The sequence below is a fragment of the Chitinophaga sp. RAB17 genome (assembly GCF_052114225.1).
Taxonomy (GTDB): Bacteria; Bacteroidota; Bacteroidia; order Chitinophagales; family Chitinophagaceae; genus Chitinophaga.
The window spans coordinates 173,015-230,685 of the sequence record NZ_JBFREI010000010.1; the positions used below are offsets into that span (position 1 = coordinate 173,015).

Annotated in this window: 44 protein-coding genes and 1 other RNA gene (2 of these 45 running past the window's edge); 21 read left to right on the plus strand and 24 right to left on the minus strand. The window is 44.2% G+C overall.

The window, feature by feature from the left end:
- The 3 genes from smpB to fbaA form a co-directional block, all read right to left on the minus strand.
- On the minus strand, positions 1-426 hold the 5' portion of the coding sequence (gene smpB / locus AB4Z08_RS27450; protein ID WP_331966655.1) for an SsrA-binding protein SmpB. Its footprint begins 12 nt before the window's first position; only the first 426 of its 438 coding nucleotides appear in the window; the start codon lies at positions 424-426; its stop codon lies off the left edge, out of view.
- A 96-nt stretch (positions 427-522) separates the two neighbouring features.
- Positions 523-1,371, minus strand: a complete 849-nt coding sequence (gene accD / locus AB4Z08_RS27455) for an acetyl-CoA carboxylase, carboxyltransferase subunit beta (protein WP_441576990.1) — start codon at positions 1,369-1,371, stop codon at positions 523-525.
- Positions 1,372-1,576: 205 nt separating this feature from the next.
- Positions 1,577-2,644, minus strand: a complete 1,068-nt coding sequence (gene fbaA / locus AB4Z08_RS27460) for a class II fructose-bisphosphate aldolase (protein ID WP_441576991.1) — start codon at positions 2,642-2,644, stop codon at positions 1,577-1,579.
- A gap of 136 nt (positions 2,645-2,780) precedes the next feature.
- On the opposite strand from fbaA, the gene AB4Z08_RS27465 reads away from it, so the two are divergent.
- Positions 2,781-3,593 (plus strand): alpha/beta fold hydrolase, encoded by an 813-nt coding sequence (locus tag AB4Z08_RS27465; protein ID WP_441576992.1) that lies wholly within the window; start codon positions 2,781-2,783, stop codon positions 3,591-3,593.
- On the opposite strand, the gene AB4Z08_RS27470 is transcribed toward AB4Z08_RS27465, so the two are convergent.
- The 3 genes from AB4Z08_RS27470 to AB4Z08_RS27480 form a co-directional block, all read right to left on the minus strand.
- Positions 3,590-4,027 (minus strand): ubiquinol-cytochrome c reductase iron-sulfur subunit, encoded by a 438-nt coding sequence (locus tag AB4Z08_RS27470; protein WP_441576993.1) that lies wholly within the window; start codon positions 4,025-4,027, stop codon positions 3,590-3,592. The genes AB4Z08_RS27465 and AB4Z08_RS27470 overlap by 4 nt on opposite strands.
- Before the next feature lie 60 nt (positions 4,028-4,087).
- On the minus strand, positions 4,088-4,861 hold the full coding sequence (locus tag AB4Z08_RS27475) for a helical backbone metal receptor (protein WP_441576994.1): 774 nt from the start codon (positions 4,859-4,861) through the stop codon (positions 4,088-4,090).
- A gap of 82 nt (positions 4,862-4,943) precedes the next feature.
- Entirely contained in the window at positions 4,944-6,302 is a 1,359-nt protein-coding gene (locus AB4Z08_RS27480; protein ID WP_441576995.1) for a pyridoxal-phosphate dependent enzyme, read from the minus strand.
- Positions 6,303-6,583: 281 nt separating this feature from the next.
- On the opposite strand from AB4Z08_RS27480, the gene bioD reads away from it, so the two are divergent.
- The 10 genes from bioD to AB4Z08_RS27530 all read left to right on the plus strand — a co-directional run bounded on the left by bioD (position 6,584) and on the right by AB4Z08_RS27530 (position 17,606).
- Complete coding sequence (gene bioD, locus AB4Z08_RS27485) at positions 6,584-7,228, plus strand: dethiobiotin synthase (RefSeq protein ID WP_441576996.1); 645 nt, start codon at positions 6,584-6,586, stop codon at positions 7,226-7,228.
- Positions 7,225-7,800, plus strand: a complete 576-nt coding sequence (locus AB4Z08_RS27490; RefSeq protein WP_441576997.1) for a 5-formyltetrahydrofolate cyclo-ligase — start codon at positions 7,225-7,227, stop codon at positions 7,798-7,800. Before bioD ends, AB4Z08_RS27490 begins: the two co-directional genes overlap by 4 nt.
- A 6-nt stretch (positions 7,801-7,806) precedes the next feature.
- Complete coding sequence (lpxK, locus tag AB4Z08_RS27495) at positions 7,807-8,877, plus strand: tetraacyldisaccharide 4'-kinase (RefSeq protein WP_441576998.1); 1,071 nt, start codon at positions 7,807-7,809, stop codon at positions 8,875-8,877.
- Positions 8,878-8,892: 15 nt separating this feature from the next.
- Positions 8,893-12,069 (plus strand): ribonuclease R, encoded by a 3,177-nt coding sequence (gene rnr / locus AB4Z08_RS27500; protein WP_441576999.1) that lies wholly within the window; start codon positions 8,893-8,895, stop codon positions 12,067-12,069.
- Between the two features lie 24 nt (positions 12,070-12,093).
- Positions 12,094-13,065 carry a polyprenyl synthetase family protein gene (locus AB4Z08_RS27505; protein WP_441577081.1) on the plus strand — a complete coding sequence of 324 codons (972 nt, stop codon included), beginning with the start codon at positions 12,094-12,096 and terminating at the stop codon, positions 13,063-13,065.
- A 185-nt stretch (positions 13,066-13,250) separates the two neighbouring features.
- Complete coding sequence (locus AB4Z08_RS27510) at positions 13,251-14,882, plus strand: amino acid permease (RefSeq protein WP_441577000.1); 1,632 nt, start codon at positions 13,251-13,253, stop codon at positions 14,880-14,882.
- A 162-nt stretch (positions 14,883-15,044) separates the two neighbouring features.
- Positions 15,045-15,509, plus strand: coding sequence for a DoxX family protein (locus tag AB4Z08_RS27515; protein WP_441577001.1), 465 nt, complete (start codon positions 15,045-15,047; stop codon positions 15,507-15,509).
- A 101-nt stretch (positions 15,510-15,610) separates the two neighbouring features.
- Positions 15,611-16,660, plus strand: a complete 1,050-nt coding sequence (locus AB4Z08_RS27520; protein ID WP_441577002.1) for a Smr/MutS family protein — start codon at positions 15,611-15,613, stop codon at positions 16,658-16,660.
- A gap of 89 nt (positions 16,661-16,749) precedes the next feature.
- An RNA gene (gene rnpB, locus AB4Z08_RS27525) (RNase P RNA component class A) lies at positions 16,750-17,130 on the plus strand.
- A 65-nt stretch (positions 17,131-17,195) separates the two neighbouring features.
- A complete protein-coding gene (locus AB4Z08_RS27530) occupies positions 17,196-17,606 on the plus strand; it encodes a DUF4870 domain-containing protein (protein ID WP_441577003.1) in 411 nt (136 codons plus the stop codon).
- A 120-nt stretch (positions 17,607-17,726) separates the two neighbouring features.
- Here the strand turns inward: AB4Z08_RS27530 and AB4Z08_RS27535 are convergent, their stop codons facing one another.
- Positions 17,727-19,424, minus strand: coding sequence for a S8 family peptidase (locus AB4Z08_RS27535; protein ID WP_441577004.1), 1,698 nt, complete (start codon positions 19,422-19,424; stop codon positions 17,727-17,729).
- 360 nt (positions 19,425-19,784) lie between these two features.
- Here AB4Z08_RS27535 and AB4Z08_RS27540 point away from each other — a divergent pair, with 360 nt between their 5' ends.
- Complete coding sequence (locus AB4Z08_RS27540; RefSeq protein WP_441577005.1) at positions 19,785-20,318, plus strand: histidine phosphatase family protein; 534 nt, start codon at positions 19,785-19,787, stop codon at positions 20,316-20,318.
- 370 nt (positions 20,319-20,688) lie between these two features.
- Here the strand turns inward: AB4Z08_RS27540 and amaB are convergent, their stop codons facing one another.
- From amaB to panC, 9 genes are all read right to left on the minus strand, one after another.
- On the minus strand, positions 20,689-22,215 hold the full coding sequence (gene amaB / locus AB4Z08_RS27545; RefSeq protein WP_441577006.1) for an L-piperidine-6-carboxylate dehydrogenase: 1,527 nt from the start codon (positions 22,213-22,215) through the stop codon (positions 20,689-20,691).
- Positions 22,216-22,238: 23 nt separating this feature from the next.
- Positions 22,239-23,129 carry a DUF1338 domain-containing protein gene (locus tag AB4Z08_RS27550; protein WP_441577007.1) on the minus strand — a complete coding sequence of 297 codons (891 nt, stop codon included), beginning with the start codon at positions 23,127-23,129 and terminating at the stop codon, positions 22,239-22,241.
- An 89-nt stretch (positions 23,130-23,218) separates the two neighbouring features.
- Positions 23,219-24,289 (minus strand): saccharopine dehydrogenase family protein, encoded by a 1,071-nt coding sequence (locus AB4Z08_RS27555; protein ID WP_441577008.1) that lies wholly within the window; start codon positions 24,287-24,289, stop codon positions 23,219-23,221.
- Between the two features lie 492 nt (positions 24,290-24,781).
- Positions 24,782-25,597: a 3-methyl-2-oxobutanoate hydroxymethyltransferase gene (gene panB / locus AB4Z08_RS27560; RefSeq protein ID WP_441577009.1), complete on the minus strand. Its 816-nt coding sequence runs from the start codon at positions 25,595-25,597 to the stop codon at positions 24,782-24,784.
- A 196-nt stretch (positions 25,598-25,793) separates the two neighbouring features.
- The gene (locus AB4Z08_RS27565; RefSeq protein WP_441577010.1) at positions 25,794-26,681 is read right to left on the minus strand and encodes a Ppx/GppA phosphatase family protein; all 888 of its coding nucleotides are present in this window, start codon (positions 26,679-26,681) and stop codon (positions 25,794-25,796) included.
- 44 nt (positions 26,682-26,725) lie between these two features.
- Positions 26,726-28,873 carry a polyphosphate kinase 1 gene (gene ppk1 / locus AB4Z08_RS27570; RefSeq protein ID WP_441577011.1) on the minus strand — a complete coding sequence of 716 codons (2,148 nt, stop codon included), beginning with the start codon at positions 28,871-28,873 and terminating at the stop codon, positions 26,726-26,728.
- A gap of 218 nt (positions 28,874-29,091) precedes the next feature.
- On the minus strand, positions 29,092-30,120 hold the full coding sequence (locus AB4Z08_RS27575; RefSeq protein WP_441577012.1) for a lysylphosphatidylglycerol synthase transmembrane domain-containing protein: 1,029 nt from the start codon (positions 30,118-30,120) through the stop codon (positions 29,092-29,094).
- A gap of 45 nt (positions 30,121-30,165) precedes the next feature.
- Positions 30,166-30,510 carry an aspartate 1-decarboxylase gene (panD, locus tag AB4Z08_RS27580; protein WP_133811105.1) on the minus strand — a complete coding sequence of 115 codons (345 nt, stop codon included), beginning with the start codon at positions 30,508-30,510 and terminating at the stop codon, positions 30,166-30,168.
- A 121-nt stretch (positions 30,511-30,631) separates the two neighbouring features.
- Positions 30,632-31,495, minus strand: coding sequence for a pantoate--beta-alanine ligase (panC, locus tag AB4Z08_RS27585; RefSeq protein WP_441577013.1), 864 nt, complete (start codon positions 31,493-31,495; stop codon positions 30,632-30,634).
- 110 nt (positions 31,496-31,605) lie between these two features.
- Here panC and AB4Z08_RS27590 point away from each other — a divergent pair, with 110 nt between their 5' ends.
- The 4 genes from AB4Z08_RS27590 to AB4Z08_RS27605 all read left to right on the plus strand — a co-directional run bounded on the left by AB4Z08_RS27590 (position 31,606) and on the right by AB4Z08_RS27605 (position 37,093).
- Complete coding sequence (locus AB4Z08_RS27590) at positions 31,606-32,424, plus strand: glycogen/starch synthase (protein WP_133811107.1); 819 nt, start codon at positions 31,606-31,608, stop codon at positions 32,422-32,424.
- 54 nt (positions 32,425-32,478) lie between these two features.
- Positions 32,479-33,840 (plus strand): DUF4270 family protein, encoded by a 1,362-nt coding sequence (locus AB4Z08_RS27595; protein WP_441577014.1) that lies wholly within the window; start codon positions 32,479-32,481, stop codon positions 33,838-33,840.
- A 22-nt stretch (positions 33,841-33,862) separates the two neighbouring features.
- Positions 33,863-35,119 (plus strand): methionine adenosyltransferase, encoded by a 1,257-nt coding sequence (gene metK / locus AB4Z08_RS27600; protein ID WP_441577015.1) that lies wholly within the window; start codon positions 33,863-33,865, stop codon positions 35,117-35,119.
- A 561-nt stretch (positions 35,120-35,680) separates the two neighbouring features.
- Positions 35,681-37,093, plus strand: coding sequence for a right-handed parallel beta-helix repeat-containing protein (locus AB4Z08_RS27605; RefSeq protein WP_441577016.1), 1,413 nt, complete (start codon positions 35,681-35,683; stop codon positions 37,091-37,093).
- A gap of 99 nt (positions 37,094-37,192) precedes the next feature.
- Here the strand turns inward: AB4Z08_RS27605 and AB4Z08_RS27610 are convergent, their stop codons facing one another.
- The 8 genes from AB4Z08_RS27610 to AB4Z08_RS27645 all read right to left on the minus strand — a co-directional run bounded on the left by AB4Z08_RS27610 (position 37,193) and on the right by AB4Z08_RS27645 (position 52,596).
- The gene (locus AB4Z08_RS27610) at positions 37,193-38,134 is read right to left on the minus strand and encodes an alpha/beta fold hydrolase (protein ID WP_441577017.1); all 942 of its coding nucleotides are present in this window, start codon (positions 38,132-38,134) and stop codon (positions 37,193-37,195) included.
- A gap of 6 nt (positions 38,135-38,140) precedes the next feature.
- A complete protein-coding gene (locus tag AB4Z08_RS27615; protein WP_441577018.1) occupies positions 38,141-38,911 on the minus strand; it encodes a prolyl oligopeptidase family serine peptidase in 771 nt (256 codons plus the stop codon).
- A 54-nt stretch (positions 38,912-38,965) separates the two neighbouring features.
- Positions 38,966-39,682, minus strand: a complete 717-nt coding sequence (locus AB4Z08_RS27620; RefSeq protein WP_441577019.1) for a TolC family protein — start codon at positions 39,680-39,682, stop codon at positions 38,966-38,968.
- Positions 39,679-41,115 carry an O-antigen ligase family protein gene (locus AB4Z08_RS27625; RefSeq protein ID WP_441577020.1) on the minus strand — a complete coding sequence of 479 codons (1,437 nt, stop codon included), beginning with the start codon at positions 41,113-41,115 and terminating at the stop codon, positions 39,679-39,681. Before AB4Z08_RS27625 ends, AB4Z08_RS27620 begins: the two co-directional genes overlap by 4 nt.
- A 114-nt stretch (positions 41,116-41,229) precedes the next feature.
- Positions 41,230-42,309: an acyltransferase family protein gene (locus tag AB4Z08_RS27630; protein WP_441577021.1), complete on the minus strand. Its 1,080-nt coding sequence runs from the start codon at positions 42,307-42,309 to the stop codon at positions 41,230-41,232.
- Positions 42,310-42,319: 10 nt separating this feature from the next.
- Complete coding sequence (locus AB4Z08_RS27635; protein WP_441577022.1) at positions 42,320-44,506, minus strand: GumC family protein; 2,187 nt, start codon at positions 44,504-44,506, stop codon at positions 42,320-42,322.
- A 395-nt stretch (positions 44,507-44,901) separates the two neighbouring features.
- A complete protein-coding gene (locus tag AB4Z08_RS27640; protein WP_441577023.1) occupies positions 44,902-51,024 on the minus strand; it encodes a fibronectin type III domain-containing protein in 6,123 nt (2,040 codons plus the stop codon).
- A gap of 387 nt (positions 51,025-51,411) precedes the next feature.
- On the minus strand, positions 51,412-52,596 hold the full coding sequence (locus AB4Z08_RS27645; protein ID WP_441577024.1) for a glycosyltransferase family 2 protein: 1,185 nt from the start codon (positions 52,594-52,596) through the stop codon (positions 51,412-51,414).
- 425 nt (positions 52,597-53,021) lie between these two features.
- Between AB4Z08_RS27645 and AB4Z08_RS27650 the strand changes: the two genes are divergently transcribed.
- The 5 genes in view from AB4Z08_RS27650 to asnB are tightly spaced (at most 47 nt apart) and all read left to right on the plus strand, a layout consistent with a single transcriptional unit that may run on beyond the window.
- Positions 53,022-53,414 (plus strand): response regulator, encoded by a 393-nt coding sequence (locus AB4Z08_RS27650; RefSeq protein WP_441577025.1) that lies wholly within the window; start codon positions 53,022-53,024, stop codon positions 53,412-53,414.
- Positions 53,415-53,461: 47 nt separating this feature from the next.
- Entirely contained in the window at positions 53,462-54,607 is a 1,146-nt protein-coding gene (locus AB4Z08_RS27655) for a sugar transferase (protein WP_441577026.1), read from the plus strand.
- Positions 54,607-55,815, plus strand: a complete 1,209-nt coding sequence (locus AB4Z08_RS27660) for a glycosyltransferase (RefSeq protein ID WP_441577027.1) — start codon at positions 54,607-54,609, stop codon at positions 55,813-55,815. Before AB4Z08_RS27655 ends, AB4Z08_RS27660 begins: the two co-directional genes overlap by 1 nt.
- Positions 55,799-56,722 (plus strand): glycosyltransferase family 2 protein, encoded by a 924-nt coding sequence (locus AB4Z08_RS27665; protein WP_441577028.1) that lies wholly within the window; start codon positions 55,799-55,801, stop codon positions 56,720-56,722. The genes AB4Z08_RS27660 and AB4Z08_RS27665 overlap by 17 nt, the downstream gene beginning before the upstream one ends.
- Positions 56,710-57,671: the 5' portion of an asparagine synthase (glutamine-hydrolyzing) gene (asnB, locus tag AB4Z08_RS27670; RefSeq protein ID WP_441577029.1), read on the plus strand. The gene runs 940 nt beyond the window's last position; 962 of the gene's 1,902 nt are visible here — the first part of the coding sequence; the start codon lies at positions 56,710-56,712; its stop codon lies off the right edge, out of view. Before AB4Z08_RS27665 ends, asnB begins: the two co-directional genes overlap by 13 nt.

The window sequence follows — 57,671 nt, forward strand, 5'->3', positions numbered from 1 at the left end:
TCTTCTGAGCTCCCTGTCAGCTTCTCTGGCTTTAATGGAGTCGCGTTTATCATGCAGTTTCTTTCCTTTACCAACGCCTATTTCAATTTTGGCAAGACTTTTATCTGTGATAAACATACGCAGAGGCACGATGGTGTAGCCGCGTTCTTTGATTTTATTTTCAATTTTTCTTAATTCCTTCTTGGTCAGCAGCAATTTGCGTTCACGTATGGGGTCGTGATTGGAGGAGGTACCATGGGTGTACTCGGCAATATGCAAGCTTTTTACAAACAATTCTCCTTTGGAAAAATAGCAGAATGAATCATTGAAACTCACTTTATTGGCACGAATAGACTTAATTTCCGTTCCCAGCAATACCATCCCTGCAATATATTTATCTTCTATTGCGTACTCGAAATATGCCGATCTGTTCTTTAATTCTGCCATTTATGAAGCTGTAAGCCTTTAGCTTCTAGCTGTTAGCCGTCAGTATTCAGCGATGTTTATCTGAAATACAAAAGGGCTAACAGCTAAAGCTAACAGCTAGTTTTTAAATATGGTCAGCAAACTAGCCAACCTCGTCTTAAGTTCTTTTCTATCCATGATGAAATCCAGGAAACCGTGTTCCAGCAGGAACTCCGCGCTCTGGAAACCAGCAGGCAAGTCTTTTTTAATGGTTTCTTTAATGATCCTCGGACCTGCAAAACCAATCAGTGCACCGGGTTCTGCAATGTTCAGGTCGCCCAGCATTGCGTAGGAAGCGGTTACACCACCGGTAGTAGGATCGGTCATTAAAGAGATATAAGGCTGTCTGGCATTGGCCAGCTGTGTAAGCTTGGCAGCCGTTTTAGCCATTTGCATCAACGAAAACGCACTTTCCATCATACGGGCTCCCCCGGATTTGGAAATGATCATCAGTGGCATTTTATTAACGATGCAATAGTCAATAGAACGGGCAATTTTTTCACCCACTACTGATCCCATAGATCCCCCGATGAAGTTGAAATCCATACAGGCTACTACCAGGTCGTTGCCCAATACCTTGCCGGCACCAACCGTCATGGCATCTTTTAGCCCCGATTTCTTCTGCGCATCTTTCAATCTGTCGCTGTAAGGCTTCAGATCTTTAAAGCCCAGAAAGTCCGTCGGGTATATATTTGGGAACAGTTCCTCGAACTGATTGTTATCAAATATGATCTCAAAATACTCTGCTGAGTTAATACGGTTGTGATAATTACACTTATCACAAACATAGAAATGCTCTTTCAGATCCTTTACAGTGGTGGTTTTTTTACAGTTAGGACACTTGTGCCACAAACCATCCGGTGCTTCTTTCTTTTCACTGGTGGTGGTAGAGATGCCTTGTTTAATTCGCTTAAACCAGCTTGACATATTTTACTATTAGATTAGAAAATAGTGGTGCAAGATACGAATTATCGTATAAAGCCAAAAACATATGAGAAAAAGCTTAAAGCTTAAGGCATAAAGCAAAAAGCTATTGTAGCGGAGATGATAGTATATTATATTATAATTTACTATCGCTGTTGTCTCCGCTACAATAGCTTTTTGCTTTATGCCTTAAGCTTTATGCTAATCCCTATGCGTTTCTGTTGATACAGTTCAGATCTCTGAACGCTTCTTCCAGACGCTTAACAAAGGTTTCTTCACCTTTGCGCAGCCATACGCGTGGATCATAGTATTTTTTATTTGGCTTGTCAGCACCTTCGGGGTTACCCAGCTGGCCCTGCAGATAGTCTTTCTTTGCTTCGTAGAAATCGTGGATACCTTCCCAGAAGGCCCACTGCATATCTGTATCGATATTCATTTTGATAACGCCGTAACCCAGCGCCTCTGTGATCTGGTGCTTAGGAGAACCGCTACCACCGTGGAATACATAGTATACTGGCTTAGCAGCAGTTTTGTACTTTTCCTGGATAAATTCCTGGCTGTTGTGGAGGATCACCGGACGCAGTTCTACGTTACCTGGTGTATACACACCATGTACGTTACCAAAAGCAGCAGCAACAGTGAAACGTGGACCTACTTTAGATAAAGTTTCGTAAGCATAGGCTACTTCTTCAGGCTGCGTGTACAGTTTAGAGTTATCTATACCGGAATTATCCACGCCGTCTTCTTCACCACCAGTTACGCCCAGCTCAATTTCGATGGACATACCCAGCTTGTTCATTCTCTCAAAATATTTATGAGAAATTTCGATGTTTTCAGCAATTGGTTCTTCAGACAGATCCAGCATGTGAGAGCTGTACAGTGGCTGACCGTGGAGCTTGAAGTATTGTTCACCCGCATCCAGCAAACCATCAATCCATGGTAACCATTTTTTAGCAGCGTGGTCGGTATGTAATACTACCGGTACACCGTAATATTTAGCTACTTCATGTACGTGCTTGGCGCCGGAGATACCACCTGCAATGTTCGCCTGCAGCTTATCATTTGGCATGCCTTTACCGGCAAAAAATTGTGCACCACCGTTGGAAAACTGTATAATTACCGGTGAATTTACTTTAGCAGCTGTTTCCAGTACCGCATTCACGGAGTTAGTTCCCACAACATTCACGGCAGGCATAGCAAATCCGTTGTCTTTGGCATCGTTATACAGCGCATCCAGCTCTTCGCCGAATAATACGCCAGCTCTGTATTTTCCCATACTCTGATATGTGTTTTATTTTTTAGGAAAGCAAATATAAGGAGTTAAATAGAAGATTTATAGCGAAAAGTAAGTGCTTATGTATTAAATCTACCAACAGAAAAATGTATTTTACCCGATCTCAACCCGCATCAGTATGAAATCATGTCTAACCCTGTTAATATGGGTGCTTCTGCAAATACCCGCTGCTACCGTGTTTGGTGGGAATGCAAACGATTCGCTTACCTACTATACTTCTTTTGATGGTACCCGGATTCACTACACCGTAAAAGGTACGGGGCAACCGGTATTATTGGTACATGGTTTTATTGCAGATGGAGAGTCCTGGAAAAAAACAGCTTTATACGATTCGCTGGTATTACACGGCTTCAGGGTGATTACCCTGGACCTGCGGGGAAATGGGGCTTCAGATCATCTGCATGATAGCACCGCCTACCTGCAGGATGCGGAAGCTAAAGATATCATGGGGCTCATCACTTACCTGGGGCTGAACAGCTACCAGGTGGTAGGTTATTCCAGGGGAGCCATTATAACAGCCCGTCTGCTGGTGCTCGATGCCCGTGTACGTTGTGCGGTAATAGGAGGGATGGGAACCGCCTTTACCGATCCGGCCTGGCCACGCCGGCAGTTATTTTATGAAGCCCTTTCCGGAAAAGACGTGCCGGAGCTGGCTGCCATGGTGAAAAATGTTCAAAAGGCCGGTCTGGATCAACGCGCGCTGGCGCTGATGCAATTTGGCCAACCCGCCACTTCACCACAGGAGCTTGCCAGGGTGCAGCAACCGGTATTGGTTATAGGAGGAGATAAAGACGGAGATAATGATACCGGTGGATCATTGGCAGCGATGATGCCGGCAGGTATGCATGGCACTGTGGTAGGAGATCATAATACCGTGGTGCGTACTGCTCCTTTTGCCGCATGGGTACTAAATTTCCTGCAAACGCATTAACTAACGGTTAATGTATTGCCGTCCACTTTAATAGTATATGCCGTTAATGCAGCAGTAGCAGGCCCGGTGTTTACCGCGCCGGTTGTGCTATACCGGCTGCCGTGACCACAGGGGGCATTACATTCTATTAATTTAGTGCCGTTGTTGAAATTAGCTACGGTGCAGCCCTGATGAGTACAGGTACTGGAGAGTGCCGCAAAATTAGTAGCAGCATTACCGGCGCTGGTACGGATAATAATAACGCCATTGGATATTTTAAAATCGCCGACGTTAGGCAGGTCGGACGTCAGGTTGAGTGACAGCCTGGGATTGCCGCCAGCAGGAGGCGTTGGCGTATCGGAGCCGCCACCTCCTTTGCTGCAAGCTGCCAATCCTGCCGTACAGGCCAATACGAGTGTTAATCCAATGTTGGAAACAAAATCTCTTCTTTCCATAGAAATGCGTTTTAGTTGATCGATAAACTGTTTACGCAAATGGAAAGCGGAAGGTTGCCTTTAAAAGTTAAGGGAAGAAAAGTAAGCAGCAGATTCCAGTAAACGGCTGCCATACCAGGAAAACATTTCCCCGTCTACCAGCTCAATACGCGCATGCGGCACAATAGCCTGCAATTCGGCCATATGCTTTTCTTTAAATGGATAAGGTTCAGATGATAATAACAGCAACTCACAGCCGCTGCCAGCCAGCTGTTCAGGGGTAATGGCAGGATAACGAAGTTGTTCGCCAAATACATTATGCAAGCCACAGGCGCTCAGCATTTCATGGATAAAAGTATCGCCACCCGCCACCATCCAGGGATCACGCCAGATGAGATAAGCAGTGGGAATCGGAACGGGACGTACCGGCAACGCGGCAAAACCAGCTTTTATTTGTGTCACCAGTGTGGCGGCAGTCGATGAACAGTGAGTCACCGCGCCTATACCAGTGATCATGTCATAAGCATCCTGCAGTGTTTGTACATTGCTGACCCATACCGGGTAATCAGCCATCAGTGGCTCTACATCCGTTGCCAGGTTTTCTTCTTTGTTGGCAATGATCAGATCCGGTGATAACGCTGCAATTCTATCACGGTGTATATGTTTGGTGCCACCTACCTGTGTTTTTTTCCGGAACCACGCCGACGGACGTACGCAGAATTTTGTAATGCCCACCACTTCATGATCGAGCCCCAGCGAATATAATAATTCAGTTTGGGAGGGCACCAGTGAAATGATTCGCTGTGGCGGGTGTTCGAGTGTTATCTGTCTGTTTAGCTGATCGGTAAAAATCATGTAAAGGTGATTATGTAAGTATTTTTTTATAGAGATGTCACCCGCATGAGCCACATCTCTATAAAAAAATAACAATCGGCTGCTATCTGCCTAATGCCTGGATAATATCATACTTGGTGACAATGTGGTGGTTGCCACTATCATCTTTCGTCAGCACGGCACCATTTTCCCGGTTAATGTAAACGGAGAGCTTTTCTATCGGCGTATCCTGGCTTACCAGCGGGAAGGACGACTGCATCACCTGACTGATCAGTGCATCTTTCAGGTTGGCATCATCAATCAGTCGGTTGAATAAACCGTTTTCAGAAATGGCGCCGATAATTTCTCCGCCCTGTTCAACAGGGATATGTTCGATGTCATATTTTTTCATGCGGGCAATGGCTTCACTCACTTTCTCCTCGGCGTTAATGGTAACCAGTGGCTGGTTGCGGCGGCCATTCACTACGTCTTTTACTGTTTTAACATCCAGGAATCCGCGTTCCATCATCCACTGATCATTGTATATTTTTCCTACATAACGGCTGCCATGATCATGAAAGATGACCACCACGAGGTCTGTTGGCTTCAATGTTTCTTTCAGCTGTATAAGCCCCGCTATAGCAGATCCGGCAGAGTAGCCAACAAAAATGCCTTCTTCTTTGGTGATGCGGCGGGCCATCACGGCGGCATCTTTATCTGTTACTTTTTCGAATTTATCAATCACTTTCATGTCGTAGTTCTCCGGCACAAAATCTTCTCCAATACCTTCAGTGATATAAGGATATACTTCGCTCATATCCAGTTCGCCGGTCTCGAAATATTTTTTCAGCAGGGAACCATAGCTGTCAATGGCCCATACTTTTATGTCCGGATTTTTTTCTTTCAGGTATTTTCCGGTGCCTGTAACGGTGCCACCAGTGCCGGTGGCCACTACGAGGTGGGTAATTTTACCTTCTGTTTGTTCCCATATTTCCGGACCGGTTTGTTCGTAGTGAGCTTCCCGGTTAGCCAGGTTATCGTATTGATTTACGTAAAAGGAATTGGGCACTTCGGTGGCCAGTCTTTTCGATACAGAATAGTACGAGCGGGGATCTTCCGGTTCCACATTGGTAGGACATACAATTACTTCTGCACCTACCGCTTTCAGGATATCTACTTTTTCCTTGGATTGTTTATCGGTGGTGGTAAAAATGCATTTGTATCCGCGGATAATTGCTGCCAGCGCCAGGCCCATACCGGTATTGCCGGAAGTACCTTCAATGAGGGTGCCACCTGGTTTCAGCAATCCTTTCTGTTCTGCTACATCCACCATTTTTATGGCCATGCGGTCTTTAATAGAGTTGCCCGGGTTAAAAAATTCTACCTTGGCGAGGACGGTACATGGGAGAGAAGCGGTTACGCGGTGCAACTTTACCATCGGGGTGTTTCCTATCGTTTCGAGTATGTTATCACAATATTTCATAAAAAATGAGGTTGTATAGTTACGAAAATAAGGAATTGCATTGATACGCGTGGAACGGAGGGGATGGCCTTCGGCGATTGTCCTTTCTCCCTATTAAACTGATTAACTGATTTGCATGATTTTTTTAAGGTCTTTTTAGAAAAGTACTTACTTCATTTTAAAAGCTCTTTCAAAAGGATAATATTATTAGAACAATCAAAATCTTCAAAATCAGTTTAATCGGGAGAAAAGACAATCGCCGAAGGCGGTCCCCTCCACACTTTCTTATTATCTTTGCCCCGATGAGTGAACGAATTTTTATCACCGGCATAGGTACCGGTGTAGGCAAAACCCTCACATCTGCCTGTATTACCGAAGCGTTAACAGCAGATTACTGGAAACCTGTACAAACAGGTTTGATGGAGGGGACAGATACGGATACGGTGTTATCATTATTGTCTAATCCGGTGTCAGTTTGTCACCCGGAAGCCTGGCGTCTGCAGGCGCCTGCCTCCCCGCACCTGGCGGCGCGCCTGGAAAATACGACGATAGATATAGCGAAGATTCTCGCGCTGGCAGAAGAATACCAGCCGATTGGGCGTCCTTTGCTGATGGAAGGTGCAGGAGGTGTGATGGTACCTGTCAATGAGTCGGTTTTTACCCTGGACCTGATCGTGGCACTGAAGGCCCGTGTGGTGATAGTGGCGCAAAACTACCTGGGAAGCATTAACCACGCATTATTGACTGCGCGGATACTGCAACATACAGGCGTTCCCGTTATTGGGTGGGTTTTTAGCGGAGATCACCATAGTAATGAAGAGGATATTGTAAGATGGAGTGGCTATCCAAAAATTGGCCGCATCCCGCTGGCAGAACATGTAGATAAGGCATTTGTACAACAACAGGCACAGTTGTTGACATCCTCGCTGCATACTTTAATGGCATGACCACGAAAAAGGATATACGAAAACATTTCCTGGAGCAACGGCTCAACCTGGACGATGATACTTCCCTGGCATTGAATGAACGCCTGCTGGCAAACTGCCGGCAACTGGATTACAGTCGTAGCCGGATGGCACATATTTTTCTTCCCATCTCCGAAAAAAAAGAAGTGGATACCTGGCCCCTGGTAAAATGGCTGCGGGAACAGCAGCCGCAAATGGCATGGGTGCTTTCCCGGTCGGATATGAAAACGGGCGAAATGACTCACCATCTCTGGAAAACCAATACTATACTGGTAAAAAATAAGTTCGGCATTCCCGAACCGGATCAGGGCGAAGTGGTACAGCCGGCCGACATAGACCTGGTATTTGTACCTTTACTGGCGTTCGACCGGCAGGGGCAAAGGGTGGGTTATGGCAAAGGAATGTATGATCGTTTCCTGCAACAGTGTGGCCCTGGGGTGCGTACCATCGGCCTTTCGCTGTTTGAACCCATTCAAAAGATCGAAGACGCCGATGCCTGGGATATACCGCTTCAAACGGTGGTGACCCCGGATCATATTTATCAATTTAAATAAACAACAGTGCTCAGATACCTTAGTTTTATTTTATATCCCTTTTCCCTGCTGTATGGCCTTGTGATGTGGCTACGTAACCGTTTTTATGATAAAGGACTGCTGACAGCAGTAGAATTCGACCTGCCGGTTATTGCCGTGGGCAACCTTTCTGTAGGTGGCACCGGTAAAACACCGCATGTAGAATACCTGATCCGCTTGCTGAAAGATTATTTTAAAACGGCCACCCTCAGCCGGGGGTATAACCGCCGTACCAGCGGCTACCTGTTGGCCGATGAAAAAAGCACCGCCGCCGATATCGGGGACGAACCCATGCAGTTTCATGATAAATTTCCGGATGTAAAGGTATGTGTAGGGGAGGAAAGGATGTTGGCTATTCCCCAGCTGCTGGGGGATGAACCGGATACCCAGGTAGTACTGCTGGATGATGCGTTCCAGCACCGCTCCATCAAGCCGGGCATGAATATTATGATCACCGACTACAGCCGCCTGTTTACCCGGGATCATGTGGTGCCCTTCGGCCGTTTAAGGGAAGGACGTGCCGGTTATCACCGGGCAGACTGTATTATCGTATCGAAGTGTCCGCCGGCCATGAGCGCGGCCGAGAAGGTGGCCCTGGAAAAAGAAATTAAACCATTGCCACATCAGCGGCTCTTTTTCACTACCTTGCAATACGGCGCCCTGTCCGATATGATTACCCATCAACCGGTGGAAATCCCCAAATCAGCAACCGTATTGCTGGCGTGCGGCATAGCAAGGCCCGAACCATTGCTCGAAGAATTGAAACGACGTTACGAACAGGTATACCTCTTGTCTTTTCCCGATCATTACTATTATACTGAAAAGGATATTGAAAAAATCAAAAAAGAATGCAGCGAGTTACCCGGCACCGAAAAGATTGTCATTACCACAGAAAAGGATGCGGTAAGATTACATCTGCTCAAAGGAGCGCTGGCAGAACAAAACCTGCAGATTACTGTTATGCCAGTGGAGATTTCATTTCTCTTTGGCGAAGCAGCATTATTTAATAACTTTATTTTTGACTACGTAGGCCGGCATCTGCCAGTCCCAGGTCAATAATAACTTACGACTAACATGAGTAGAAAAAAGAAAAATAAAAAAGGCAGTAACAACAACTCCAACCCGAACACCAATAACAACAATAGTAGCCAGAAGAAAACCTTTAAAGGCATATTGGAAGTGACCAGGTCAGGAATGGCCTTTGTGATTGTAGACGGCCTGACAAAGGATATCATGGTGAAGCAGAAAAATCTGCATACTGCCCTTGATAAAGATGAAGTGCTGGTAGACGTGCTAAAAGCAGCGCGCAACGAAGGCCGGATGGAAGGCATTATAACGGACATCCTTAAACGAAATAAAACGGAATTTACAGGTACCCTGCAGGTAAGCAAAAGTTTTGCTTTCCTCATTCCAGAAAAGGGATTGTTTATGCCGGATATCTACATTCCAGCCAACTCCCTCGGAGGTGCTAAAAGCGGTGATAAAGCCGTGGTGAAAATAGTGGCCTGGGGAGAAAAATCACGTAAACCGGTAGGAGAGATTGTAGAAATTCTCGATGCCAGCGACACGAATGATCTGGCCATGAAAGAAATCCTCATCGAAGCAGGATTCCCGCTCAGCTTCCCCAAAGAAGTACTGGAAGAACTGAACACCATCCAGGAAAATATCTCCGAAGAAGAAGTCAGCAAACGTAAAGATATCCGCAAAATCCTGACCATGACCATCGATCCGGTGGATGCTAAGGATTTTGATGATGCTATTTCTATACGCCTGCTGAAAAACGGACAGTATGAAATCGGTGTTCACATCGCCGATGTGAGTCATTATGTATTACCCGGCACAGAACTGGACAAGGAAGCAGATAAACGCGCTACCTCTGTGTATCTTCCGGATCGTGTACTACCGATGCTGCCGGAGAAAATTTCCAATGAACTGTGCTCTCTGCGTCCGCATGAAGATAAACTGACTTTCTCTGCCATGTTCCAGATGAATGAGAAAGGAGAAATAAGACAACACTGGATTGGCCGCACGGTTATTCACTCCGATCACCGCTTCACCTATGAAGAGGTACAGGAGATCATTGAAAGCAAGGAAGGGCCCTTCAAAAATGAAGTGCTGTTGCTGAATAAAATAGCGCAAACCATGCGTGCACAACGTTTTGCTCATGGTGCTATTAACTTTTCTTCACAGGAAGTACGCTTTAAACTGGACGAAACCGGCAAGCCTATTGGCATTGTAGTGAAGGAAAGTAAAGAAGCGCACCAGCTGATCGAAGAATTTATGCTGCTGGCCAATAAAACCATTGCGGCTTATGTCGGTAAATTAAGAATCAATAAACAACCAATACCTTTCCCGTATCGGGTGCATGATACGCCGGATCCGGAGAAACTGAAAGTGTTTGCCCTCTTTGCCGGTAAATTCGGATATAAATTTGACCTCAGCACACCGGAAAGCATCGCTACTTCCTTCAATAACCTGTTGTTGAATGTGAAAGGTAAGCCCGAGCAACCAGTACTGGAAACATTGGGTATCCGTACCATGGCCAAAGCCATTTATACGGTGAATAATGTGGGCCACTACGGTCTTGGTTTCGAAGACTACTGCCATTTTACTTCTCCCATCCGCCGTTACCCCGATGTACTGGTACACCGTGTACTGGCAGAATGCCTGGCCAACAGTGTAAGGCCGGATAAGCAGATGGAACAGAAGTGTAAGCACAGCTCTGAAATGGAACGCAAAGCCATGGAAGCTGAAAGAGCCGGTAACAAATATAAGCAGGTAGAATATATGCAGCAGTTTATTGGTAACACCTTTGAAGGAGTTATCAGTGGTGTGGCACATTTTGGTTTCTGGGTAGAAACAATGGATACCAAGTGCGAAGGCCTGATCAGCATCCATAACCTGAATAAAAGAGAAGAATTCCAATATAACGAAGGAGAATATGCATTGGTAGGTCAGAGCACCGGCCGCAAATTTCGTATAGGCGAAAAAGTGAGTATCCGCGTAGTAGCCGCCAACCTGGCTAAACGTCAACTGGATTACGATCTGGAAGATGAACTGACAGGTACCGGTACCGCCAGGGCTGAATTCCAGCCTAAACGTCACGATGACCGTAAAGATCACCGTCGTGATGATCGCCGTGATGATCGTAAGAAGAAGAAAGAAAAACATCGTGGTGAGTTCGCATCTAATAAACCATGGCAGCAGGGCGCTAACGGCGTATCCAATGTACCACAGGTGTCCAGACGTGAACCGGAACCAATACCAGTGGTAGACCAGGTAGTAGCGGAAACGCACGTGGTACCGGTAACATCGGTTCCTCCTGCTCCTGTATCACCAGCAGCGGCACCACCAGCGAAAAAGAAATGGAGAGAAAAAGCACCGGCTACCGAAAAAGCAGCCGATGCTCCAAAAGAGATAACGACAGCACCGGTAGAAAAGAACCTGGCACCGGAAAAAGAAAAGGTAGCCGCTAAACCGGCACCGGAAGTGAAAGCTCCGGTGAAAGCAGTTGAAAAACCAGCACCTGCAAAAGTAGCAGCTGTGAAAGCGTTGGTTAGTGCAGTGCAGGCTAAAACAACCGAAAAGTCAGCACCAGCGAAAGCGGCAACCGTGAAGGCTCCGGCGGTTAAAACACCTCCAAAGGCAGCCGGCAAACCAACGCCAGCTAAGAAAGCTGCAGTGGTAGCTAAACCAGCTAAGAAGGTCGCCGCTAAGCCAGCACCAGGAAAGAAAGCAACCGTTGCTAAACCAGCCCCCAAAGCAGCCGTTAAACCAGCATCAACTAAGAAAGCTGCAGTGGTAGCCAAACCAACTAAGAAGGTGGCTGCTAAACCAGCACCAGCTAAGAAAGCTGCAGTGGTAGCTAAACCAGCTAAGAAGGTCGCTGCTAAACCAGCACCGGCTAAAAAGGCAGTAGCTAAACCAACTAAGAAGGTCGCCGCTAAACCAGCACCTGCTAAGAAGGCAGTGGCCAAACCAACTAAGAAGGTGGCTGCTAAACCGGCACCAGCTAAGAAGGCAGTAGCCAAACCAACTAAGAAGGTAGCTGCTAAACCAGCACCGGCAAAGAAGGCAGTAGCCAAACCAATTAAGAAGGCAGCTGCTAAACCAGCACCGGCTAAGAAGGTGGTAGCAAAACCAGCTAAGAAAGCAGCCGCTAAACCAGCACCGGCTAAGAAAGCAGTTGTTAAACCGGCTAAGAAAGCAGCTGCTAAACCGGCAGCTAAAAACAAGTCAAAGAAAAAGTAAATAATAAAATACGAGCCACCAGTGATGCATTCATTTCAGGAGTTAATAGCGCAGTTTAGTCAACATTTTGAGAAACAACATTTTCCGGAACAGCCCAGTAAGTTATATAATGCCGCCTCCCATATCCTGGATATCGGCGGTAAAAGAATACGACCGGTATTGTGCCTGATGGGAAACGAGTTATTTGATACCCTGCATCCGGATGTTATGGAAGTGGGCAGTGCAGTAGAGCTTTTTCATAATTTTACATTATTACATGATGATATCATGGATAAAGCCCCGCTCCGCCGCGGTAAGCCAACCGTACACACGGTATACGGCGAACCGGCTGCTATCCTTGCGGGGGATGTGATGCTCATCAATGTATATGAACGCCTGAATAAAATAGATGCACACTATAAACAAAAAATCATCGCTGTTTTTAATAAAGCGGCGATTGAAGTTTGTGAAGGGCAGCAACTGGATATGGACTTCGAAGGAATGGAAGCGGAAGAAGTAAAGTACGATGACTACGTCCATATGATTGGCCTGAAAACATCTGTGTTGCTGGCTGCCAGCTTGCAGCTGGGCGCTATCATCGGCGGCGCCGGTGACGGAAATCAACAGCATCTTTACTCGTTCGGTAAAAATATCGGTATTGCCTTCCAGATCCAGGACGATTACCTGGATGCGTTCGGAGATCCGGAGAAATTCGGTAAGCAACAGGGGGGAGATATCCTGGTGAATAAAAAGACTTTCCTGCTGCTTAAGGCGCTGGAATTGTGTAATCCAACAGAGCGTGCGGAATTAAAAATGCTCCTGGAAACTTCTCCGGCCGATAAAGTAGAGCGGGTACTGTCGTTATTCCGCAGTTGTAAGGTAGATGAGTGGGCAGAAAGGGAAAAAGAACGTTTCCAACAGCTTGCTTTTCAAAGCCTGGACAGCATCGCGGTGCTGTCTAACCGCAAAACGGCGTTGATGGAATTGGCTAACTACCTCTTAAACCGTCAGCAATAAGGTTTGTATTTAAAATCGCATTATATTCGCGCTTGTCTTATTCAGGATGAAGTGATATGATATGCTGATTGCACTGATTTTTTCTGAGAGATTTAATCAGCGCAATCAGCATTCTTATTTTTAGCAGGGTAAGATGGTATATTTAGTAAATTAAAAAACAACTGTAACACGTAATTCCTTCGCCAATGTCAAATTCGCTGTTTCGAAAAAAATCGCTTGCCACAATTATAAAAGATGCCAAAGATGGATTGGCAGACGGTCATGGAACAGGAGGATTACATAAAGTACTAAAGGTGAAAGACCTTACCGCGATGGGGATTGCCGCCGTTATTGGTGCCGGTATTTTTTCCACTATCGGGGAGGCCTCTTTTCATGGTGGTCCGGGCGTATCATTGCTATTTGTTATCACTGCAGTTACCTGCGGCTTCTCTGCCCTTTGCTACGCGGAATTTGCTTCCCGCGTGCCGGTATCGGGCAGTGCCTATACTTACTCTTACGTTACTTTCGGAGAACTCGCGGCCTGGGTAATCGGGTGGGCGCTTATCCTGGAATATGCTATCGGGAATATTGCCGTGGCCATTTCCTGGAGCGGGTATTTCAATAACCTGCTGGGAGGACTGGGTTTAAGTTTGCCTTCCTGGCTGGCCAGCAACTACGATAGCGCAACTCCTGCTATTATAGCGGCTGCGCCGCATATCGCCGGCATCCCAATCATTCTCAATCTTCCTGCGTTTATCATTGTGGTGTTGGTGACTTACCTGGCCTATGTAGGTATCCAGGAAAGTAAACGCAGCGCCAATTTTATGGTGGCGCTCAAAATACTGGTGATACTGTTTGTGATTGTAGTGGGCTTTTTCTACGTAAATAAGGCGAATTGGAACCCTTTTATGCCTAATGGCTTCTCTGGTGTGCTGAAGGGAGTATCTGCCGTATTTTTCGCTTATATTGGCTTTGACGCCATCAGTACTACCGCCGAAGAATGTGAAAATCCACAGAGAGATCTGCCCAAGGGTATGATCTACTCCCTGATCATCTGTACGGTACTGTATATCCTGATTTCATTTGTACTCACCGGTATGGTCCCTTTTTACAAATTAAAGGTAGATGATCCCCTGGCTTTTGTTTTTGACCAGGTACATTTACCATGGATCAGCTACCTTATTTCCATCAGTGCGGTGGTGGCTACTACCAGCGTATTGCTGGTGTTCCAGATTGGTCAGCCACGCATATGGATGAGCATGAGCCGGGACGGGCTGTTGCCAAAGCGTTTCAGCAAAATTCACCCTCGTTTCCAAACACCTTCCTATGCTACCATCATTACCGGTATTTTAGTAGGTGTGCCGGCTTTGTTCCTGAACCTGACCATTGTAACGGATCTTACCAGTATAGGTACCTTGTTTGCCTTTATCCTTGTTTGTGGCGGTGTGCTGATATTGCCAAGAGAAGAAAAGGCCACTGTAAAGCGTTTTCAGCTGCCCTATATCAACGGACAGATTATTGTTCCCGCCCTGGTAATAGGCCTGGTGGCCTTGTTTCATAAGGAAATCCTCATTAAGTTTTCTATGGAAGGCGGTTGGGAAGTATGGAAACACAACATTCCTTTCTACATATTTGTGGTGGTAACGGTGTTGATCACCTTTTTCTCTGCTACCCGTAAACTCTCGCTGATACCGGTATTGGGGATGTTGAGCTGTTTTTACCTGATGACGGAAATAGCCCTGAAGAACTGGATAGTTTTCTCTATCTGGCTCGCATTAGGGCTCACCATTTATTTCGCTTATAGCTATACCCACAGTAAACTCAGTAAAAAAGCATAAAGTTTAAAGTATAAAACAAAAAGCTACCGGAGCGGATGATTTCAGCGGTTATACGCTAATGATCCGCTCCGGTAGCTTTTTGCTTTGCGCCTTATGCTTTCTGCTTTACAGTATATATTTCGTAACTTCATAGTAGCTCTTTGATCTTAAAATTTATATTTTATGAACATGCTACAACAGGTTGAACACTGGGGTGACAGACATAGCCCCAATTGGCTGAGTGCCGTACGTATACTGCTGGGAATATTTCTGATGGCCGTAGGTGTCTTGTTTGTCATGAACAGAGACGCGCTGGTGGCCACAATTAGTCAGAAACCTGCCCTGGCAGCCATATCAGTAATGTTAGGGCATTATATCGTATTTGCCCATATTGTTGGTGGTTTATTCATTGCGATGGGCCTGCTCACCAGATTCTGCGCTATCGCGAATATTCCGGTATTACTGGGAGCCGTTTTCCTGGTGCATTCACCTTCCGGTTTATTTAATGTGTATCCGCCTATGGCATTAACAGTGCTGGTACTCTGTCTGTTGATTTTATTTGTTGTTGAGGGTAGTGGCCGTATCTCTGTAGACAGGTACATGCACAATCACCCGGAAAAAGTACGCAGCCGCAAGTATGCTGAGTAAGGGTTATTGTGGTGATATTCATATGCAATACCCCGTCTGATAAATCTCTTCCACACATATCCCTTCAAAATTCTATTTTTGTATTTCAGAAGAATGCAATTATGAAATACCAAATAGGCGACAGCATCCTGCTGTTGAGTTCAAAAGAAGAAGGAACGGTTGTAGACGTTGTGAATGATAATATGGTGATGATAGAGGTAAAGGGGACATCTTTCCCTGTATATCTCGACCAGATTGACTTCCCATATTTCCATCGTTTCACCCAGCAAAAGCTGGTGAAAGATAAGCCCAAACTGATCCCCGGGGATGAGATTAAAGTAGACAGAAGTAAGTACGAAGTATTTAAAACAGACAAAGGAATGTTCCTGTCTGTTTTACCGGTATACCAGATGGATGGCCTGGATGAAACAGTGAAACTGATGAAGTTTCATTTGTTTAACGACACGCCACATGCCATGCGTTTTTATTTTCAGATCTGGCTGAACAACCAGCTGGATCTGGAAATAAAGAATGAGATCCAGCCGTATAATAATTTCTACCTGGCTGATCTGATATTCGAATCGCTGAATGATAACCCGCGGTTTGAATTTTCTTTTTTCCTGAAAGAGCCACAACCCAAGCTGGCCACCTCCATACAGAAGACCTGGAAAATAAAGCCCAAACAAATGTTTGTGCAGCTGGAACAGTTACGTATCAAGGAAGAGGCTACAATTACGTATCCTTTGTTTGATAAATTTCCTGAAAAAGAGCCGGAGCCTCCTGCTCCAGTGGAATCCGTTAAAAAGAAGGCGCCTATAACTACACTGGGATCAGGAAATTTTGCCAGTCTCTTAAGTAAAATCCAATTACAACCGGAAACATCGCTGACGCCCAAAACAGAAGTGGATCTGCACATTGAGGCACTGGAGAAAAATTGGAAAGGGTTGAGCAACATCGCGATCCTGGCTATACAACTCAATGCCTTCCAGCGTTACATGGAACTGGCCATCAGTCATCACCAGCATAACCTGATTGTTATTCATGGTGTGGGTAAAGGAAAACTCCGGGATGAAATTCACCAGGTACTTAAACAAACACCGGAAGTAGCCAGTTTTGTAAACCAGTATCACGCAAAATATGGCTATGGTGCTACGGAAATAACATTTAGATAGAATTATGAATTACGAATTACATTGATTTTCATACTTATGCCGTAATTTATAATTCGTAATTCGTAATTCTTTTCTACCTTCGCGCCTCAACTACAAACCGTGCTATCGTTTCACTGACTTGTTCAGTGGGAAGGAAAGTCCGGACAGCGCAGAGCAACGCACCACCTAACGGGTGGGGCCTGGTGCAAACCGGGAACAGCAAGTGCCACAGAAAATAACCGCTCCGCCAACAGGCGGAGTAAGGGTGAAAATGTGGGGTAAGCGCCCACGGTGCAGGCAGGTAACTGTTTGTGCGGGTAAACCTTGCGTGCTGAAATGCCATGTATACGGTCGCCTGAGGGCTGCTCGCCCGATGACCGAGGGTAGGCAGATACAGACAACGTGCGAACGTTGTCGCAGATAAATGATAGCAGTCTGTTCCGGCTTTGCCGGGGCAGAAACAGAATCCGGCTTACAGGTTTGTAGTTTTTTTTCTTCCTCTTTTTAGATATGCTGAAATAAGCGCTAACTTCCCATTAATATTAATCTCTATTTTATGAACCAGAAAGATGAACATACCTGGGGGACCCTGGTACACCTGGGCGGCATTATAGGTATGGCCGTAATCCCTACTGTAGGTAATATTATCGGCGTACTTGTACTTTGGCTGATCAAACGCAGCGAATCCGCTTTTGTAGATGATCAGGGTAAAGAAGCCATTAATTTCCAGATCACCCTCAGCATAGCTGCGGTGGCAGTGAACCTGATCAACAATATTTCAAATGGATTCTGGTCATTGACCAACTTCTGGCATTATACACGGGGGGAAGCTTTTTTCACCTGGGGCTGGACGGAACTGTTAGGTGTGATATGGCTGATCAATATTATTTTCAGCATCATTGCGGCCGTGAAAGCGAATAAGGGAGAGTCTTATAAGTATCCGCTGAGCCTGCGTCTTGTTAAATAGAGCAGAAAGTATAAAGCTGAAAGCAAAAAGCTATTGTGTACAGGATATAAGCGAATGATATACGCTTTATGCTACTACACAATAGCTTTTTGCTTTCAGCTTTATGCCTTCGGCCTGCTATTAGTTCTTTTTAATTGGTTTCACTTTTGCTTTGTGCTGCTTTTTCCCCTTCACATTTTCTCCCTTAATAGTTGCAGCCAGCTTCAAGGCTTCATAGCTGTTTATTACACCACCGGTTACTGACAGGTCAGCGAAATTTATTTTTTCATCCGCACTACCTGGTTTATTAACGAGGGTAGTTCCGTCCGGTAAAGGAGTGGCACTTTTTTCCAGCACATATTTCAGTTGTCTGGCGCTGAGCTCAGGATAGTAGGAGAGTATCAATGCCGCTACACCTGCCACTACCGGACTGGCCATGCTGGTACCGCTGGCGCTGCCGTATTTGTTGCCACCTGGAACAGTAGAATATATTTGTACACCCGGTGCAAACAGGTCTACACCCTTTTTGCCGTAGTTGGAGAAGCTGGCTACTTTATCATTGCCGGTACCAGTGCTGCTGGCGCCTACGGTAATGAAGTTGGTAGCGGTAGTACCATCCAGGAAATCAGGGTTAGGGTAGTTCAGTACAGAATCATTGTTGCTACCATCGTTGCCTGCGGCATGCACCAACAATACACCTTTCTCTTCTGCATACTTAACTGCAGCATCCACCCATTCTTTATGGGGCGAAAAGGGTTTGCCAAAGCTCATATTGATGATCTGTGCACCATTGTCTACCGCATAACGGATAGCCAGGGCTACATCTTTATCTCTTTCATCACCATCCGGAACGGCTTTCACAGCCATGATGCGTACATTGTCGGCTACACCGTCCATACCTACGCCATTGTTCCTGGAAGCTGCAATAATGCCCGATACGTGGGTCCCATGGAAGCCAAAGGCGCCCATTACATCGTTGTTACCGTATTTATTATCGTTGATATCTTCGAGGTTATCGCCTACAATTTTTTCCCTGTTGGCATTCGGCATTACTTCTGTGCTTTCTGCCTTGCGTTTCAGTTCATTCATGTATTCATCGAACTCCATTTTAAACTCACTGAAAGTGGCTGGCTCATCACCGGCACTTTTGAGTAAACGGGTCATGAAATTACGTGCCAGCAACACGTCCTGGTTGGTGGTTTGAATACTATCCAGTTGTGCCACGTTGAAATCTTCCTTACCGAGATAAGTTTTCAGGATCGATTCACATTTATTTACATTTTCCTGCAGCTTAGCCATGCTTTTGTATTGCATCTTAAACTGAGAATTAGGTTTTTCTACTTTCGATTGCAACTGTTGCCAGGTAGCATATTCTTTGGAGTCTTTTGCGAGAGCAGAGTCTGGGTTGCCGTATTTGGTTTTATAGCGGTAATATTCGCGGGCAGCTTCTTCTGAATCCTCTTTTAAACTGCTGCCATCTTTACCACCAAGGAAGTTCCATCCATGGATATCATCTACGTAACCATTATGGTCATCATCCTTACCGTTGCCGGGAATTTCGCGGGGATTGGTCCACAGTATACCTTTCAGGTCTTCATGCGTGGTATCAATACCAGAGTCGATCACCGCCACAATTACGGGGGTGCTTTTCTTCCCTTTTAACAATTCCTTATAGGCTTTTTCAGTAGACGTGCCAAATACGCTGTCTGTATCATAACTCAGCAGATGCCAGTTTTTTGGGGCCTGGGTTTTACTTTGCGCGCTGGTATTTGTTGTAAAAGCAGTCATTAATGCAACACACCCTGCCAGGACTGCGACCTCTCGACTAAACAATTTCATGTTCAATAATTTTCCCGATATATAAAACAACTAAAAATATCTTGATGATAACAATAAAGGTAGAAAAAAAGCGGTATAACATTAAATATTAATGATAAGCGCGCTATATGTTGGTTGATTGGGAGATTGAAGGACAATAAAGGAGATAATTACCTGATCTCCAGCCTAATGGAATCGACCTGATCTTATCTTGATTCCGTTGCCCGCCCCAGTCCGATTGCCATCTGTCACAATCTGCTTTGCGGATCATTTTACCTGTTTTAGTTTTACATCATTCCCTCAAGCATCTATACTCTCATCTACCGTTGTTCTAAGCGAGATTTTTACAGATTCGTTTTCATTTATTTAAATTTACCAATCATGCTGAAGACTCTTTTCATGGCCGCTTTGCTGGCCACCGGTACACAGGTATTTGCTACAGAACCTGAAGTAACCACTATCATTTTCGTGAATGCTGCTGAAGTGGAATCATCTCCATCTTCAGATCCCGGCCTGAGTGCCTCCGGTACAGAACAGGCCTCCCAACTGGCCACCTCGCTGGCAGGAACGGACATCAGTGCCATCTATACTACTTTTATTAACCGCGCGGTACAAACCGTTACCCCACTGGCGAAAGCCCGTCAGCAACAGCTGGATTACTTCCGGTTGAATGGTGATCCGGAGCTTACTTCCAACATAGTAAAAGATATGATAAAGAAGAATAGTGGCAAAACCATTGTTATTTGCAGTGACCCGGAAAATATTACTGCGATGATACGGCAGGTAGGAGTGAAGGGTAAAGACGTTAAAACCCTTTATGACAAAGGATGTGGACAGGTTTTAGTGGTGAAGCGCAGTGGTAATAATACGGCAGTAGCACAAAAGTTGAATATGAATATTCAAAAAAAAGTCTAATATTTATATCCGGAAGAGTATTTAATGGCTTCCCGCTGTTACTTACTTTTCCCATAAGCATGGTTTCCGTTTAACGAAAAGCGGGGTTCTCTAACCTCGCTACTATTTTTAAAAACCATGCGATCGATGTATGTAGAGAGTGAGCAACCAGGGTTGCTTCAATGATTTAAACAGGATATCTTTTATCAACCGCTTTTAAAAATCTGATCGGGTGGCATACCTTTCACGAAAATTAAAAGCTCCGGGGCAAGGGCCTCGGAGCTGAAGAGACCAGAGATTATTCCGAAAATATTAGTGATAATACATGTTATAAAAATGAAAAAGGAGAACATACTATATGTTCTCCTTTTTCATTTTTTATAAAAACAGATTAGATATCAAATTTAATACCCTGTGCCAGTGGCAGACTGTTAGAATAGTTGATGGTATTGGTTTGACGGCGCATGTAAGCTCTCCAGGCATCGGAGCCACTTTCGCGGCCACCACCGGTTTCTTTCTCTCCTCCAAAGGCGCCGCCTATTTCCGCACCCGAAGTCCCGATGTTTACATTGGCAATACCGCAATCAGATCCGGATTGAGACAGGAATTGTTCTGCTTCACGCAGGTTAAGTGTCATGATAGCGGATGAAAGTCCCTGTGGTACATCATTCTGCATCGCAATCGCTTCTGCCAGTGTTTTATACTTCATAACGTACAGGATGGGCGCAAAGGTTTCATGCTGTACAATTTCATATACATTTTCAACTGCCGCAATGCAGGGTTTCACATAACAACCGGATTCATAGCCGGTGCCGGAGAGTACGCCGCCTTCCACGAGGAAGGTGCCTCCCTGTTGCTTTACCTGCTCTATTGTGTTGAGATATGCATCTACGGCTGCCTTGTCAATAAGTGGGCCCACGTGATTATGCTGATCCAGTGGGTTGCCTATATGCAGCTGTGAGTAAGCTTTTACCAGCTTTGCGGTGAAATTATCATACACGCTTTCATGGATAATGAGACGGCGGGTAGAAGTGCAGCGTTGTCCGGCAGTACCTACGGCACCAAATACAGCACCAATCAGTGACATGTCGAGGTCCGCATCCTGGGAAATGATGATGGCATTGTTTCCACCCAGTTCCAGCAGCGAGCGGCCCAAACGTTGTCCCACAGCAGCACCTACAGCTTTACCCATACGGGTGGAACCGGTGGCGGAAACCAGGGGAATACGGGTATCGTTCGCCATCCATTCACCGGCATCGCGGTTGCCTGTTACCAGGCAGCATACGCCTTCCGGTACATGATTGGCAGCAAATACGGCGGCGACTATACGTTGACAAGCCAAAGCAGTAACAGGTGTTTTTTCTGATGGTTTCCAGATACATACGTTTCCGCAAACCCACGCCAGCATGGAATTCCATGCCCATACTGCAACAGGGAAGTTAAAGGCGGAAATAATGCCTGTAATACCCAATGGATGCCACTGTTCGTACATCCGGTGTCCGGGACGCTCAGAGTGCATCGTTAATCCATGCAGCTGACGGGATAATCCAACTGCAAAATCACAGATGTCAATCATCTCCTGTACTTCTCCATATCCTTCCTGTAAACTTTTTCCCATTTCATAGGATACCAGTTTACCCAGCTGATCTTTATGTTCCCGCAGGGCTACACCTATTTGTCTTACTATTTCGCCTCTTTTAGGTGCTGGCCACATGCGCCATTCTTTGAAAGCCTCCTGGGCTACTGCCACTACCAGGTCATAGTCTTCCCGGGTAGCGCTTTTCACGGTAGTAATCTTTTTATTATTTACCGGTGAAAAGGAGGTAATATCTGCTCCGTGAGCAGGCACCCAGTTGTTACCGGTGCTGATACCACTTTGTTCTGTAGTGATGCCGAATGCTTTTAAGATGTCTTCCATTATGGGTGTATTATTAGACTAAATTAGGAACTTTTTTTTGTTTGGGTGGCGTAAGTACTTTCGAAGATCTTATCGGCATTGCCGGCTTCGAAACCTTCCCGTCTTTGTTCCCTGCCTATTTCACTGGCAGGTAAATGTGCAAATTGTGGGAGTACTTTTCTTTCTGCAAACTCCACATAGGAGCCTGCAATGGCCTGCTTTTCACCGTTCGCAAATTCGGCGGTGATCATGCCCGCCACAGTAGCGCTTTGCAACAGGTTACCGTCCGGACTTGTTTTGATTTTTCCGCCGGCATCATTCAGGCGGAAACCATGCTTTTCCAGGAAGGCGTTGAATTCAGCCACCGTATTATATCCCGGAGGTAGATTGTGTACACTGACGGTGAAGTGATTGAGGTAATACCGGTTATAAATTACCCAGGCAGCGTATTCGCTTTCCGCCGCCAGCAGCTGGTAGTCGGCCAGGGTAGGCGTGCGCCAGAGAGAGCTGTGTAAAAAGGTATCTACCGCATTGGCATCATCCAGGTTCAGCGTATTTACCGGGTCCGTTTTTACTTCACTGGTATAGCGGTGAATAATCTCCTGTGCGGCTTCGCTCAGGTCATTCACCCTTAATTCGCTGATAAATATACGTGGGTACTGAGGCTCCGGAGGGGCATACCACCAGGCATCCAGCTTCTTGGCAGCGAAATGGTATTTATCCATTTTCGTATAGCCATAATGAAGAAATATTTTCTCCAGGGATTGTACACCCAGCTGAGGCACCCCCATCGTTCTGAAAGCGATATGATCATTTTCGATATCATCCGCCTGCTGAATCATCCCTTCTTTGACCATGGCTGTTATCACCGCTGCCACATCCGGTACGCGTTGCTGATAACGTTCCATCAGCCCTTTTAATACATCTTTTAACATGAGATGAAGCTTTTTAGTAATTAGCCGTTAGTGTTTTTAATAAAGAGGCTACTCTTCATCAAAATTTACTAATGACAATCCTTTAACTGCTAATTATAATATACCGCAAAGCGGTTGTTGATTAAATCATTGAATGCCACATCTTCCTGACGAACAAAGCCATTAGCCGGCAGGAGTCCTTTTGCGTGCAGATCTATGACTGCACAGGCAGCACCTGCTGTGGTCAGTTGTATGGCGGTGAAATCCTTGCCTGCAACTGCCTGGTTATAGATCTTACGTGAATAGGAGCGTTGTACGGAACGTCCGTTCACCATTCCTGAAACAGATACAAAAACCAGTACTACATCCTGTGCAGTGAAAGGTATGCTATCTTCCATAATCTCCTTCAAAATATCCCTTTTTTTATTAAGCTTTAGTTCGCTCAGGAGTATCTTCATCAGGTGGCAGTGGCCAGGGTAGCGCACCGTTTTGTAGTCCAGGTTGTATACTTTTTTGTCCAGTATTTCGGCCAGGGCCCCCAGCCCGCCGGAGGTATTAAAGGCTTCATATTCCACTCCATCCAGTGCAAAACGTTCGTAGCCTTCCATTGGCATTACCTCTTTACGGGCGCCTTCATAGATGGCATCGCAGGGATTGCAATATTCATTGATCAGCCCATCGGTGCTCCAGGTAAGGTTATACATGAGACTATTGGTAGGGAACTGTGGAAGTGCCCCTACGCGCAGACGAACCGCATCCAGCGAATCAAACTGTTTGGCAATATCATAAGCGGCAATGCTGATGAAGCCCGGCGCCAGACCACATTGTGGCATAAAGCTAACATTGGCTCTGGCGGCTATTTCCCTGATAGCATTGGTGGTAGCCACATCTTCCGTTAAATCAAAATAGTGGGTATTGGACTGGGCCGCGGCGGTAGCAATTTTAACATTCAGGAAAAAGGGGCAGGCGCTCAGTACAATGTCCTGGTCCTGAAGGCCCTGCTGTAATGCGTTGGCATCATTTACATCCAGGATGGTTTTGCGGATACCGGTATCGGTGCATTTGTCCAGTAAAGCCTGGTTGCTGTCTGCCAGTGTTACTGCATAGTCGCCGGACTGTTGTAAAAGAAAGGCTGCGGTTTCACCGATCTTGCCGGCGCCGATAATCATTACACGTTTCATAATCTGTTTGGAATTATAGTGATGAGCGGAGCGTGGTTTGCTCCGTTATGAGTGAATATATATACGGGTCCGGGATACTACGTATATCCATTAACGTTATATAGTGATCATGCACTTTTTAGATTGGAAAAAAGAATCCAATATGAAAAAGGGAATGACAACAGCCAATAACAATAATAAATGTTAGTCTTGCTGAAACACAGCACCAGGAACCGCTTTAGCGGTATTAAAGAAAAGATGTGCAGGGAAAAATACCCCTTGTGCTACCTATGGCACATGGGAGCAAGTGCTCCGTAGATAGGAGAGTAGAGAAAGCTGTATGTTTAACAGGTAGTTCATTCAACTTGCGAAAAGTGCGAGGCGAATATAGGGAAAAATTATGAATTACAAATTATGAATTACGAATTACAGATTTGTGTGGAGATGGTAAACGAGAAGATCATCTGCCCATAAACCTGTAATTCGTAATTCTTCATCATTCGTAATGCTCAATTAATATTGTTCATTATCGTTCGGGAAATCCTTTGTTTTTACATCATTGATGTAAGCCTGGGTAGCGCCATAGATCTGCCCGTAAAGGTCCAGGTAACGGCGGAGGAACCGTGGTTTGAAATCTTTGTTGATGCCCAGCATATCGTGCATCACCAGCACCTGTCCATCTACATATTTACCGGCTCCGATACCAATCATAGGAATACTTACGGTTTCGGTTACAGTTTTGGCCAGGGCAGCCGGAATTTTTTCGAGCACAATGGAAAAGCAACCTGCTTCCTGCAGCAGTTTCGCATCATTGATGAGCTTATTGGCTTCTGCCTCTTCCGTAGCGCGTACGGCGTAGGTGCCAAATTTGTAGATCGATTGTGGTGTTAATCCAAGATGGCCCATAACCGGCACTCCGGCAGAGATAATCCGTTTTACGGATTCAATGATTTCTTCGCCGCCCTCAATTTTGATTCCATGCGCACCGGTTTCTTTCATGATGCGGATGGCAGAACTGAGTGCTTCTTTGGAGTTTCCCTGGTATGAACCAAATGGAAGATCCACGACGATGAAACAACGTTTAATCGCCCTTACCACAGACGCGGCGTGATAGATCATCTGATCTAGTGTAATAGGGAGCGTGGTTTCATGACCAGCCATTACGTTGGAAGCAGAATCACCGACCAGCAGTATATCAATCCCGGCATCGTCAAAAATGCGGGCCATGGAGTAATCATATGCCGTCAGCATAGATATTCTTTCTCCGTCCACTTTCATCTTCTGCAGTGTATGCGTGGTGATACGCTTTATTTCTTTATTCACAGACATAAGCAGTTAGCATTTTGCTGTTAGCAATAACTGCAAAGGTGGCAATATAAAAAGATAAATGGAAATGTTTTTTTTAGCTTTTAGCAGTTAGCTTTTAGCTATTAGTATTCAGGTACAGACGGCTACTTTTTATGTATATGATCATTGTTTGCACGTTAACACCTAAAAGCTAACTGCTAACTGCTAAAAGCTACCATCAGCTGATAACAGCAATTTCTTCGTAGAGCGCATGAATGAGCCCATCGGCCAATCCGATCTTCGGTACATAAATTTCCGGGGTATCAGCCCAGCGCATCACGTTCACATAGATCTGCAATGCAGGTACGATCACATCGGCGCGGTCTTCCCGCAGGTTATACAGATGGATCCGCTCTTCTACGGTGAAACTGCTGAACTCCTTGTGATAGTCTTTCAGCGTATCCAGCGATAAAGGCTTGCCTTCCTTGCGTTTGGAGAGAGAGAATATTTTATTGATGTTGCCACCGGAACCAATTGCGATCACGGGGCCTATGTTCTTTAGTTGTTGCTTCAGGAAATCTTTCATCACCTGCCATTGGGCTTCTGTTACCTGTTGCTGCAACAACCGGATAGTGCCTATGTTGAAAGACTCCTTAAAGATCTGTTTGCCACCACCAAACAGGGTAAGTTCTGTACTGCCGCCGCCTACGTCTATATAGAGGTAAGACTTGGTTTTATCCATGTTTTCTGCCACATGGTTTTCATAGATGAAAGAAGCTTCTTCCTGCCCCGAAATGATCTTGATATCGATACCTGTCTGCGCCTTAACTTCCTGGAGAATAACCGTAGCATTGCTGGCATCACGCATGGCGGAGGTGGCGCAGGCTTTGAGATACTTCACTTCATACACGTCCAGCAACAGCTTATATGCCTTGATGGTATCTATGAGGTGATTGGCTTTTTTCTCAGAAATAACATTGTTGTTAAATACATCAAATCCCAGTCGCAGCGGTACCCTCACCAGATTCAGTTTGGTAAAGTCCATTACACCTGTACTGTTCGGCGATGCTTCTGAAATGAGCAGCCTGGCAGCATTGGAACCTATATCAATCGCAGCTAATTTCATCTGTCAGTCGTTATATCAAGGGGCAAAAGTAAAACATTTTAAAGTTACAGGTACTGTTTTTCGTGCAGGTATTTGTAGATCTCCAATTGTGTACGTATTTTTTTATCACCATCCTTCCGGTATTCATTGAGTTGCTCATTATCGAGTATACGGGCTTTTACGTTGCCGCTCAATTGAATTTTCATGATGTCAATCAGCTCCTGGCGTATAGCCGGATCCGTTATGTGTGCAGCGGCTTCTATGCGGTGGTCAAGGTTACGTACCATCCAGTCGCAGGAAGCAATGTATACTTTTTCCTGACCTCCATGATGGAAAATGAATACACGTGCATGTTCCAGGTATTCATCCACAATGCTGACCGCAGTGATATTTTTCTTCCACTTTTTATTTTCTGTGTAAGCGCAGCAGATGCCCCTGATCACCATTTTTACATCTACACCTGCCTTAGCCGCTTCATATAGTTTAGAAATGAGCATAGCATCAGAAAGGGAGTTCATTTTAACGATGATACCTGCTTTCTTTTTATGCTTAGCATTCTTTATTTCCCGGTCTATCAGCCGCAGGAAAGTATCACGCATATTGAGCGGACTCACCGGCAGCGTTTTGCATCCTTCCAGTATTTTAATATCATGCTTCGGGCTTTCCAGGTAAGCAAAGATGCGGTTCATATCGGCAATGATGGAACGGTTGGTGGTGAGCAGGCAATGATCACCGTATACGCGGGCCGTTCTTTCATTAAGATTACCGGTGCTCACGAAGCCACACTGAATGGTTTTGGTGCCTATCCGTTTTTTGATCACACAAAGCTTGGCATGTATTTTCATATTCGGAATGCCCAGCAAAACTTTTACCCCTTCTTCTTCCAGTCTTGATTTCCAGTCGAGGTTAGCAGCTTCATCAAAGCGGGCGCGGAGTTCCAGCACCACAGTTACCTGCTTACCATTGCGTACCGCGTTCACCAGTGCGTTCACTATCTTGGAATTACGGGCAAGCCTGTACGCTGTTATTTTGATGGAAGACACATTCGGATCAATTGCAGCTTCTCTTAACAGATCGATGATGGTATCAAACGAGTGATAGGGAAAATGCAGCATTACGTCCTGCTGCTGTATCACATGCATCACACTGGGTGCATTGAGGAAAAGCGGATGGGTAAAGGTTTTGCGGTGTAAATGTGGTGGAAAGATGGATTCAGGGAAGTCCATGAAGTCTTTGAAATTATGGATGCGTGCCCCGGGGATCAGGTTATCTTTTCCGGACAGTCCTTGTCTGCGCATCAGGTATTCCAGCAGCAGGGGGTCAATATCCTTATCATATACAAACCGCACCGGCTTCCCTTTGCGCCGGTCTTTCAGGCCTTTTTCAATCTGGTGAATAAGGCTGTCTGAGATGTCGTTATCTATATCGAGTTCCGCGTCACGGGTTACTTTGATGATGTGGGCAGAAAATTTATCATAACCAAAATAGACGAATATATTCGGTAAACAGAAACGTACCAGGTCTTCCAGCAGAATGATATCATGCTCACCGGGTTTGGACGGAAGAATGATGAAGCGGGGAAGTACGGTAGTAGGAATTTCTATCAGGGCAAATTTTTGTCGTACGGAATTATCCTGCCGGGCCAGTACAATGGCCAGGTAAATAGATTTATCGCGTAGAATGGGGAAGTGCTGTATGCTCTCAATCATCAATGGGATGATGTTGGTGCGTACCTGTTCGTTGAAGAAATTCAGTACAAATTTCTGTTGTTCTTTATTGAGTTGTTTTTCAGTACGGAGAAAGATATGCTGCGCCTCCATTTCAGTGGCAATGTCTTTCCATACGAGGTCAAATTCGCGTTGTTGCTCAATTACGCGGCTTTGTATTTCGTCCAGTATTTTATCAGGGTTTTCTTCCAGGTGCATTTTGGAGGCTTTGCCGAAAGACATCATTCTTTTGAGCGTGGCTACTCTTACCCTGAAAAATTCATCGAGATTATTGGAGAAGATGCCTAGGAAGCGGATGCGTTCATGAAGGGGGACAGACTTGTCTGCAGCTTCCTGCAGTACTCTGGCGTTGAAAGAGAGCCAGCTGATATCTCTGGCAATCATTTTTTTCTTTTCTGCCAGTGGCTTTTTCCTGGTTGTTTTCTTTTGTACTATTACATCGGGCATTGTCATAATATCAAGGTTCTCACCATTCGGCAAACGCATACAAACATATTTACATTCAAAAAATTCACTTCATCTAAACTACGATGATACAGCTTTCGCTTTAATTGGAGTATTAAATTAAAGTTAAAGAAAAGCGCGGAGAAACGGGCGGATTTTGTATTGATCCTCATTAACTTAAAAAGAGAAGCGGAGACCGGAGTGTATAAACACTTTGGCATCCGCCTCTCTTTTTATCTATTTAGTGTATTAAAATCAGTTTAATCCTGCACTGGTGCCAACACGTTTTTTTTCTTGTTGTAGATGGGCAATGCTACGAGGCTGACAAAGCCCAGAATGATTACCAGGATAGTTTGTGCCACCCAGATAATCCAGCCAAAGGCGAAGCCTATAGCCGAAGGGATGCTGTATATTTCCAGTGTTTTCTGTACCAGCGGCTGATAGGCACCGATACCACCTGGCATAACGATCATGCCTACACTACCGATCATCAGCACGGCGAGGGCGGCACTCATGCCCAGATGGGAGGTTTCCTGCAGACAGAAAAAGCCGATATATACCTGTGACAGGTAGCAGGACCAGATGAGTATAGAGTGAATGATAAACCAGATCTTTTTCTTTTTTTCCATTTTACCGATGGAGAGAAATCCTTCTGTGATGCCTCTTATCAGGTTTTTAACGGTGATGGCTATTTTGGATCTGGCAAAGCGGCGCAGCAACCAGCCCAGGAGTACGATGACTAATGCCAGGACAACAACGCCGATGAGCAGTTGTGTGCCATTGGCATGTGCTATTTTATCCGATACCGGCTGAAAGATCGTTTCATTTACCAGGGAGCCCAGAAGGTCCAGTTGTGTTACAATAGTGAGTACCATCAGGAGGACAAGGCATACCAGGTCTACGGCTCTTTCTGCAATCATGGTACCTACCAGTTTATCGGCTGGTACTTTCTCGTACTGTGCAATGATGCCGCAACGGGTTACCTCACCCAGACGGGGTACGGCGAGATTCACCAGGTAGCCCACCATCACGGCGAAAAAGGTATTGAGGGTGGTCGGCTGATGTCCCAGTGGTTTCATCAGCAGTTTCCAGCGCACGGCGCGGAACCAGTGACTGGCGATACCAATAGTCATGGTCGGAATCAGGAGCCAGTAGTTGGCTTTGCGTAATGCCAGATTGATTTTACCCCACTCATCTGCTTTGATATTCCTGGTGAACAGCCATATCAGTAGCACCCCTATGCCAAAAAAGCAAATAAACTTAATGACGTTCTTAAGCGTTTTGGGCATGATCCAAAGTTATTTTAGGGCGTTAATAAAAAACAGTATACGGGTTTACAGTTTATTCCCTTCTTTCGGGAAAATGGCAATAGGTGTATATTTTTTAGCTTCTTCAAAATCCATTGTGGCATAGGAAATAATGATTACTATGTCACCCGGGGCAACGAGTCGGGCAGCGGGGCCATTCATGCAGATTACACCGGAACCACGTTTACCTTTGATAACATAGGTTTCCAGTCTTTCTCCGTTATTTACGTTCAGTACCTGTACTTTTTCGTACTCAATTAAACCAGCGGCATCCATCAGATCTTCGTCAATCGTAATGCTTCCAACATATTGCAGGTTGGCTTCCGTAACTACCGCGCGGTGAATCTTACACTTTAAAATTTCGATTTGCATAATTTATAACTGGCTTAACGCTGTAAAAAAAGAGCGTTCGCAAAGCTAGGAAAAAAATATGGAAGATCGAACAAGGCATGCAGCAGTAATGCAGTGTTTGCTGAATGCCTTGTCCGGCAGGCTAGAGGCTTCCCTGCAGTATCATGTTGTCGATGAGTCTTACGCCATCCAGCCAGGCGGCAACGGCTGCGATTACTGTAGCATTTCCCGGTGGTTGGTCAAGCGGGTGGAGCATATCACCGTCCAGCTGAAGGATATCCACGTATTCAGGCTCAAAACCCTGTTTTTTCAGGTCGTCAAATGCTTCATGCGCACCTTCCATGAAATGAAGACCTTTCCCGAAGTTATTTTTAATGTGAAGGAGGGCCTGGTAGATGGCTATGGCTTTTTTTCTGGCGGCGGGAGAGAGGCGTGCATTGCGGCTGCTCATGGCCAGACCGTCTTTTTCTCTTTCTGTAGGACAAACCACCAGTTTCACGGGAGAATGGGTGACAACGAGCAGCCGGCGGATGATCAGACATTGCTGCAGATCTTTTTGTCCCATAAAAAGCTGGTCAGGTTGCACAATATCAAGTAACTTGTGAACAATGCGGCCCACGCCCTGGAAATGTCCGGGACGAAATTTGCCTTCAAGGATTGTTTCCAGGTTGCCAAAGTCGTAATGCAGATTACTTTCCAGCCCTTCCGGGTACATTTCTTCTACGGATGGTAAAAAAAGTATATCTGTCGATACGTTATTTAATTTTTTAATATCCTCCTCAATGGTGATGGGATATTTTTCAAAATCTTTTGGATCATTAAATTGAGTTGGATTGACAAAAATGCTGCAAACGACCACATCATTATTTTCCCTGGCGGCCTGAATAAGTGACAGGTGCCCGTCGTGGAGAGCTCCCATAGTGGGCACAAAACCAATGCTTTTGTTGCTTTTTCTTACCAGGTCCAGGTGCTTCTTCAGGTCCGTGCTGCGCTTAAATAGATACATAAATCATTGCTTAAAAGGATGTTAAAACTGACAGATTGGCCAATATTCCGTAAAAAATCCGTAATTTTGCAAGCCAAATTAAAAATTACTGCATTAATAATCAGCGTTAAATGTCCACAAAGAAAAGAATTCTTTTTATTGCCCAAGAGATGTCGCCGTACCTGGAATTGAGTGATTACGCGGCAATGGTCAATAAAATGGCAATTAAGTCCAATGAGGCTGGCCTGGAAGTGAGAGTGATCATGCCTAGATTTGGAATTATTAATGAGAGAAGACACCGTTTGCACGAGGTCGTAAGGTTGTCGGGGATCAACATTGTGATTGACGGGGATGACTACCCGTTGATTATCAAGGTGGCTTCGCTCCCGAATGCCCGGTTGCAGGTTTACTTCCTGGATAATGAAGATTATTTTAAGCGTAAGACTGTGTTTGCCGATGAAAACGAAGAGTTTTTTGACGACAACGCAGCCAGAGCTGTCTTCTTTTGTAAAGGAGCCCTGGAAACGGTGAAGAAATTCGGATGGCCTCCTGACATCATTCATTGCAGTGGCTGGATGACTTCTCTGATACCTATGTATCTGAAAACTGCCTACAAGAAGGAGCCGGTTTTTGCTAACTCAAAAATCATATATTCGTTGACGCCCAATACGTTCAAGGAAAAGTTAGGCACCACCTTTGTTAAGAAGGCCACGATCAGCAACCAGATCAAAGAAAAAGATATGGAGCTGTTTAAGGAAGGTACCAATACTGCATTGAACAGAGGCGCAGCTAAATACGCGGATGCTGTTGTACTTGCCGGTGATAAGCTGGAAAAGAAAGTGGTGGATGAAGTGAAAGCAGAAAAAGGTAAGATCATTTTACCTTATAAAAAAGAGAACGAAGATCTCGGTGATTACCTGCAATTGTACAACCAGTTGCTGGGAAAATAGTTATCTTAAAACATGTTCGGGCAGTTAAAACAATACTCACTAACAACATAACGCGTGAAGATCAATTTCAGGAACCTTAGCTTCTTAGCTACCTATATTACTCTACTGTACGGAGCAACCGGTTGTAACAAATCCACTCTTTTGGGTGGTGGCCTTATTCCTCCAGGCGATTTCGTCAATGCACAGGACACCGTCCTCAATGGTGTTATTGCCAACAACATACTCCGGTATGATTCTACAATTTTAAACGGCAATACTGCCTATGCCAAAATACTGGGTTCCATTACAACAGATCCTGTTTTCGGCAAAACTCACGCTTTCGTATATACGCAGGTGTCTTTGCCTTCGAGTGCCTTCACTTTCGAAGGGGCCGGGCAAACCCTGGATTCAGTAGTGTTGTCACTCAGCTATAATGGCTATACCGGCGACTCTGCTGCACCTCAAACTTTCAGGGTGTACCGTATGGCGGAAAACAAATTTACGATTGATTCCAACTACGCTTATAACAGGGCACTGGCATACAACCCCGGTGAATTACTGGGCCAGGTAACCGTTACACCACTGTCACTCCGTGACTCTGTTAGTGTATATGGCACCAAGGAAACTGCCCAGCTGCGTATTAAACTGAGCACTGCTTTTGGCCAGGACCTGCTGAAGCAGAAATCGGATGGTGCATTTGCTACAGATTCAGCTTTCCGTGCTTACCTGAAAGGTTTTGCCCTGGTACCGGATACCAACCTGGGTACCAACAGGAACATGATTTATCTGAACCTGAATAACAGCAATACCAAACTGACAGTATTTTATAAGAATTCAGAAAAAGATTCACTGCGTGCTACCATGGCATTTAATCAGTATGCCAGCGCACATGCCAACTACTTTACCCGCAATTACAATGGTTCACAGGCCGGCCGGTTCATTAATACCGGCAATCCAAAGGGAGATAGTATCCTGTTCCTGAATGCCAGTCCTGGTTTATATACCAAGCTGACTATACCAGGTCTGGAAAACTTCCCGGCTGTTCTTATCAACAAAGCGGAACTGGTGATTACACAAATAACTTCTGGGGTAAGTGATATGAATAATATATTTATTGAACCAGGAAGCTTATCTTTACGGCAGTATGGAAACGGGGACTCCACCAAAATCCCTATCGATTATTATACGAGTGGCGGTGCAGCCTATTTTGGCGGCAGTCGTCAGGTGATAACCAATTTTGGAGGGATACAGATCGTGCAGTATACCTTTAACCTTGCCAATACGGTACAAAGGTTTATCAAAAAACTCGATACTAATAACGGCTTCAAACTGGAAGGCTATTCTCCACTTTACATGGATGTAAACCGTGTGAAAGCTGGCGGTAGCAATCTATCGCAGTACAACATCAAGCTCAGAATTATTTACACTAAACCATAAAACTACTAATCCCCAGTTTTTTATGCCTTATTTATTTACATCTGAATCCGTTTCAGAAGGACACCCTGATAAAGTAGCCGATCAGATCTCTGACGCTTTGATCGATAATTTTCTGGCATATGACGCGAAATCTAAAGTAGCATGCGAAACGCTTGTAACTACCGGCCAGGTTGTATTGGCAGGAGAGGTGAAGTCTGAAGCCTACCTGGATGTGCAGGATATCGCAAGAGAAGTGATTCGCAAAATAGGTTATACCAAGAGTGAATATATGTTCGAAGCTAATTCATGTGGTATCCTCTCTGCTATTCACGAACAATCGCCTGATATTAATCAGGGCGTTGACCGCAAATCTCCGGAAGAACAAGGTGCCGGTGATCAGGGTATGATGTTCGGTTATGCCACCCGTGAAACAGACAACTATATGCCGCTGGCATTAGACCTGGCGCACAAACTGTTGCTGGAACTGGCAGTACTCCGTCGTGAAAATAATGAAATCAAGTACCTGCGTCCGGATGCAAAATCCCAGGTAACCATTGAATATTCAGATGATAATAAACCGGTAAGAATTGACACTATCGTGATTTCTACCCAGCATGATGATTTTGATGAAGATGAAAAAATGCTGGCTAAGATCAAGGAAGATATGATCAATATCCTGATCCCGCGTGTTAAAAAACAACTGAAACCAGAACTGCAGAAACTATTCGAAGGTTTTGATATCAATCACCACATCAACCCAACCGGTAAATTTGTAATCGGTGGTCCTCATGGTGATACCGGCTTAACCGGCCGTAAAATCATCGTAGATACCTATGGTGGCAAGGGTGCTCATGGTGGTGGTGCTTTCTCTGGTAAAGATCCTTCCAAAGTGGATCGTTCCGCAGCATATGCTACCCGTCATATTGCTAAAAACCTGGTAGCTGCAGGTGTTTGTGATGAAATACTGGTACAGGTATCCTATGCGATCGGTGTAGCTAAACCGTGTGGTATTTATGTAAACACCAGTGGTTCTGCCAAAGTGAAACTGAACGACGGAGAAATTGCAAAGAAAATTGAAGAAATCTTTGACCTGCGTCCTTACGCTATTGAGCAAAGACTGAAACTGCGCAATCCTATCTATAGTGAAACTGCAGCTTATGGTCACATGGGCCGTGAACCTAAAGTAGTTACCAAGGTATTTAACAAAGGCAAGAAACACGAGAAGAGTGTGGAAGTGGAATTGTTTACCTGGGAAAAACTGGACTACGTTGATAAAGTAAAAGCCGCATTTGGTTTATAATCAAAACCAGATGTCAACATTATAACAACAGCCGTTTCAATTTGAAACGGCTGTTGCATTTTATGAGGTGAACATCTTTTGACTTCACCTGTTTTTAATGCAACACGTCCATTTTTTAAAATGTGGAAAAGTTTTTCAGATTTTTTTTAAAAAAGTTCAAAAAAAGTTACATATTATTATTAATAATGCCTTATATTTAATAATAATACGATTGATTGGCCTACGTTTCACGCCCTGTAAGTGGGTGATGGGTTCGTTTATTCTTTTTAGATGATGGTTAGGACACTGGTTTTATTTCTGTAAATGGTTATAAAATTCTCCCGGACATTTTAGTCGATAATATTTCAACAAGGGGGATCGTTATGATGCTGCTTTTATATCCAAAATTCTGGATATTCGCAGCCAGAAATTATAATCTAACCTTTTAATTGTTTCCGGAGATAATTAATCAGGCGCCATTATTCTTTTGAATGACCGAATCCATATCAGAGAAAATCAATTGCAATTACCATTGGGTAGTTGTGAACTTTTTATTGAAACCATATAATTATCTGAAAAACCATGAAGCGCAACACCACCTCACGACTGTCTATGTACACAATCGTATCACTTGCATTGGCTTTTATTTTTACGACTGAGAGCTGTAATAAAGCACAAATAGACGCAGTAAAACCGGGACTTTCAAAGCCCGATACAGCAACTACCGCCAAGCCTCCGGTTAATACAAAAGAAATAGTTCTTGTACCAGACAAAGACGGGCGACTGCTTTTAGACGGAAGCATCTACAAAGCCGGAGATATACTGGCGCTGAAGGGCATATTTACCGCTGTTGTTATCAATAACCTTAAGGGTTCCGCAGCAGCTCCGATTATTGTAAAAAATGCAGCCGGCACTGTTGTTAAAGTAGGTAATCCTGCCTGGAGTGGCGGATCCTGGGCAACGGCGCTTAGTTTCGTAAACTGTCATTATGTGAAAGCCGGAGGTGAAAAATCCAAATCCGATTTCATCATAAGTGGTAGCACACAAGCAGGTAAAGAAGCTTACTTTGACTTGTCTTTAAGTCAGCATACTGATAATTTTGAGATCAGTAATATCACCATACAAAATGGGGGTACCGGTATCTGGGCTAAAACAGATCCATTAAAGGGAGATGCGACTACCTACTATCCGAATTCGTATATGGAAAACCTGTCAATACATGATGTTTCCATTAGTGGTACTAACAATGAAGCCTTTTATATCGGTCATACCGCTCTTTATTGGAACTTAACTGCCAATGCGCCTTATTATGGTGCTCCGGCCGGATTTACACCCGGACAACAGTATGTACAACCCATTAAATGGCGCAATGTTAAGATTTATAATAATGAAGTGGCCAACGGTGGGGCAGATGGTATTCAAACCGCTGCTATTGACAAACTGGAAATATATAGCAACACAGTTACCAACTGGGGTGGTCAGCACAATTCCGGCCATAACGGTGGTATCCTGATAGGAGGGCGTACAACCAATACCAATGTACACGACAACTATGTACATGATGGTTGGGGTGAACTGATTCAGTTTTATGGTTCCGGTGAAAATGGAGCTACCCATATCATTCATAATAATCTCCTGAGAGATAACCAGGGTGACGGTGTAAGCTTAAGAGGAACCGATAATGCAGTTATTAAGATCACAAACAATACCATCGCAAGAGTAGGAGGAGTATCCCTTCGTATTAACGGTTATCAGGGCATGACGGCTGCCCAGATCGTGAATGGCAACGCCTTTATACAACCGCGTGTAAACGGTGGCTCTATTGTGCCGAATGCTTACATTTATACTGAAAACGGAGGTACCTACAAAGAAGGTACAGGTGCAGACATCAACACTAAATTCCCTACAGTGGATGCAGCAGGTGTTGATCCGAACAATTATTACCAGCCATTGGGCACTTCCAAGATACTGACTTCAGGATTCAGGAAAAATTAAGGTCTTATTGATCTACAGGTGAATGTTCCTGATACAGGGCATATCTTATAAACGCAAAGCCGTCCTGGTTATAAGGACGGCTTTTGCTTTTTCCGGACATCACTGAGTTGCCTTCAGATACTCCCACATTAGCTCATTTACTATCTGTGGCTGCTCGTAGTGGGGCATATGCCCGGCGCTGTCTACTTCATGTACTTCTAAAGTTGGGTATAACGTCTTATAAGAACTTAATTTCTCTATGGGGAAGAACGGATCCTGTTTGCCATAGAGCAGCAATATCTTTCCAGGGGCTATTTGTTTTAACAGATACAGTTGGTTCTGATTGAGCATATTCATCCAGGAAGAGTGTGTAAGCCGTTTATATCCACTGAAATTCATGAAGTACTTCAGCCGTTGCGAATAGGTATTAAAGAGTGGTTGGTTCACGAACTCTTTACGTTGATTTTCTACAGAGCGGGGATACCAGTAAGCAGTCATCAGCACATCAGAAATGACAGGTATGCGAAGCAGTTTGCTTGCCTGCAGATCACCACTGGCAGCAGGTCCCAGCAATATTATACGATTGACACGGTCGGGATGTCCGGCAGCATAGTCCAGTCCTATCGGCGCCCCCATGGACATCGCCAGTATATCAAAGGATTGCTGCAGATGGAGGGTATCGAGTAACTGCACCAGTTGTCTTCTGTAAAGACCAAGATCATAAACAGTATTGGGTCTGTCTGAATACCCCCTGCCATAAAGGTCATAAGCCAATATCCTGTAGCCTTTTGACAGGAGATAGGGAATATTGTATTGCCATACCTCCATGCCACTGCTGCCACCACCATGAATCAATACCAGTAGCTTTCCGCTATCGGGACCATATAATTTATAATGCACTAAACCCTGGTCCAGCTGAATGAAATTGCCGGGAGCCTGTTTGCGCGTAGCATCATCCAGTTGGGCGGTTTCCTGGCCGCTTTTAATGAACAGGAAACCAAGACAGGATATAAGTAGTATACAGATAACAGCAGGTAACCACCATCTCTTTAGCCGGCGCATAACTGATTATCTTTTATACTGAAGTAACCATTCATAAATATTCATCCCGTTTTCGCGGTAGGAAGGGTCGTAATACTGTTCCCAGCAACAATGCTTATGATCGCCGGTGGTAAGCTTTGTAAGCCCTGGTTTGTATTTATTCGTACTATCAGCAAACAGCTTGCAGTTTCCGAGGAAAACCGGTTCTTCAGTACCTCCGAAATACCATACGTGGATGTTGTTCTCTGCCGTGATGCGGAAGCTTTTCATATTTTCTGCATCAATAGTGGCAGGAGACATATTGACGGCGGCAGCTACTCTTTTCGCCATTTTTTTATCTGTGACAGCCATACCAACCGACCATCCACCGGCACTATATCCTGTGATATATATGCGGGAGGAGTCAATTGGATACCGCTTCAAAACATCAGAAATCGCTGCATCAAGGTGGTCGGGGCCTAATGACCAGCTGGTGGCAAGTGGCGCCATGACAATAAACTCATATTTTTTTCCATCCACTTTATTTACCGCATCAATATTTTTGCCCTCATGCATTTGCCTGGCAACTCCCTGCCGGAATATTTTAGTAAGATCAGTACCAGCGATACTTCTGCCATGCAAGCAAATCAACAGCGGATATCTCTTCCCGCTTTTAACGTTGTCTGGTAGTTTTAACAGTGCCGGAATATGATGCCATGGTGTTATCTGAACTTCTATCTGCTTAAAAGGTTTCAGATCCTGTCCCGCCAGCACTGCTGTTTGCAGCATCATACCTATAAAAAGGAGTATCTTCATCATTCAATCTTATTTATCAGGCACCCTTGAAGAGCACCTGGTTGCAAACTGCTTTTATTATAAGTGTAACAGAACTTCTTCAAGCGAAGTGCCGATAATTGCTTCTAATGCAATTTTCGATTGCCTCACTTCTCTCTCAAGATTTACTTTACGTACCATTTCTGCATTATAGATGCGATAAGCGTCATTTAATCCTTCTACAGCTGTACCCTGATCACCACCGGAAAATTTCTGTTCAACCTGTTTGTAGTGATTATAGGAATCTTCCAGGAGTGGTAACTGCAGTTCATACAGTTGTTTGTTGGCGGAATAATCTTCGTAAGCACGCAACACTGCTGCTTTTAATGCAAGCTTTTCGCCTTCTTTCTGTTGGTCAAATACCCTTCCGTTTGCTTTTGCTGCCTTTACTTCATTAGGTATGCTAATTAAATTTCCAAGTGGCACCATAATACCAAAGTTGTACCTGGGGTATAAGGTATTATTATTGGAAGTGCCGCTTCCCTTGATGGTAAACTCATTCAGGTTACCGGCTGCTGTAAGCATATTCAACCAACCCGCTTTTGCTCTGTTCTCATCGTATTTTGTGATTTCTTTTTTAATATCCAGTGCTTTGATTTGAGGGTTGTTCATGGCAAGTTCCACCAGTTTTTCTTTCAACCTGCTTACTGTAGGTAAATCGGCCGGCAACCGCAAAATAATACTGGTATCTGCTTTCTGTGCCTGCGCCACAGTACCCGTAATAGCTGCCAATAAAAAGAATAATACACGTTTCATGTTGTGATATTTGGAGATGATAAATACTTTAATTTTATAGAAATTCCGTTAAGTCCGTAATAAAGTAATGCTGATTCTATCAGCCCTGAAGATTCCTGTGCATATATGCTCACCACAATCGCAAACATTACACATATAATCACCAGTGTTAATTGCTTTTCCGTTTCAGTATTGCTTCTGAAATAATTAGCTACCGTATACTGCATTACCAAAAAAATGTTAATGCAAACCAGTATAAGCCCTATATATCCTTGTTCCAGTGCCGTACGCAGGTAGCCGCTATCTGGTGGAAATCCGTCCAGTTCGCTCCCGGAACCCGGTTCACAACTCAGGAAGCCTCCACCTATCGGGTGCGTATAGATGTAGGGCTGAATGCGATGCCTGTTCACATCACGTACATTCAGGGAAGCATCTTCTGATCCGGAGAACGCTGTCCTTATTCTGATAACAGTAGTGTTGCTATGGAAGGGGCCAAACATCACTACCAGGAAGGCAAAAACAAATATTAATGCACCTATAACAGCATTCCTGTTGCGCAGATTTACAAATAACATAATAACCAGACCCATAGGTACCATGACATAGGCGGTACGGGTACCAGAATACCCAAGTGCCATGAATTGCAATACCAGGGATATAAATAGTAATACCTTCTGAAACACCGGTATCATTTTATTTGAACTGGTCAGTAATACAATATTTATAATGCATCCACAGGCCATTATTACACCAAAAACTGCCGGATCAGATACAAATGAAAAGATGCGGATACCGGTGAGGATTATTACAGTTTTAAATTTTTCAGGGTACCTGGCTATGAATGCTTTTTCAAAGGGCATTAAGCCAAACCATTGTTGAACACAGGCATATAGTGCTGCCAATGTTAGTATGATAATCCAGAACTTGAAGAAAATTTTAAGATCATCCATATTCCGGATCATCTTCATCACCAGGTACATGAAAATCATGTTGCGCAGGTATACCCTGGCAAAAGTTGTCCAGCCATGTCTGTCGTGTACATAGGCGGGGTTGAAAAACTGGAGTAAAATAAACCCTGCGTATATGTAAAACGTAATCAATGCCGGATCGCGGAGAAAGTCAACTTTTTTGATACTTTTATCTCCTGATTTTAGAAGACTTCCCAATAAGGTAATTAATACCATGGCGTCTATCAGCACACCTACACTCATTTCTGCACCAGACATTCTCTCCAGCAGCCGGACGGTGAGTGTCACCGTAAGTGCTATATAGTAGCCCGCGCGGTAGTTCAGAATGGAGATCCCCGCCACCGCAATACCAATCGCCAATCCAAGCAGCAGTACTGTATATTTTACGTCCTGAGCACTGATATAAGCGATGGCCGGTACCAATATTACCCAACAGATAATAATAAACAGGCTATAAATATTTTTCTTCGCAAATTCCACTGGCATTGATTTATAAGAATACTATTTTAATAGCCATAGCAATAATTGTTAGCGCTATAAAGGTGACAATCAGCATCTGATGAAGATGTTGGTCTATTGGTTTCTGTTTTGGTAGCTTCCTCATATTAAATTTATATGGGCACTTTTTTTAGATATATGGTACTCTCCGAATTTTCCCGTAAACAGGAAGGTCCATTTTAGTAACAGACATGTTCTGTACACTATAATTGAAAGGAAAATAGATGATGGAATAAGTATCAGCAATAACGCGATACCGTTATCTACACCCAAATACAGCAATACTGCACGCATTAACGCGAAAATACTTACGTGTAACAGGTAAACGTATAGGGAGTAATGGCCTATTACGTTTAAAAATTCCATCTTCCGGATACTGGCGAGCCAGGAAGCCAGTAGTATCACAAACAGGCAACCGTTTAACGCGATGATCATAAAAAGATACAGGTTCATATCCTGGTGATGGAGATAATACCATTGCAGCAAGCCAAAAACGGGTGCCAGCATCAACAGGTTTTTTAGTTTAGCAAATTGTTTTTGTGTTTGCTCCCGTAAAAAATAATCCGCAGCTATATCTCCGATCGCAAAGAAAATATAATGAAGCGCTATATCGTACAGTGTGCTGAATTCCCGCACATAAGGCGCAATACCGAGTAATACCAATCCTGTCAGCAACTGCCATAATTTTTTATTACCAGTGATCCCCGAAACGACCATGTAAAGCATCGTTACATTGAATAGTGCAAATAAATACCAGAGTTGATCCAGTGTTCTCGGTTGCAGGAAAATATTCAGGAAGTCTTTACCCGAACGTTCTGAATTGGTAAACCTGGAAAACACGATCTGCAAACTGATTTGTATTACTGCCCACAACAAGTAGGGATATAATAAAGTATTAATCTTTAAGAATGTAAAATTTTTGACACCTCTTTTCGCGATGCTCTTGCTGAAAAATACGCCGGAGAGCAGAAAGAAAAGTGGCATACGGAAGCTATATAACATATCGTTTATTGCCAGCACATTGTGCGGCAATGAAACACCACGCGCAATCAAGCCATAAGCGATATGCCGGTATACTACCAGTATAATAGCTATGCCTTTTGCATAATCTATCCAGGCATAACGTGATTCATTTTTTTCGGGGCGCAAACTAAAGACGTCATTTTTTTTCTGCAAATTCATAATATCAGGATCATAACTCAATAAAGTCTTCTCTAACATCATTTAAAACGGCTCCAAGGAATTTGTCTCCCAATGATTCCAGGAATTCAGAAGATTCGCGATCAATTTGCTTCATTTTTAAACGGGAAGAGAAAATGGCGATTACACCTTCTGCATAGGCAGACAACTCGCGACTGTCAGTGAAATCATTCAGGGGAGCTCCCTCCATCAAAATATAATCGTAATACTTTTTCAGCTCTTCCAGGTAATTGAGCAGGTGATTAGGAGGCAATATTTCTGACGGTGTATAGTCTCCTCCTTTGCATCCAATAACTTCTATACCAGGGGTGGCGTATGACGTTACTATTTCTCTTACTTTTTCGATACTGAACTCTTCAGGAGTTACAGAGAAATATTCCAGCGTTGGCTTGGCATCCATCTGCACGCTTACGTCATTGTTGCAGAAATTGGTGTCAATTACCAATACTTTTTTATTGCTCAGACTCAGGCTGTGCGCAACTGCCTGCAGGAGGGTAGTTTTACCCTGTTGCGGTTCGGTACTGGTGAAAAGGAAGATCCTCTTGCCACTGTTTTCCAGTTCAAATCTCAGCTTACGTAGTAATTCCCTGAACACGTTCTGTCTTTTAAGCCATTGGGCTTCGTCAGACTTTTTTTGCAATATTTCCAGCAGGTTATATTTCTGCAGATTAGTGTGATTGATAGTGCCAATGAGTTTGAGGTTAGAGGTACGGTTGAAGATGGACGGTGATTTAACCGAATTATCCATAAACTCTTTGAACAATATTCCCATACAGCAAAGCATGAATACCGCAATGCCGGACATACCCATAATTACCAGGCGTTTGGATGATTCGGGGCTGAAGGCAGGCTGACCTTTCAGGGTCTGCCGGAAGTTGTCCTGCGGCACATTACGGTTATCCAGTGCGGAACCCAGTTTTTCCTTCAGTTTATTATACTCATCCTGTGCCAGTACTACTTCCTGCTGCAATGAACCCACTGTTGCTTCTTTGTTGGCGTATGATCCAACAGAGGCACGGAGATTACGGATTTTTCCATCAAGGGTACTGATATTGAGTTTTGATGCGCTCACTTCTGCTTCCAAAGCACCTTTACGTTGAATAAGTTCTTCTTTCGTACTTACTTTACCGTTAGGAGTGGAGGCATCGATCATGGCTTTTTGCAGCTTGCTGCGCTGTGCTTTTATTTTATCTGCCAGGACGTTGTCATTTGAACCTGTCCGGGTATACTCGTCGTTCAGGTCATTGATTTGTTTTCTTAAAGCGATGATGTCGCCGTTTGAATTGGTATAAGCCGGTTTCCCGCTATTCATCTGAGACAGCTGTGTATTCACATTGTCAAGAGAAGCCTGTAAATTGTTATAGTTAGCTCTTTCATCTGACACAGATTTTTCGAACTGTTTAATCAGGTCCCATTCATTGCCGCTGGCTGTTTCCACATTCAATACGCCCTGTGCTGTTTTATAGCCCCGCAGCGCCTCTATTTTCTGATCCAGTTCCTGTTTCTTCTGATTTACGAGCGCCTCAAAAGTTTCCACGTTTTCTACCGAGCGTTCAGAACGGGAGCTGCGGTAGAAGCGTAAAAATTCTTTATAAAGCATATTTACGGTATAGGCCGATAATTCAGGGTTTTCTGAGTAACAGTTGATGTTAATGTAGTCGGTTCTTGACAAACGGCCTGCAAACAACATTTTGCGGATGGATTCAAAGTCGTACTTGTACAGCTTCATAAATTCCAGCACTTTCCGTTCTTCAGGAATAGAAGAAGAAAGTATTTGCAGGGAATCGCTTTTCAGCCGGCAAATGCGGAGGATATCTTCCTTGTTGGCGCTTTTATATTCCGGCTTATTCAGCTCTTTTTCAGTAAGGTGTCTGAATGGTTTATTGGTAGAAAGATCATGTATCATCAGGTCGCAGGCAAGGAGGCCTATCACCAGAGGAGAGTTCATGGTCTCAATAACGTTATCGAACTTTACATCTGCTTCAAACAGGTTTAAATTCTCATCACGCAGCTTGATCTGCTCGTTGGTGGTAAACCCGGTGGCCATCTGTGCTGTAGAAGCATACAGTTTAGGTTTGCCGATCGTAAAGGCCAATGCTCCAGCTATTGCAGCAATGGTGCTGAACAGTATCCACCACTTCTTTTTTAGTAACGCCTTTATAAAATACACGATATCCATATAGAAATTTTCCTTTAACTACGTTTTAATATGATATACAAGGTGGAAGTACGCGTTGTTGCATACATGCCATGTTCCCGGTATGGTAACTGGAAGATCAGAGGAGATGGTAAAAAAATAAGAGAGTTTCAGGCAATCGGCCGGAAAGCTTCTTTTGGTTTTGTCGGAGGATGAGGTTACAGAAGAGATATCCGGGGCATAGTTAGTCCTGGTATATCCGGTTAGAGTCCAAAGGTAAAAGATTATATTAAAAGACACTTTATTTTTAAGCGAAACATAAAAATTACTTGGTAATCGCTCAAGTTTAAGGGGTAACGTAACAGATTATAAAAAAAGACCGTTCAGGAATATTCCCTGGAACGGTCTTTTTTTATAATCTGTTGTACTACTTATTGTTACTTTTTCATGAGTTTAACGCTCTTTGATTCACCGGTAGAAGAAGTGATTTTCAGTATATACATGCCGGTTATGTTAACAAACCGCTGTGTATCGATCCTGATGAGATTTCTACCTTCAGGTACACCTTTTCTCATTTCACGGTAGAGCATCTTTCCAGTCATGTCACTTATTTCTATCAGCATAGTAGCTGCTGGTTTCTGCAGTGTCACGTCAACGGCCAGATTATCTACGAAAGGATTAGGGTATACATTTGCCTGCAGGTTGGCTTTAATCGCCATGTTATTGCCTGATACGGCAGTGATTGGATTGTTGCCCATTACCTGCTTATTATTGGCAAGATTACCTGGCGTATTTGGCGTAACATCTATTTCCATTGCGTTCAGATAGCCTACCTGTCCACCGGTTGGTATACTTAAGGTAAACGCAATTTCACCGTTTGCATCTGCAGTGAGATTGATAAAGTCAGCTGTATTGGCTGTATTATTCTGTACGTTCAGTGTTTTGCTTACACCATTAACGGTGAACTGTGTGCTGCCGTTATCTGGCTGCGGTGCCCACCATTTGCTGCTGGACATGAACTTGATAACATAAGTGGTATTGGCACTCAATCCGGTTAAATGTCCGTGCATGGCAGGAGCGCCGGTGAAGAAACCTGATAATGAACCAAAGTAAAGGTATTGACTGAGTACTACGTCCGGATACACACCGCTGTTGTTGCCGGTAGTGGTGCCTTCAACACCTGCAGCCCACCAGCTTTCGTCAAAGTTCAGTCCGATACCGGTAGCCAGTCCCTGATCATTTTTAAGATTAGCGGTAGTGCTGCCGGAAATGTTGTTCCATGGAGCCGGAGCACTTGCATTGAGCATGAAGTTCAATAACAGTTTGTAACTGCCACCGGAACCAGCCGGCGGATTCACTGTAATGTTGAACGTGGTGGTGTCTGCTGCGCCATAAGAATCTCTGGCAATTACGCTTACATTGTTATAAGCGCCTGCATTGTTGATGGCCGGGGCCACCGCAAGAGATACACTACCGCCAGATTGTACCAGTGTTACAAAGGAAGGAAGATTCAATGTACTGTATGTGATCGGATCACCGTCGACATCGGTTGCCGTAACGGGGATATTCAGACTAGTACCTGCATCCAGGCTTTGATTGCTGATATCAGTTATAGAAGGGGCGTGATTATTAGTAGGTTGCTGAGTACCTCCTGCATCCACTTCTATAGCATTCAGGTAACCTACCTGTCCGCCGGAAGGAATGCTCAATGTAAATACGATCTCTCCGCTGGCATTTGGTGTCAGGTTCGCGAAGGTAACTACATTGGTGGTGTTATTTTGTACATACAATGTCTGGCTCACTCCATTAATGGTAAACTTAGTGCTGCCGTTATCTGGCTGCGGTGCCCACCATTTACTGCTGGAGAAGAATTTCACGGTAAATGATTTGCCTGGTTCCAGACCTGTCAGGTGACCAGTCATGGTGGGAGCTCCGGTGAAGAAGCCGGCCAGTGAACCAAAGTACAGGTAGTCGTTCATTACAGCATCAGGGTATACACCACTGTTATTGCCGGTAGTAGCGCCTTCGCCATTTGTTGCCCACCAGGTTTCGTCAAACTTCAATCCTGCGGCAGTAGTTTGTCCCTTGTCATTTTTCAGCGCGGTGGTAAGACTGCCGGTAATATTATTCCATGGTGCCGGTGCTGTACTGTTTTGTTTTATACTCAGGAACAGTTTGTAGCCAGAGGTATCTCCGCCTGCAGGAGCATTTACGGTAAGGTTAAAACTGGAAGTATCACTGTTACCATGTGTATCAGTACCAATAACTCCTATGTTGTTAAACTGACCTGTATTGTTGGTAGCAGGGGATGCCAGCAGGTAAACGTTACCCGGAGATTGTACCACCGTAACAAATGATGGCAGGTTATAGCCGGCATAAGTGATGGCATCATTTTCAGGATCAGTACCACTAACCGTTACGTGCAGGGTATCGCCGGCTACCATTGTTCTATTGGCAATCGTTGCAATTACAGGTGGGTGATTTACCACAGCGGTATCACCTGCGCCGCCTGCATTCAGCTCCATGGCATTCAGATAGCCTACCTGGCCACCTGCAGGGACACTGAGTGTGAATTTAATTTCACCATTGGCATCTGTCGTCAGGTTTTCAAAAACAGCCGTGTTAGTACTATTGTTTTGAACGTTCAATGATTTGGTCACACCATTGATAGTATACTGGGTACTACCATTGTCTGGTTGTGGTGCCCACCATTTGCTGCTGGAGAAGAATTTAATGGAATATGTCCTGTTTGTTTCCAGTCCGGTTATATGCCCGTGCATAGCAGGAGCCCCTGTAAAGAAACCAGGCAATGAACCAAAGTACAGGTACTCACTCATCACTGCATCAGGATATACACCGCTGTTGTTGCCGGTGTTTGCACCTTCTGTACCGGCAGCCCACCAGGTTTCATCAAAGGTTAAGCCTGCGCTGGTTACCTGACCATTATCGTCTTTCAGCCCTGTGGTAGTGGTGCTGGAAATATTGTTCCATGGAGCCGGTGCATTGTTATTCAGCTTGAAGTTCAGGAACAGCTTGTAGTTCGGCGTTGGTTTATCAACTACTGTTAATACAAAGCTGCGGATATCTATTCCACCCTGGTTGTCCTTGGCCTGTACCTTAATGGTATAGGTGCCAGAGGCTCCGTATCCCGGTTGTACCGTGATGCGGCAGGTATCATTCTGGCTCAGTAGCGTTGCAAAAGATGGCAACTGTATAGCTGTCCAGGTAAAGGTATTACCAGGGTTCAGGTCACTCAGACTTAGTTTGATAGTCCTTGTAGCGCCTTCATCCGCACTCTGTGCAGGGATAGAATCTATTACCGGTGGATAGTTATCGTTTACCACGAGGTTAAAGAGGGTCGTATCGCTGCCACCATTATTATCTTTAGCTATTACACCCACACCGTTATAAGTACCCTGTTGTGCAGCTGTTGGTGCAATATTCAAGGTCGTAATTCCTGCATTCAGCTGCAATGAAACGAATGCCGGTGCATTATACAAACTGAAAGTAACAGGATCGTTATCCGGATCCGTGGCAGCTACCGGTATGTTTTGGGTAGTACCGTAACGGATGGTCTGACTGGTGATATCAGTTATTACCGGTGCATTATTCAGTGATTTTGCTTTCACGGCAGGGGTAAAGATGGAGTAACCACCTTCTCCATATGCTCTTACTTTATAGTATGCTACGGTGTTGGCAACCAGAGAAGAGTCAGAGAAAGTTCCCTGTCCGGATACAACGGCGCCCAATGTTTTCAGCACGCTGAAATGAGTGCTGTCATTTAATGAGCGTTGTACTTCGTAAGCAGTTTCAATAGCAGAATTGTCTGTCCAGGTTAATTTCACGATCTGCGTGGAAATAGCCAGGGTAGCCAGATTGGTAGGTACTGCCGGTGGCAGTGGTTTAGCGGCTGTTGTTGCATTGGCAACAGCAGTATAGGCAGATTCACCGTAGGTACCGATTGCCCTGATCTTATAGTAATAAGCAGTGCTGGCCAGTAATGCAGTATCTGTGTAACTAACGGCATTGGCAGCCGCAGTAGCTACTATGGTATATGTTCCTCCACTGGATGTACTTCTGTAAATTTCAAACCCTGTTTCATTATTGCTTTTATCTGTCCAGGTCAGGTTTAACTTGCTGTAGTTATTCACTGCTACGGCCAAACCTGTAGGGGCAGTTGGTGCGGTACCATTTACTATTGAAGTATCAATAAACGCGTCAGACGGTATTAATTGCCTGGTAGATATACCTGCTGCGGTGCTGGTCCAGTAAACTTCCATAGTTGCACCGCCGCCTCCCTGGAAGTAGGTTACTGTAATAGGATAAACCCCTGCACTCACAGTTACTGTTCCTGATGCAAATTGTGCACCATGTGCGCCGTCATTATTTACAGTAGCAATAGCTAAACTGGAATACGTTTTATTGAAATATAATTTACTGCCATCGTCTGAATTTGTTTCAAACTTATAGGAGCCTGTTACTGGTATACGGATATAGCCAGTCCACATCAGCGCATAATTGGTGGCGGTACCAGCTGGTACTACTGTCAGATCCGGGATATAGGATTTACCTGTTTGCGCCGGTGTAAGTGTAGTAAAGTTCGGAAGGGTTGTCCATGTACCATTGTAGAGCTTATAAGAAAGGTTTGCTTTCTTGGTTCTTATGGTAACCTGGTTACTGGGTGTAGAGGATTTTCCCGACACGTCTTTCGACTTCACATAGAAATTATACAGGGTACCATCTGCGAGTCCTGTTACGGTAGCTGTCAGCACATTGCCAACAGATGTTTTCAGCACATTGTTAGCATAGACATCATAACCTGCAATACCTGCATCATCAGTAGCGGCCGTCCATGTTAAAACAACCTGATTGTTTGTAAAGCTGGTTATTACCAATGAAGGAGGGGCAGAAGGAGCAGAACTGTCTAATGCTGTAGTACCTTTCACTTCCGCAGATAGCGGTCCTGCAGCATAGTCATTTACCGGGCGTACCCTGTAGAAATAGTTGGTATTAGGTGTCAGGTTAATATCCGTAAAAGTAACAACGTTGGCGTTGTTTTTTCCTACGAGTGTATATGGCCCACCAGCCTGTGTAGCTCTGTAAATTTCAAAGTATTTTTCATTATAAGCTGGTGTAGCATTTTCTACCCACGACAGTGCGATCTGTGTTTTGGTAAAGCTGTTTACTGCCAGGCTACTGATAGGATCCGGTGCATTAATACCGGTGCTGCCAACTACTCTGAATGTATCAGAATAAGCGCCTATACAATTGCTTGGCGATTTTACACGTACCACATAAGCACCAATGGTGGAAGTAGTTAAGGTATTGGTGGTACCGATTACGGTAGCACTGCCTGCGCGCAGCCATTCATATGCATCCATGCCTGCGGGCACTTGTAAGGTAATATTGGTGGTACCATCCGGAGCCGGCAAAACATTGCTGACAAGGGCCGGAGAAGTGGTAATAACCGGTGCCGGCGTAGCTGGTCTGTAGCTGATCACCAGTGGGGCAGGAGACCATCCGGTCCAGCCATTTGGTAATTGTGCTCTTACCCTGTAACTACCCGGGGTAGTCACTACAATAGAATTTGCGGTACCTGTAGAGATAGTCGCGCCATCTTTTTGCCACTCGTATTGTTGATATCCGGGAGATATACCAATGGTAATTGTCTGGCCGGGACAGAAGGTCGCAGAACCAAATAACGGGTATGGATTAAGCCTGTTAGCCCTTAGCATAAACGGTGTAAAATCCGTTTCATTCCAGGCATCTATCCAGGTATTGTGAGCATCGTTGGGATAAGTAGTGAGTTTGAAATTACTGCCCGCCGCCTGTATCTGGTCTACTACCTGGTTGGTAGTATAAGGGGCAGGATTGCCATCCAGTCCACCCTGGAACAACCACATAGGTATGAACTTGTAGGTGTCGATGTGATTGGCGTAATCCAGTGCCATGGCACTCATTGGCAGTGATGCCGCTGTTAATTGCGGATAGCGCATGGTAAATTCCCAGGTAGCCCATCCACCACCAGACAATCCGTTTACGGTTAAACGATCGGGATCGCCTTTGGCACTGGTAACTATTGAATCTATTACTTCTTTCAGATTATCATAATCATTAGCACCCCAGAAGCCGCCCTGGCTTTGGGGATATATCAGGTATCCATCAAATGTTCCATTATCAACACGACTCATCCATGTTTGTCCACCCCACAATAAATGATACTCATTATCGTAAATGGTTCCTTTTTCACCTACGCCATGGAAGAATAGATAAATGGGATACTTCTTACCGTCATTTACCCCAGGAACGTATGTCTTAGGGAATTTAAGACGAAACGCCATGTTCTTATAAATGTAGCATTTATAAGAATCGGTGTTGTAACTCATCCTGACTGTTCTCACCCATTTTGTGATCTTATCATACTGGGGCGCAGCAGGGGGATTATTGGCATTGTAAGTGATAACCGGATCACTTGGATTGAGTGCAGACTGCGCATAAATGTTGGGAGCGCATAGCCAGATGAGCACAAAGAGGAGTAAGCGGTGTAAAGTTCGATTCATGGAAATACGTTATGTTATGTGACCCCCGGTTATTGTTTTGATAACCACAGGAAAATAAGATATAACAAGCACCTTCCCGGAAATCCGGAAATACTTGTAGTTCAGAGGAGATGGAAAAAATTAATTCCTACTTTGGATATTAATCCAATAGAGGTGGGGCTTTGTCGAAGGATAAGGTATTGGAATATTACTGCTGATCAAAAACTATTCACTGTGAATGGTGTATCCTAAATTCGGCTCATTTGACAATTAATGAATTGGTGACATAAAGTTAGAACAGCTGCTAAATTAAATAACTGTTTATATATATTAAGATTTTTTTTGCAAACGGTCGTTTTTGGTTGGTAAACGCAAATGTTTCACTGGTGAAATGCGGCAGCACTCTTTTTATTGCACGGCTATACTACGCTGAGCACGTTCCCAGACGGCGGATTGCCTTTTCCGCAGGAACCGGATGAAACCTATATATACGGTTACATTCATGAAAACGAAGTAAAACGGGATATAGAGGTATTTCGCTTTTATTTGTCGTCTGGTAAGTACATAACCAGCCAGGGCCGCTGAATAAAAGCATAGTTGTGCAATACCGGTTATAATATAGATATCATTTGCTTTGGTCAGGATAAGAATAAGATTGCTCACCAGTGCCAGTAACAGGCCAAGAGGGGCCAGTGTCCATCGGAGTACCCGGTGGGAAACATATTGCCAGGTTATTTTTGGATACCTGAATGGATTTAATAAAGGAAGTAAACGTCCCATCGATTGAAAGCCGCCGGCACAGATCCTTACTTTTCTTTTATATTCATCCCCAAGTGAAGCGGAAGAGGTTTCCATAGCATACGCCGCCGGCTCATACATCACAGTATATCCCTTCATGTTTATCCGGAACGAAAGCATGAAATCGTCAAGTATGGTGTCTTCCGGCAGTTGCTCAAACAACGCGGTGCGAATGGCTATCAATTCACCTGCAGCTCCCATCACGCTATAGAGTTCTGCATCCCATTTTTTCAACAGGGATTCATATTTCCAGTACATACCTTCTCCCTGCGCTTCAGCAGCACCGGTAGTGGGCATTACTTTTTTTTCTCCGGCTACCACGCCCACGCGATCATCTTCAAAGCGTTTCATCAACAGGGCAACCGCTGAAGTATTTAATAAGGTATTAGCATCCGATAATACAACGAAAGGCGTTTTTACCAATGCCATTGCGCGGTTCACTGCCGCCATTTTGCCTTTGCGCTGCGGGTCGTATAACAGCTGTACCATTGGGTACTGCGAGATAATTTCGTTGGTGCGGTCGGAAGAGCCGTCTGTAACAAAGACGAACCGTATTTTCTCGCTGGGGTAGGATTGAGAAAGTGCATTTGCTATCTTTTCGGCAATAAAATCTTCCTCATTATAAGCCGCCACCAGGAAAGTAACTTCTGGTTCAAATGTGCTTTCCTTACGGGCGCTATTGCCCTGCAGTAAACGCTTTATGCGGATTACGATGTAAAGGAATATGCCATAACCTACATAACTATAGCATACGAGTATAAGACTTGTCCAAAATATCACAGACCAAATTGACATAGCGGGAAAGAATTTTATGGGGATGGTTGTTTTGCCACAAAAGTATTATAATTTGTTTCATAGACAACCTGAATTTTATATTATAATTTTGATTTAGATCTCTTTTAGAGATATTTCCCGACCGTTTACAGTGAAATTTCTAACACTTACCCCCTAAATTGAGTCGTTTACCAAAAAAGCAATTGATGATATCAGGGAAATAATATTTTTGTTCCATGTTAATTGAATGACACGTTCAAATAACAGGACAACAAATAAGTAAAAACCATTTTTCCTCTCTCATATCCCCTGAAAGAAACCGCAAGGGTTAATTACCTGATAATTCTTGACCAGATCCCATTTAAAGCCTTCAGGTGTAGGTTATGCACTGTACGCATACTACTACCCAATTAACAGTTTTAAACATTGTTTAGAAAAGAAGGTAAATGAAAAAGAAAATTTTAATAATAGACGACAGTACGCCCATGCGTTATTTGCTGGAAGCGGTTTTAGGGAGAGAATATTCTGTGGTTTCTGCACCGGACGGTCTGGCTGCTATGACATGGCTCCTGAAAGGGAATAAAGCAGATCTTATTATTACAGATCTTCAGATGCCAAACATAGACGGGTGGGAATTACTTGATTATTTATCCGGCAGTTATTTGTACCAGGATGTTCCGGTTATCGTGTTGTCAGGATTTTTTGTGGAGAAGATGAATGAACTCCCGGACAAGTATAATAGTGTAAGACAAGTAGTCCAGAAACCCTTTGATCCTATGCAATTGTTGAATAAGGTGGGTTTCATACTAAATGAGCAATTGAGTATTTCTGCTGTATAGCAAGGTTGTTATATTGAATTAACCAATACACTACTAATAAGCGACATATGAATACCTTTACACCGAACCTGCTGCAGGTAGAGAGCATTAGAGGGGTAGGCAAAGAAGCCTTTCGTTCTGCTGCTGCTGATACCGAAAGCATTATACTTTTTGTTGGTCACCCCCATAAAGAGATGCTTACCGACAATAACCAGTTCAAATGTGTTGTGGCATCTAATGTGGAGGATGCAAGAAAGGTAATGTATCAACTGCAGTATGTCTTCAAAAAAATGCCGGCGGCAATTATTTACCGGTTTGAAAGTGCATATGAGTCAGCCCTGCCTGAATGGGAATCCTTTTTCTCCACTTACCAGTTCCTTAATTCTATCCCTTTTTTCATTTACGCGGATAAAGGTTTTGAGGAACTAAAGTCATTGGTGGTTAAATACAGCTTTATTGATGATGTAATCACCCTGAACGCCTGGCATATGCTTGGTAATAAGATAGCTATTGTAAGCAAGTTTAAGCGGATGCGTACTTTCCCTGCTTATAAAAAGATTTCCATCAACAAAAAGTTATACTCCCGCAGGTTTTACAGCAATTTCATGAAGCGCTCCCTGGATGTGACGCTCGCGGCAACCGGACTAATGTTACTGAGTCCTGTAATGCTGCTGATAGCTGCCCTGATCAGGTTAGAGTCCAAAGGCCCCATCTTTTACGCTGCGAAACGCGCCGGACGCAATTACCGTGTTTTTAAGTTTTATAAATTCCGGACAATGATCCCGGATGCAGACAGGCAGCTTGACAAAATAAAGCATCTTAATCAATATGACGGTAATGGTGCCGGACCTGTGTTTATTAAAGTGTCCAATGATCCCCGTGTAACAAAGCTGGGTGGATTTCTTCGTAACACCAGTCTGGATGAAGTACCACAGCTACTAAATGTGCTCAAAGGCGATATGTCGCTCGTTGGTAACCGTCCTTTGCCCTTATACGAGGCTACCACGCTTACTACTGATGACTGGGTGGAACGATTCCTTGCCCCGGCTGGTATTACAGGTTTGTGGCAGGTAAGTAAAAGAGGTAAAAAAGATATGTCCGTGAAGGAACGGATAGACCTGGATATTAATTATGCGCATAAGCGCTCTTTCAGATATGATATGTGGCTCATCGTGAATACGCCACTGGCACTTGTGCAAAAAGATAATGTATAATGATAGCAATTATAGAGATAATACTGTTTGTTTACCTGGCCGGATGCGTATTCTACAATCTTTTGTTAGCCATTGCCGGCCGTTTAAGCCGGAAAAAAAAGATATTATACGAAGACACTCATATTTACGCCAAAATAGCAATACTTATTCCTGCCTATAAAGAGGACAGTATTATTTTATCTACGGTGGCCAGCTATAACCGGTTGCGGTATCCGGTAGACAAGTATGAAGTGGTGGTAATCGCCGATTCATTACAATCAAGAACCCTGGAGGAGCTCGCTGCTACAGGTGTGAGTCTGGTACCGGTTAAATTCGACAAGAGTACAAAAGCGAAGTCGCTGAATGCTGCATTTGAATATTTGGGAAATGATTACGACCTGGCGCTGATTTGTGATGCGGATAATATGTTGGAAGAAGATTTTCTTTTAAAGATTAATCATGCCTACCAACAGGGAAATCCGGTYATACAAGGACAAAGGGTAGCGAAGAATCTCAATACGCCTTTTGCCATCCTGGATGCGGCCAACGAGATTATTGCCAATTTCCTTTACAGAAAGGGAGCGAATGCTTTAGGATTGTCTTCTTCTGTCATCGGTTCAGGTATGGCTTTCCATTATCCGCTTATAAAGGAGATCTTATTGGAAATTCAAGCCACCGGTGGATTCGATAAAGTGTTACAGCTACTCGTGTTATCTAAAGGACACACGATCCTGTACCTCGAAGATGCCTATGTGTTTGATGAAAAGATTACACACGCAGCCGTATTTGAAAATCAGCGCAAACGCTGGATGTCAAGTCAGCTGGTATATCTGCGCACTTTCTGGAACAAGGGATGGACAGCATTATTCAAGGGCGACATCAATTATTTTAATTTGGCAGTATGTCAGAATGCATTATTACCACGTATGTTATTGCTTGCTGCTTTAACCGCGTTGACAGTGTTTTGTTTTTTACTTCAGCCATTTTTAACAATACCCGCCGCCTTTTGGCTGGGACTGTTTGTATTGAATATGCTCTCCCTTTTACTTCCTATTCCAGGCAAATTTTTCACCAGGTATCTTTTCACAGCAGCCATTACTTTACCCCGTGCTATCGGTATTATGATATTACTGCTGTTTCGCTTAAAGGGGGCAGACAAAACATTTATTCATACTACGCATACCCAAACAGGTATTGACAATCCATTACTAGATGCAGCCAGAAAATAGTACATATTATCCACTGGTATCTATTATAACAGTTAATTATAATAATGCTAAAGTGACCGCGGAATTAATGAGGTCACTCCGGTATAACTCTTACCCTAACCTGGAGGTAATAGTGGTAGATAATGGTTCTGCCGAAAGCCCTGTGGCTGCAATACAAAAGGAATATCCAGCCGCAAAGGTGGTGTTGAGTGGAAAAAACCTGGGTTTTGCAGGGGGAAATAATCTTGGTATAAAAGCCGCCTCCGGAGAATACTTTTTCCTGGTTAATAATGATACTGAATTTACAGAAGGGCTGATAGAAGGTTTGTTGGAAGTATTCAGCAAATACCCGGATGCCGGCGTGGTAAGTCCAAAGTTTCATTATTTTTTCCATAAGGGAACGATTGAATACGCAGGATATAAAGCCGTGGATGCACTCACCGGAAGAAATAGCATGATTGGTTGCAAGGAGCAGGATAATGGTCAGTATGATGCCTTCTCCGAAACGCATTATGCTCATGGAGGCGCGATGATGGTGTCTGCAGAGGCAGTGGGAAAGGTAGGACTAATGCCGGAAGTTTATTTCCTGTATTATGAAGAATTTGACTGGTGCGAGCAGTTCAAACGGCATGGTTATAAGATCTACTATCAGTATAAATCATTGATCTATCATAAAGAGTCTATGACAACGGGAAAGAACAGCCCGCTGAAAACCTACTACATTACGCGGAACAGAATATTGTTCATGCGCAGGAACGTAAAACTTCCTGCCAGGTTGGTTTTTGTACTATATTTTATTTTCCTTACGATACCAAAGAATACAGCACAGTTTTTATTAAAACAGGAATCAGTTCATTTGAAAGCTTTCTGGAATGGAATTCTCTGGAATCTTAAACGCCCTAAACCGGATAACATATGTGTGGCATAGCAGGGTTTATTGATTTTACCCAAAAATCAGATGCGGATACACTGCGAAAAATGACAGATGTGATGGTACACCGCGGTCCAAATGATGCCGGTTATGAAGTATATGAAGATCCCCGTGCAACTATAGGCCTCGGACAACGCCGCCTGTCTATACTGGACCTTTCCAGCTCAGGACATCAGCCCATGCATTACCAGCAATACTCTATTATTTTCAATGGTGAAATATATAACTTCAAAGAAATCCGTACGGAACTTGAAAAATTGGGTTACAATTTTCATTCAGGCGCCGATACGGAAGTGCTGATAAAAGGATATGCGCAGTGGAAGGAGAAGGTACTGGATAAATGCATTGGCATGTTTGCTTTTGTTATTTACGACCGCGAAGCCCGTGAGGTAACACTTTTCCGTGATCGGGCAGGGGTGAAACCTTTATATTATTATTGGCATCATCAAACTTTACTTTTTGCCTCTGAATTGAAAGGGCTCTGTGAGCATCCTTCTTTCAAAAAAGAAATTGATGAGAAAAGCCTGTCCCTGTTTTTACAGTTCAGTTATATTCCTGCTCCGTATACTATTTACAAAAATACACATAAACTAAAGCCGGGTCATACCCTGAAAGTAACACTGGAAGATGCCGGCGTAAATGCGCATGAATACTGGAACGTATTGGACGCCTATCGTCAGCCGCTCACAGGCTTAACACAGTCAGATGTAATCAGGCATACGGAAGAATTGATGCATAGTGCCTATAATTATCGCATGGTGTCTGATGTGCCGGTGGGTGTGTTTTTAAGCGGAGGTTATGATAGCGCCAGTGTGGCGGCTATTCTACAATCCAACACTTCCAGCCGGATTAAAACCTTTACCATTGGTTATAAAGAACCGCAATGGGATGAGTCGCGTGAAGCAAAAAAAATAGCGATGCATCTGGGTACAGAGCATTACGAGTG

Excerpts from the sequence above, each read along its gene's own strand:
- accD (WP_441576990.1), bottom strand. The coding sequence starts at position 1,371 with ATGTCAAGCTGGTTTAAGCGAATTAAACAAGGCATCTCTACCACCACC.
- fbaA (WP_441576991.1), bottom strand. The coding sequence starts at position 2,644 with ATGGGAAAATACAGAGCTGGCGTATTATTCGGCGAAGAGCTGGATGCG.
- AB4Z08_RS27465 (WP_441576992.1), top strand. The coding sequence starts at position 2,781 with ATGAAATCATGTCTAACCCTGTTAATATGGGTGCTTCTGCAAATACCC.
- AB4Z08_RS27470 (WP_441576993.1), bottom strand. The coding sequence starts at position 4,027 with ATGGAAAGAAGAGATTTTGTTTCCAACATTGGATTAACACTCGTATTG.
- AB4Z08_RS27475 (WP_441576994.1), bottom strand. The coding sequence starts at position 4,861 with ATGATTTTTACCGATCAGCTAAACAGACAGATAACACTCGAACACCCG.
- AB4Z08_RS27480 (WP_441576995.1), bottom strand. The coding sequence starts at position 6,302 with ATGAAATATTGTGATAACATACTCGAAACGATAGGAAACACCCCGATG.
- bioD (WP_441576996.1), top strand. The coding sequence starts at position 6,584 with ATGAGTGAACGAATTTTTATCACCGGCATAGGTACCGGTGTAGGCAAA.
- AB4Z08_RS27490 (WP_441576997.1), top strand. The coding sequence starts at position 7,225 with ATGACCACGAAAAAGGATATACGAAAACATTTCCTGGAGCAACGGCTC.
- rnr (WP_441576999.1), top strand. The coding sequence starts at position 8,893 with ATGAGTAGAAAAAAGAAAAATAAAAAAGGCAGTAACAACAACTCCAAC.
- AB4Z08_RS27505 (WP_441577081.1), top strand. The coding sequence starts at position 12,094 with ATGCATTCATTTCAGGAGTTAATAGCGCAGTTTAGTCAACATTTTGAG.
- AB4Z08_RS27510 (WP_441577000.1), top strand. The coding sequence starts at position 13,251 with ATGTCAAATTCGCTGTTTCGAAAAAAATCGCTTGCCACAATTATAAAA.
- AB4Z08_RS27515 (WP_441577001.1), top strand. The coding sequence starts at position 15,045 with ATGAACATGCTACAACAGGTTGAACACTGGGGTGACAGACATAGCCCC.
- AB4Z08_RS27520 (WP_441577002.1), top strand. The coding sequence starts at position 15,611 with ATGAAATACCAAATAGGCGACAGCATCCTGCTGTTGAGTTCAAAAGAA.
- AB4Z08_RS27530 (WP_441577003.1), top strand. The coding sequence starts at position 17,196 with ATGAACCAGAAAGATGAACATACCTGGGGGACCCTGGTACACCTGGGC.
- AB4Z08_RS27535 (WP_441577004.1), bottom strand. The coding sequence starts at position 19,424 with ATGAAATTGTTTAGTCGAGAGGTCGCAGTCCTGGCAGGGTGTGTTGCA.
- AB4Z08_RS27540 (WP_441577005.1), top strand. The coding sequence starts at position 19,785 with ATGCTGAAGACTCTTTTCATGGCCGCTTTGCTGGCCACCGGTACACAG.
- amaB (WP_441577006.1), bottom strand. The coding sequence starts at position 22,215 with ATGGAAGACATCTTAAAAGCATTCGGCATCACTACAGAACAAAGTGGT.
- AB4Z08_RS27550 (WP_441577007.1), bottom strand. The coding sequence starts at position 23,129 with ATGTTAAAAGATGTATTAAAAGGGCTGATGGAACGTTATCAGCAACGC.
- AB4Z08_RS27555 (WP_441577008.1), bottom strand. The coding sequence starts at position 24,289 with ATGAAACGTGTAATGATTATCGGCGCCGGCAAGATCGGTGAAACCGCA.
- panB (WP_441577009.1), bottom strand. The coding sequence starts at position 25,597 with ATGTCTGTGAATAAAGAAATAAAGCGTATCACCACGCATACACTGCAG.
- AB4Z08_RS27565 (WP_441577010.1), bottom strand. The coding sequence starts at position 26,681 with ATGAAATTAGCTGCGATTGATATAGGTTCCAATGCTGCCAGGCTGCTC.
- ppk1 (WP_441577011.1), bottom strand. The coding sequence starts at position 28,873 with ATGCGTTTGCCGAATGGTGAGAACCTTGATATTATGACAATGCCCGAT.
- AB4Z08_RS27575 (WP_441577012.1), bottom strand. The coding sequence starts at position 30,120 with ATGCCCAAAACGCTTAAGAACGTCATTAAGTTTATTTGCTTTTTTGGC.
- panD (WP_133811105.1), bottom strand. The coding sequence starts at position 30,510 with ATGCAAATCGAAATTTTAAAGTGTAAGATTCACCGCGCGGTAGTTACG.
- panC (WP_441577013.1), bottom strand. The coding sequence starts at position 31,495 with ATGTATCTATTTAAGCGCAGCACGGACCTGAAGAAGCACCTGGACCTG.
- AB4Z08_RS27590 (WP_133811107.1), top strand. The coding sequence starts at position 31,606 with ATGTCCACAAAGAAAAGAATTCTTTTTATTGCCCAAGAGATGTCGCCG.
- metK (WP_441577015.1), top strand. The coding sequence starts at position 33,863 with ATGCCTTATTTATTTACATCTGAATCCGTTTCAGAAGGACACCCTGAT.
- AB4Z08_RS27605 (WP_441577016.1), top strand. The coding sequence starts at position 35,681 with ATGAAGCGCAACACCACCTCACGACTGTCTATGTACACAATCGTATCA.
- AB4Z08_RS27610 (WP_441577017.1), bottom strand. The coding sequence starts at position 38,134 with ATGCGCCGGCTAAAGAGATGGTGGTTACCTGCTGTTATCTGTATACTA.
- AB4Z08_RS27615 (WP_441577018.1), bottom strand. The coding sequence starts at position 38,911 with ATGATGAAGATACTCCTTTTTATAGGTATGATGCTGCAAACAGCAGTG.
- AB4Z08_RS27620 (WP_441577019.1), bottom strand. The coding sequence starts at position 39,682 with ATGAAACGTGTATTATTCTTTTTATTGGCAGCTATTACGGGTACTGTG.
- AB4Z08_RS27625 (WP_441577020.1), bottom strand. The coding sequence starts at position 41,115 with ATGCCAGTGGAATTTGCGAAGAAAAATATTTATAGCCTGTTTATTATT.
- AB4Z08_RS27630 (WP_441577021.1), bottom strand. The coding sequence starts at position 42,309 with ATGAATTTGCAGAAAAAAAATGACGTCTTTAGTTTGCGCCCCGAAAAA.
- AB4Z08_RS27635 (WP_441577022.1), bottom strand. The coding sequence starts at position 44,506 with ATGGATATCGTGTATTTTATAAAGGCGTTACTAAAAAAGAAGTGGTGG.
- AB4Z08_RS27640 (WP_441577023.1), bottom strand. The coding sequence starts at position 51,024 with ATGAATCGAACTTTACACCGCTTACTCCTCTTTGTGCTCATCTGGCTA.
- AB4Z08_RS27645 (WP_441577024.1), bottom strand. The coding sequence starts at position 52,596 with ATGTCAATTTGGTCTGTGATATTTTGGACAAGTCTTATACTCGTATGC.
- AB4Z08_RS27650 (WP_441577025.1), top strand. The coding sequence starts at position 53,022 with ATGAAAAAGAAAATTTTAATAATAGACGACAGTACGCCCATGCGTTAT.
- AB4Z08_RS27655 (WP_441577026.1), top strand. The coding sequence starts at position 53,462 with ATGAATACCTTTACACCGAACCTGCTGCAGGTAGAGAGCATTAGAGGG.
- AB4Z08_RS27665 (WP_441577028.1), top strand. The coding sequence starts at position 55,799 with ATGCAGCCAGAAAATAGTACATATTATCCACTGGTATCTATTATAACA.